Source organism: Sphingobacterium sp. 40-24 (assembly GCF_001899705.1).
Classification (GTDB): Bacteria; Bacteroidota; Bacteroidia; order Sphingobacteriales; family Sphingobacteriaceae; genus Sphingobacterium; species Sphingobacterium multivorum.
The window spans coordinates 57672-115342 of sequence record NZ_MKWH01000067.1 but is presented as its reverse complement, the minus strand read 5'-3'; the positions used below and the strand labels follow the sequence as shown (position 1 = coordinate 115342).

39 protein-coding genes (1 of these 39 only partly in view) are annotated in these 57671 nt (G+C 44.4%); 13 read left to right on the top strand and 26 right to left on the bottom strand.

Annotation, left to right across the window (positions count from 1 at the left end; translation table 11 throughout):
- Positions 1 to 280: the 5' end (the start) of a hypothetical protein gene (locus tag BGP15_RS25645; RefSeq protein ID WP_286771095.1), read on the bottom strand. It extends 644 nt beyond the left edge of the window; only the first 280 of its 924 coding nucleotides appear in the window; the start codon lies at positions 278 to 280; the stop codon falls past the left edge of the window.
- Positions 281 to 469: 189 nt separating this feature from the next.
- Here BGP15_RS25645 and BGP15_RS25640 point away from each other — a divergent pair, with 189 nt between their 5' ends.
- Entirely contained in the window at positions 470 to 949 is a 480-nt protein-coding gene (locus BGP15_RS25640; RefSeq protein ID WP_286771094.1) for a hypothetical protein, read from the top strand.
- Positions 950 to 982: 33 nt separating this feature from the next.
- Here the strand turns inward: BGP15_RS25640 and BGP15_RS25635 are convergent, their stop codons facing one another.
- A complete protein-coding gene (locus tag BGP15_RS25635; RefSeq protein WP_286771093.1) occupies positions 983 to 4384 on the bottom strand; it encodes a family 43 glycosylhydrolase in 3402 nt (1133 codons plus the stop codon).
- A gap of 273 nt (positions 4385 to 4657) precedes the next feature.
- Between BGP15_RS25635 and BGP15_RS25630 the strand changes: the two genes are divergently transcribed.
- Positions 4658 to 7387, top strand: a complete 2730-nt coding sequence (locus BGP15_RS25630; RefSeq protein ID WP_286771092.1) for a DUF5695 domain-containing protein — start codon at positions 4658 to 4660, stop codon at positions 7385 to 7387.
- Positions 7388 to 7582: 195 nt separating this feature from the next.
- On the opposite strand, the gene BGP15_RS25625 is transcribed toward BGP15_RS25630, so the two are convergent.
- From BGP15_RS25625 to BGP15_RS25605, 5 genes are all read right to left on the bottom strand, one after another.
- Complete coding sequence (locus BGP15_RS25625; RefSeq protein ID WP_286771091.1) at positions 7583 to 8239, bottom strand: response regulator transcription factor; 657 nt, start codon at positions 8237 to 8239, stop codon at positions 7583 to 7585.
- 83 nt (positions 8240 to 8322) lie between these two features.
- Entirely contained in the window at positions 8323 to 9150 is an 828-nt protein-coding gene (locus tag BGP15_RS25620) for a CheR family methyltransferase (protein WP_286771090.1), read from the bottom strand.
- Complete coding sequence (locus BGP15_RS25615) at positions 9147 to 9521, bottom strand: response regulator (RefSeq protein WP_286771089.1); 375 nt, start codon at positions 9519 to 9521, stop codon at positions 9147 to 9149. Before BGP15_RS25615 ends, BGP15_RS25620 begins: the two co-directional genes overlap by 4 nt.
- A 71-nt stretch (positions 9522 to 9592) precedes the next feature.
- Positions 9593 to 13207, bottom strand: coding sequence for a response regulator (locus BGP15_RS25610; protein WP_286771088.1), 3615 nt, complete (start codon positions 13205 to 13207; stop codon positions 9593 to 9595).
- Between the two features lie 138 nt (positions 13208 to 13345).
- Complete coding sequence (locus BGP15_RS25605; RefSeq protein ID WP_286771087.1) at positions 13346 to 15061, bottom strand: FAD/NAD(P)-binding protein; 1716 nt, start codon at positions 15059 to 15061, stop codon at positions 13346 to 13348.
- A 206-nt stretch (positions 15062 to 15267) separates the two neighbouring features.
- Between BGP15_RS25605 and BGP15_RS25600 the strand changes: the two genes are divergently transcribed.
- Positions 15268 to 15735, top strand: a complete 468-nt coding sequence (locus tag BGP15_RS25600; RefSeq protein WP_286771086.1) for a PA2169 family four-helix-bundle protein — start codon at positions 15268 to 15270, stop codon at positions 15733 to 15735.
- A gap of 68 nt (positions 15736 to 15803) precedes the next feature.
- Here the strand turns inward: BGP15_RS25600 and BGP15_RS25595 are convergent, their stop codons facing one another.
- Positions 15804 to 18248 carry a glycoside hydrolase family 95 protein gene (locus tag BGP15_RS25595; RefSeq protein ID WP_286771085.1) on the bottom strand — a complete coding sequence of 815 codons (2445 nt, stop codon included), beginning with the start codon at positions 18246 to 18248 and terminating at the stop codon, positions 15804 to 15806.
- A gap of 180 nt (positions 18249 to 18428) precedes the next feature.
- Positions 18429 to 19019, bottom strand: a complete 591-nt coding sequence (locus BGP15_RS25590; RefSeq protein ID WP_286771084.1) for a Crp/Fnr family transcriptional regulator — start codon at positions 19017 to 19019, stop codon at positions 18429 to 18431.
- A gap of 296 nt (positions 19020 to 19315) precedes the next feature.
- On the opposite strand from BGP15_RS25590, the gene BGP15_RS25585 reads away from it, so the two are divergent.
- A complete protein-coding gene (locus BGP15_RS25585) occupies positions 19316 to 20182 on the top strand; it encodes an AraC family transcriptional regulator (protein ID WP_286771083.1) in 867 nt (288 codons plus the stop codon).
- Positions 20183 to 20190: 8 nt separating this feature from the next.
- Here BGP15_RS25585 and BGP15_RS25580 read toward each other — a convergent pair whose 3' ends face one another.
- A complete protein-coding gene (locus BGP15_RS25580; RefSeq protein ID WP_286771082.1) occupies positions 20191 to 20373 on the bottom strand; it encodes a hypothetical protein in 183 nt (60 codons plus the stop codon).
- 328 nt (positions 20374 to 20701) lie between these two features.
- On the bottom strand, positions 20702 to 21343 hold the full coding sequence (locus BGP15_RS25575) for an alpha/beta hydrolase family protein (RefSeq protein ID WP_286771081.1): 642 nt from the start codon (positions 21341 to 21343) through the stop codon (positions 20702 to 20704).
- Positions 21344 to 21468: 125 nt separating this feature from the next.
- On the opposite strand from BGP15_RS25575, the gene BGP15_RS25570 reads away from it, so the two are divergent.
- Positions 21469 to 21819 carry a lipocalin-like domain-containing protein gene (locus tag BGP15_RS25570; RefSeq protein WP_286771080.1) on the top strand — a complete coding sequence of 117 codons (351 nt, stop codon included), beginning with the start codon at positions 21469 to 21471 and terminating at the stop codon, positions 21817 to 21819.
- 186 nt (positions 21820 to 22005) lie between these two features.
- Here BGP15_RS25570 and BGP15_RS25565 read toward each other — a convergent pair whose 3' ends face one another.
- On the bottom strand, positions 22006 to 24255 hold the full coding sequence (locus BGP15_RS25565) for an alpha-L-fucosidase (RefSeq protein WP_286771079.1): 2250 nt from the start codon (positions 24253 to 24255) through the stop codon (positions 22006 to 22008).
- Between the two features lie 459 nt (positions 24256 to 24714).
- Between BGP15_RS25565 and BGP15_RS25560 the strand changes: the two genes are divergently transcribed.
- The gene (locus BGP15_RS25560; protein ID WP_286771078.1) at positions 24715 to 25710 is read left to right on the top strand and encodes a metallophosphoesterase family protein; all 996 of its coding nucleotides are present in this window, start codon (positions 24715 to 24717) and stop codon (positions 25708 to 25710) included.
- An 18-nt stretch (positions 25711 to 25728) separates the two neighbouring features.
- On the opposite strand, the gene BGP15_RS25555 is transcribed toward BGP15_RS25560, so the two are convergent.
- The 6 genes from BGP15_RS25555 to BGP15_RS25530 all read right to left on the bottom strand — a co-directional run bounded on the left by BGP15_RS25555 (position 25729) and on the right by BGP15_RS25530 (position 34819).
- A complete protein-coding gene (locus tag BGP15_RS25555; protein ID WP_286771077.1) occupies positions 25729 to 25857 on the bottom strand; it encodes a hypothetical protein in 129 nt (42 codons plus the stop codon).
- Between the two features lie 138 nt (positions 25858 to 25995).
- Positions 25996 to 27810, bottom strand: a complete 1815-nt coding sequence (locus BGP15_RS25550; RefSeq protein WP_286771076.1) for a RagB/SusD family nutrient uptake outer membrane protein — start codon at positions 27808 to 27810, stop codon at positions 25996 to 25998.
- Between the two features lie 14 nt (positions 27811 to 27824).
- The gene (locus BGP15_RS25545) at positions 27825 to 31187 is read right to left on the bottom strand and encodes a SusC/RagA family TonB-linked outer membrane protein (RefSeq protein ID WP_286771075.1); all 3363 of its coding nucleotides are present in this window, start codon (positions 31185 to 31187) and stop codon (positions 27825 to 27827) included.
- Between the two features lie 251 nt (positions 31188 to 31438).
- Entirely contained in the window at positions 31439 to 32539 is a 1101-nt protein-coding gene (locus BGP15_RS25540) for a FecR family protein (protein WP_286771074.1), read from the bottom strand.
- A 51-nt stretch (positions 32540 to 32590) separates the two neighbouring features.
- On the bottom strand, positions 32591 to 33136 hold the full coding sequence (locus BGP15_RS25535) for an RNA polymerase sigma factor (RefSeq protein WP_286771073.1): 546 nt from the start codon (positions 33134 to 33136) through the stop codon (positions 32591 to 32593).
- A 201-nt stretch (positions 33137 to 33337) separates the two neighbouring features.
- Positions 33338 to 34819: a TlpA family protein disulfide reductase gene (locus BGP15_RS25530; protein WP_286771072.1), complete on the bottom strand. Its 1482-nt coding sequence runs from the start codon at positions 34817 to 34819 to the stop codon at positions 33338 to 33340.
- 483 nt (positions 34820 to 35302) lie between these two features.
- Here BGP15_RS25530 and BGP15_RS25525 point away from each other — a divergent pair, with 483 nt between their 5' ends.
- The 6 genes from BGP15_RS25525 (at position 35303) to BGP15_RS25500 (ending at position 44936) form a co-directional block, all read left to right on the top strand.
- The gene (locus BGP15_RS25525; RefSeq protein ID WP_286771071.1) at positions 35303 to 35593 is read left to right on the top strand and encodes a hypothetical protein; all 291 of its coding nucleotides are present in this window, start codon (positions 35303 to 35305) and stop codon (positions 35591 to 35593) included.
- Between the two features lie 44 nt (positions 35594 to 35637).
- Complete coding sequence (locus BGP15_RS25520; protein WP_286771070.1) at positions 35638 to 36366, top strand: PRC-barrel domain-containing protein; 729 nt, start codon at positions 35638 to 35640, stop codon at positions 36364 to 36366.
- Between the two features lie 302 nt (positions 36367 to 36668).
- Entirely contained in the window at positions 36669 to 36827 is a 159-nt protein-coding gene (locus BGP15_RS25515) for a hypothetical protein (RefSeq protein WP_156167705.1), read from the top strand.
- A 94-nt stretch (positions 36828 to 36921) separates the two neighbouring features.
- Positions 36922 to 42330, top strand: a complete 5409-nt coding sequence (locus BGP15_RS25510) for a translocation/assembly module TamB domain-containing protein (protein WP_286771069.1) — start codon at positions 36922 to 36924, stop codon at positions 42328 to 42330.
- Positions 42296 to 44626, top strand: a complete 2331-nt coding sequence (gene tamL / locus BGP15_RS25505) for a translocation and assembly module lipoprotein TamL (RefSeq protein WP_286771068.1) — start codon at positions 42296 to 42298, stop codon at positions 44624 to 44626. The genes BGP15_RS25510 and tamL overlap by 35 nt, the downstream gene beginning before the upstream one ends.
- A 46-nt stretch (positions 44627 to 44672) precedes the next feature.
- Positions 44673 to 44936 (top strand): SemiSWEET transporter, encoded by a 264-nt coding sequence (locus BGP15_RS25500; protein ID WP_286771067.1) that lies wholly within the window; start codon positions 44673 to 44675, stop codon positions 44934 to 44936.
- Positions 44937 to 44987: 51 nt separating this feature from the next.
- On the opposite strand, the gene BGP15_RS25495 is transcribed toward BGP15_RS25500, so the two are convergent.
- Positions 44988 to 45173 carry a CsbD family protein gene (locus tag BGP15_RS25495; protein ID WP_046675215.1) on the bottom strand — a complete coding sequence of 62 codons (186 nt, stop codon included), beginning with the start codon at positions 45171 to 45173 and terminating at the stop codon, positions 44988 to 44990.
- A gap of 96 nt (positions 45174 to 45269) precedes the next feature.
- Positions 45270 to 46253, bottom strand: coding sequence for a YihY/virulence factor BrkB family protein (locus tag BGP15_RS25490; protein ID WP_286771066.1), 984 nt, complete (start codon positions 46251 to 46253; stop codon positions 45270 to 45272).
- A 324-nt stretch (positions 46254 to 46577) separates the two neighbouring features.
- Between BGP15_RS25490 and BGP15_RS25485 the strand changes: the two genes are divergently transcribed.
- Positions 46578 to 47033, top strand: a complete 456-nt coding sequence (locus BGP15_RS25485; protein ID WP_286771065.1) for a PA2169 family four-helix-bundle protein — start codon at positions 46578 to 46580, stop codon at positions 47031 to 47033.
- A gap of 95 nt (positions 47034 to 47128) precedes the next feature.
- Here BGP15_RS25485 and BGP15_RS25480 read toward each other — a convergent pair whose 3' ends face one another.
- From BGP15_RS25480 to BGP15_RS25455, 6 genes are read right to left on the bottom strand one after another with little or no spacing between them, the layout of a single operon-like run.
- Positions 47129 to 48403, bottom strand: a complete 1275-nt coding sequence (locus BGP15_RS25480) for an aspartyl protease family protein (protein WP_286771064.1) — start codon at positions 48401 to 48403, stop codon at positions 47129 to 47131.
- A 1-nt stretch (position 48404) separates the two neighbouring features.
- Positions 48405 to 49481: an alpha/beta hydrolase family protein gene (locus BGP15_RS25475; RefSeq protein ID WP_286771063.1), complete on the bottom strand. Its 1077-nt coding sequence runs from the start codon at positions 49479 to 49481 to the stop codon at positions 48405 to 48407.
- Between the two features lie 4 nt (positions 49482 to 49485).
- A complete protein-coding gene (locus tag BGP15_RS25470) occupies positions 49486 to 51426 on the bottom strand; it encodes a peroxiredoxin family protein (protein ID WP_286771062.1) in 1941 nt (646 codons plus the stop codon).
- Between the two features lie 60 nt (positions 51427 to 51486).
- Positions 51487 to 52920, bottom strand: coding sequence for a RagB/SusD family nutrient uptake outer membrane protein (locus BGP15_RS25465; protein WP_286771061.1), 1434 nt, complete (start codon positions 52918 to 52920; stop codon positions 51487 to 51489).
- 11 nt (positions 52921 to 52931) lie between these two features.
- A complete protein-coding gene (locus BGP15_RS25460) occupies positions 52932 to 56552 on the bottom strand; it encodes a SusC/RagA family TonB-linked outer membrane protein (protein WP_286771060.1) in 3621 nt (1206 codons plus the stop codon).
- 47 nt (positions 56553 to 56599) lie between these two features.
- Positions 56600 to 57619 (bottom strand): FecR family protein, encoded by a 1020-nt coding sequence (locus tag BGP15_RS25455; protein ID WP_286771059.1) that lies wholly within the window; start codon positions 57617 to 57619, stop codon positions 56600 to 56602.
- Positions 57620 to 57671: the final 52 nt, after the last annotated feature.

Here is a 57671-nt window from a genome sequence, read left to right as displayed (position 1 = left end):
GCGTAGCATTATTCGCAGTCCCCAAATACTGGATGATAGGTTCTGCCAGATTGAGATATTTGATCAGCACAAAATCATGGTAAGAAAAGATTTTCCTTAACTGAATACTGTCCGAGGCAGTGATTTCCTGTATTGGAATTGATCTATAGGCCACATTTGGCGCGCAGTAATTTGTTGTCAACGTATGTACCTGAACATTGTTGATCAAGGTCGAACAGGCTGTCAACAGCAATACGGACAAAAAGAGAAAGGATCTAAGCGTTAGAATAATTATTTTCATTACCTGAGGTTATACCTTATTTTTTACAACAATAACCTTTTCATAATGTTTTTGATCGCCCTAATTTTACTTTAGAAGTGTATCACTCCATATTTTTTAATATATTTAAAATGAAAACAGGAAATCCATTGTAGACAGATACAATGAAGGTGCACAATATACGAGCCTAGTAACATCAAAAGACCACTTATGAAGAAGACCACTTTTCGGAATCTATTTGTCGTACTATCTTTTATTGCTATTCTATTGCCCATTTATCCTTCCATCCGGTCGTATTTCAGCAAAACCTGTATCACCGAAAAATATGGCGTTCATTACAATGAACAGCGTAAGAAACTGGGCCTATATCCCATTCCCGATAGCTGGGGCAGAAGAAATCTCGATTCTTCCATCATCTGGTATAATCCCATCGGCAATTTAGGACATCGTTGGAAAAATGTTTATTTTAAAGGCTGCAACATCAAGGAAGAACTGGATCTTTTCGCTTTCGGGTACGATGCCGAAAAGAGGCAATATACCAAGGTCCTGAAAGTGATGACTCGCTATAATATACAAGCGAAAGTGTTGGATATCCGCTATAAATTGCAGACCATATCATCCACCAGGCTTGTCGGAAAGGCGGAGGCTGACTCATTAATCAGCACTTTAACGCCAAATGACTCCAAGTGATCCTTCTTACCGTTTTTCATCTACTCACTGTTTTTACTTCCAGATACGAAGTCTTTCAAATTCGCCATAGCCCAACTGGTTGTTACCGGCAATCTGGTAAAGGCCGACGCGCAGTCTTTTGCCGTTCAGATCTGGACGTAGAAACGGTGTTCCAGGCAGATCTTTCCAATCCACACCATCTATCGAGCAACGCAAAAAGAAATAACTACCGACCTTTTGGACCTGAAGGTAAGGCGAAAAATTAAGGCCCGTTCCTGTATTCTCTTCCTGAAAAATCTGTGGACCGATGCTCCGCGAAAGGTTGCCCAGGTTCCATCCCGTCAAAATACAATTGCTGATGTAGGCATCCTTACGATCCATGCTTTGAATCATGACACCAGCTTCACTTGATGTACGTACTTTACGGCCCAGGCCTACCACATCACTTACCTTAACCTCTAGCGTGAAATCGCCCTCCAGCTCTTTAAAAACAAACGGGGCTAGAAGATCTGCATCGCCCCATTTGGTATTTTTGGACTGGATTTTCCAGGTTCCAGCCAGGTAGGAAAGCGCTATCTGTGTGCTATCGATTCTTTCACTGTATTGATAACCATCCCAGAAAGGAATTTTCTGATCCTTGGCTGAATAGCTTTCATCCTGTGCTGGCTGCACCAATTGCGGCTTTTGCGCCGAAATCGCTTCCACTACCGGCTCACTGACATGGCCAAAGGCATCCTTCGCAAGAACTTCGATAGATTTTCCGGGTCCGGATGATTTAAAAAGGTGGTAAGACTGCTGCTTCCAGCCTGAGCTCTCACCATCAGAACGGAATAAATACCACATTCCTGGCTTTTTCTCTACCTGTGCAAATACCTGATCGGCATTGATCAGGCGCGGCGGAGAAAGCACCTGCGGAACATACCTGTCCAGTCCCTTGGCTAGGCCCGCTTTCCACTGACTGAACTTTGCGTCTACTTCATCCGATGTTACGGTACCAGCATAGGCGCGAAAGAAATGAAATGGATAAGCCAGTTCGAGGGTATTCTTACTTACCTGCAGCAGTTTGTCAGAAAACACGCGCTTTTCAATCTTCCCATTGCGATAAAAGCTCTTCTTTCCTTTATCATTGACAAGCACAGCATGCTGCCAGATACCATCGTCATACCAATCAAAATAAAGCGTATACCGCTGCTGCTGAAGAATCTCCCTTAGCGCCGCACTTTCAAAAGCTTTACCTTTCAGTGCCAGTCTATTTCCCCTTACCATGACCATCGCATCGTCAACCGTCACTAAAGTATCCTTTGCTGTTCCATGGTTCCGCAAGGTACTGAGCTTTCCGGGCTTTAAATCGTCAGTTTGCAGCGCAAAGAAATTCGATTTAGGCACTTCATTGGCCAACCTAACCACTTCCTCCTCATCCAAGCTCGTATTATATACCTGCAAACTGGATAAATAGCCCGAAAAATGCTGGTCCAGTACATCCGAAGCTCCCAAGACAAAAACATCCCCGGGCTTGACAAACAGCATCCTATTTTCCCTGCGCTGCAGCTTTCCGTCCACATAAACAGACTCCTGATAGCCGTCAAAGGAAAATACAATATGATGCCACACATTTGAGTCCGGAACCGATGCATATCCCAAATCAGGCCAAGAGCCATGCGTGATGGCCCCACGTCCGGCATCAGTACCATAACCAAAAATCGCTTTACTGAGATCCTGCTGGCCCGACGACCAGGCAACCAGCTGTTCAAACCGCGCTATGTCCGGATTATTGACCCATAGTCCTATACTATAGGAGCCATTTGCAGCCAACGACTGCGGCACGGCGAATGTCGATCGCAGCGCAGTTCCACCATCAAAGAAGAATGCCTTTTTACCCTGATAATTTTTAACAGCCAGGGCCTGTTCCGTGCCGAATATGCCCCCGAGTAGCCCTTTATTCTGAATACCTTTTACGTATTGTCCTTCCTGGTAATTGGCCGCATCGATATGGATCAAATTACCCACTGCGACTTCCTGCACAGGCATCTTTTGTGCTGCAGACCATAGCGTCTGTTGTGGAAGCTTTTGTGCATACACCTTCATGTTCCAAACGCCACGAGGAAGTCCATTCAATTGGCTGTTCAATACATTTAGCCTAACATATCTCGTCCTAGCTTTGCCATGTTCTACAATAGGACTCGCCCAGCGGTCGTTATCCGAGCGATCCACAAAATTTTCCCAGACGATACCATCCATAGAGGTTTCGAGTCGGTATCGATAGGCATACGTCGGGTATTCAAACTGAATAGATATGGTCTGTATATCCATTGTTTTACCTAAGTCGATAGCTACCCAGGCGGGTCCCTGATTATTTTTGGCCCGCCATAGCGTTCCATTGTTGTTGTCTACTAAAAAAGAAGGCCTAAAGTCGGTATTGTACCAGGAAGAGGCCGTCACGGTTTTACCAAAAGCCAAATCGACTGGCTCTGCTAGTGCTGGAAACAAATCCGGTACACCAACATGTGTGGGCCGCACCGGCTCAATATCGCCGTCAGGCGTAAAGAATAGCTCGTCCATGGCAACCTGACGATGGAAGCCACCCCCAGCGTGTGGATTGTTGTGCCTGTGATAGACAATGAAATAACGATTATCCTGTTCAAGAATACTATGATGTCCTGGACCGTGTATACTGCCATCCTCGTTTGTAATCAATATTGGATTGGTCGATGGGTATTCAAAAGGCCCCATGGGACCGGTTTTACTTTTAACGTACTGAACACGATACGTACCATCTTCGCAATGCCCCGAGGAGTACATCAGGTAATAGATGCCCTTACGCTTAAACATATAAGGAGCCTCAAAAAAGTCCTTTGCCACCGTATTGGGTATCAATGCTGTCTTTTCGAACGTTTTCATATCCCTGTTGAGTATCCCCACCCCACATCCATGATCGGGGTAGATTCCCCAGGTTCCCCAAAATAGATAAATGCGGCCATCATCATCCCGAAAGGTTTGCCCGTCCAGAGTAATTACACCTGGAATCATATAATTAGGGATCATCGATTTGCCTTCGGCTACCAAAGGTTCCCAAGGTCCCGTTGGGCTGTCGGCCACTGCCCCAAAAATTTCTACAGGCTGACTATAATAGAGGTAATATCGTCCGTCGTATCCCTGCGTCATATCAGGCGCCCAGTACCAATGTGTATTGGGCCAGTTCATGGGTTGAATGGTCCAGTTCTTCAGATCCCTGGAACTCCACACCTGCGAAGGGCCTGCGCCCCAACCGTTCCCATCCGTAGTCGCATAGATATAATACGTATCGGCAATTTTCTTGATGCTCGGGTCCGCAAAATATCCGGGCAGCAGTGGATTCAATACATTGGGCTGTTGGTACGGTTTCAATGGCTGAGCCACCAGCCCTGTTAGCGACATAACCATTGCTGCCAAAATAGCGAAAGAAAAATGATGTTTCATGATAACACAAGGTTTACAAGTACATAAGAGTTTACAGGTACATAAGAAACGATATTGCCATTTAACAGATTTTACAACAAATAAAATCTACGATAAATGTCTATTTAACATTAAATTTATAACTTCAGTCATCACATTACAAATTTTGAGGGCTAACTGGTTAAAAATGGGCTATTGAAGGTTAAAATCTACCCATAAATACAGGGTACAATCCTTCATCTTTGTAAGAGCATTGACCTTAGCTGTCTTATAATGAGTATTAAAATATCTAAAATGAATCTTAAAAAATGCTATTGGATCCTATTTGCGCTCGTATGCACACAGTTGCCAAGCAGCGTATATAGCCAGCAGGACGAACACCCCGTATGGAAAGCAGTCAAAGCGCAGCAAGCCACCTTAGGCGTAGAAGAGGGCGCCAAAAGCTTTACCCTCAAAAACCTCAATGTAGCCATTCTCAATGCGTCGCAGACGCTATCTTCTTTTCGTCCCAACGGAAGCGAAAAAGACTTTGACTATACACCTGTTGAACTCCTGCGCAAAAGAGACCGTAATCAATTTTTTCATATCGGTGATATCACGATCAGTTTGCGTCGTCAGGGCGATAGCTCCTGGAGCGCCTTTTCATCGGCTACAGCGCGTAAGCACGTAAAGGCGCTAAGTCCTACAAAAAACAACCTGGCCAGCGCGGATATTAGTCCTACGCTCAACAACATCCCCTTAAAGGTCATCCGCAACTGGCAAGATGACCATGGTGACCTGATCCTTAGCTTTGAGATTTCAAATCCAACTGATTATACCATCGAAATTGGCGCGCTGGGCATCCCCCTTCCATTCAATAACAACATGGACTGGAAAAATCTCGATCAGGCGCATGCACAGAATGTGTTTTTCGATCCCTATATCGGCCAAGATGCGGGTTATCTACAGGTCAACCGTCTACATGGCAATGGACCGAGTCTATTGGTATTGCCCTATAAAAATGCAGGCTTTGAAGCCTACAATCCGCTCAATACCGACCCGACCCCCCGAAGTATTACCTTTGAGGGATTTCATGAATGGCTGATCCACAGTAAGGCCCATGCTGAGACTGACTGGAAAGGCGTAGAACAATGGAATACACCGACTTCTACCCTCTTGAAGCCACAGGAATCAAAGACCTTTGCCTTAAAATTCGTTCTCGCACCAAGTATCCGACAAATTGAATCGGAGTTACTGAAAAATAATAGGCCTGTTGCTGTTGGGCTTCCCGGATATGTTGTCCCCATGGACAATCCCGCCAAACTTTTTGTTAAGCATAGCAAAGCGGTCAAAAATGTCAGTGTCTATCCTGAAGGTGCTTTGACCCTGACAAAAAAAGGAAGTACAGCACAGCACTGGACCGAATACGAAGTGAAGGGCAATCGTTGGGGACGTGCGCGGCTTACCATCAACTACAGGGATGGCATTACACAGACGATACACTATAAAGTGATCAAATCTGAAAAAGAAGTCGTCCAAGATCTGGGCCATTTCCTCACTACCAAGCAGTGGTATGAAAATGATAAAGATCTTTTTGGCCGATCACCATCTGTTATATCCTACGACTATGAAGAACAGCAGCCCATCACCCAAAATAAGAGTGCCTGGTTTGCGGGTCTAAGCGATGAAGCCGGTGCCGCAAGCTGGCTTGCCGCCCTAATGAAACAGGTACTACAGCCCAATCAGCAGGAAATAGCCAAATTGAAACGTTTTGTCAATGAGACGCTATATGGCCATATCCAGCATAAAGAAGGCGACAAGAAATATGGCGTTGTCAAAAGCCTCTTTTATTATGAACCCGACTCGATGCCCGCAGGAACATACCGCTCGGACATCAACTGGAAGACCTGGGCTGCTTGGCCTAAAAAAGAAGCCGACGACATTGGGCGGTCCTACAATTACCCACACGTGGCGGCAGCACACTGGGTGATGTACAGGCTTGCTCGCAACTACAACAATCTGGTCAACGAGGAAACCTGGGACAAGTACCTCGAACGGGCGTACCAGACCAGTATCGCCATGGTCGAAAAAGCGCCTTATTACGCGCAGTTCGGTCAAATGGAAGGCAGTATTTTCCTTATCGTCCTCAATGACCTCCGAAAGGAAGGATTAACCACCATGGCCGATAAGCTTGAAGCTGCCATGCGCAAGCGAGCAGAGCATTGGAAAACCCTCAATTATCCATTCGGAAGCGAGATGCCCTGGGACTCTACCGGTCAGGAAGAGGTATACCTCTGGTCACGCTTTTTTGGTTTCGATGAAAAGGCTCAAGTCACCCTAAATGCCATCATCGCCTACATGCCAACCGTTCCGCACTGGGGTTACAATGGCAGTGCGCGCCGTTACTGGGATTTTGTCTATGGCGGCAAGCTCTCCCGTATCGAGCGGCAGCTGCATCATTATGGTTCGGCCCTCAATGCCATTCCCGTCCTGACTGCCTACCGCGACCATCCGGACGACTTCTACCTACTCCGTATCGGACATGCCGGCATGATGGGTGCATTGGCCAATGTCACCCAAGACGGCTTTGGCCCGGGAGCATTCCACTCTTACCCGTCCACACTGGCCAATGACGGTATCTCGGGCGATTATGGAACCGGTTTTTATGGCTACGCCGTCAATTCGGGAACCTATATTGTCGACCATCCCGAATTTGGCTGGCTGGCTTTCAGTGGTAATCTAAAAACCGAAAAACAGCTGGTCAAGGTTGCCCTGACTACAGCTTCCAAAGGGCGTGTCTTTCTGGCAAAAGAAAATCTTTGGCTGACCACCGATGCCGGAGAAATTGCCGAATTACAGTACGATCAAAAAGACCGAAGCGTCACCCTGATCTTCAATACGGAGGCAAACCAATATAGCACGAATATGCTGCTCAATGTAAATCCAGAAAGCCATTATGAAGTGGAAGGAATAAACAAAGATGCGATGAATCGCTATGTAATACCCCTATCAACAAAAACGGTAAAATTGAAAAAGCTGAAGTAGCAAAAAAATCCAGGCAACGGCCGACTCAAACATGGGCTATATCTACGCTAGCATTCACGCTAGAAACAAAAGCGATCGTAAGACGCCCAAAAAGCGGGCTTCCATTTAGATGGAAGCCCGATTCTTAATAACTCACTTTAGCAAAATATTTCCTGATACCTTTCCTAAGGTCTTCGCCATTCGAAAAATCCTGCGCTAACTCAAAAGCTTCTGCTGAAAAGCGAAACGGATCAAATCTGCCGTATTCTTACTTTTTGTCTTATCCATCAAGTTCTGGCGATGTCCCTCAACGGTTCGTTTGCTTAGAAAAATTTTATCCGCAATCTCTATTGCCGTGAAGCCCTGAGCAATCAGTTCCAGCACAGCAAACTCCCGATCGGAAATCTCATACTGTGCCAGGCGCGAACCTACATCGACCGTAGCACTGCTCTCAACGTTATAATCTTCCATAAAGCGCAAACCGAAATTGGTCATCAGATACTTGTGACCTTGCGCCAAGCGCAATAAGCCAAACAAGATCTCATCATAATCGCCACCCTTGGACAGATAGCCGTCCGCTCCGCTCCGAAAAGCTTCGGCTACCTGAGCGGGCTCTTCAATCATGGATAATATGGCAAACTTAACATCCGGATAGATTTTTTTGGCCATACGGATAAAACTTATGCCATCCATCCCCAGCATATTCACATCTGTTAAAACCAGATCCGGCAATGTATTTTGTTCGAGATAGATCAGTGCATCCTCCGCACTATCTACTTCAGCTACCACCGTAAGCTTGTCGTGGGTATCAATTATCAAGCGTATCCCATTGCGTACAAGCCGGTGGTCATCAACTAAAAGAATTTTAGTCATTTTTCCTCCAATCCTACTAAGATACTTATTTTTTTAAATAAGTTAATTTTTTAATACTATCCAGTTAAAAATAGTATTCGATTCTACTTGACCTTACGCCATATTTTTTCGTTTCCCACCTGTTCATAGTTGGGTGCCAGCGCAGAGAAGCGCAGCGTCTCTTGACTGCCTAAGGCAAGGTAACCAAATGTCTCGAGGCTTTCATCAAAAAGCGATAATACCCTGGCCTGCAACTCTGTGTCAAAATAGATCAGCACATTGCGACATAGAATCAGCTGAAAAGCATTAAAAGAAGCATCATTCACCAGATTGTGCGAAGCGAATACAATTCGTTCCCGCAATGCGGGATTGAGTTTCACCCAGTTATAATTCGCGGTATAGTACGATGAAAAATCAGCTTTACCACCTGAAAGCTGATAATTTTCAACATAGGATTTTAAATTTGCCATCGGGATAACAGCCTTCTTTGCCTGCTCGAGCACCGAGGGATTGATATCGGTGCCGTAGATCAGCGATTTGTGCAGCAGATTATGTTCCTGCAATAGAATGGCCAGTGAATACGCTTCTTCACCTGTTGCACAGCCAGCTATCCATATACGGATAAAGGCGTAGGTGCGCAATTTGGGTAGGATTTCCTGGCGAAGATGTGCAAAAAAGCTAGGGTCACGAAACATTTCGGTCACATTGACCGTCATCTTTTCGACAAATCGCTGCAGGTATTCCGGATCGTGGACAACACGGTAACGCAGTTCGGCAAAGCTCGCAAAATTATCCAGCAGGCAAAGTTGGTTGATTCGCCGCGATAAGGAGGCTTTCGTATAATGGGTAAAATCGTAACCATAAAGACGCTCCACATCCTCCATCAGCATCATCACCTGCTCTTGGCTGACAATTTTTTTTCCCGTAATCATCCTTTTATTTCCCCTATTAGCTGCACCAGAAGTTCAATGTCTATCGGTTTCGAAATGTAGCCATTTGCTCCTGCAGCCAGACATTTTTCACGGTCGCCGGTCATGGCTTGTGCCGTCACAGCGATGATAGGCAATTCACAGGCATTCTTTGTTTTCCGAATCAGCTGGGTGGCTTCATAACCGTCAATCTCGGGCATCATCATATCCATGAGGACAAGGCCTATGCTGGCATGATCCCGTAACTGAGCAAGTCCCTCTTCGGCAGACAGGCAGCCTATCGCTTGAAAACCTCTTGATTTCAGGGCCAATTTCAACGCAAATATATTGTTCGGATCATCGTCGATGATCAATATGGTTTTGTTCTTATCCATGCAGTTTTAGTATCCCCTTATTGTCTATATAACACCTTACTAATAATCAATCCATCATCCTTATATACCTATTATCCATACATCCACACACGAAGTAGGGACAAAAGCTGATCAATATCCACCGGTTTGGATATATAATCAGACGCTCCTGCGGCAATACATTTTTCCCTATCCCCCATCATTGATTTGGCTGTAACAGCAATAATGGGCATGTTTTCGTATCGCTGATCTTGTCGGATCGAAGCTATCGTTTCGTAACCATCCATTTCAGGCATCATCATATCCATCAGGATCACCGCTACATCCGGATTATCTTCCAGCTGTTTCAGCGCATCTTTTCCGTCCGTTGCCGGGACCACGGTCATCTGATATTTTTCGAGCGCCTTGGTGAGCGAGAAGATATTTCGGATATCGTCGTCCGCTACAAGCACCTTTTTACCCTGCAGAACATCCTGCAAAAAGCCAAGTCTACCCGGAGATTTGGTAGAAGGACCACTATTTTCCTCTACGAGATGTAGAAATAAACCCACTTCGTCCAAAATACGCTGATAGGAATTAGCCGTTTTTACAATAATAGAATCCGCATACCGTTTTAATTTCATTTCCTCTACCTGCGAAAGGTTCTTACCGGTAAAAACAATAATCGGCAGATTTTCAAGACCCGGATTTCGTTTTACAGCTTCCAATGTCTCGTAACCAACCCGGTCTGGAACCCCCATATCAAGTATCACACAGTCGGCAGTGTCTGAGCTCAGCGCCACAATGCTATCATCTACATTGCTCTTGATCTCCGAGGCAATGTCAAAACTTCCGAGGAAGAGCGACAGCGCTGCCGCATGTTTGGGATTTTCTTCAACAATAAGTACTTTTTTGGGATGCCGCGTGAGGGCATCTTCTATTTTACGGAACATATCACCCATCTGCTCCAATGCCATCGGTTTATTGATAAAGTCTATGGCGCCCTGCAGCAGACTTTCTCTCTTAACCTGTAAAGAAGACATAATATGCACCGGTATATGTCGAGTCTTGGGGTTTTCCTTGATTTCAGCCATTACCTGCCAGCCATCTTTGAGCGGAAGCTGAATATCCAGCAGAACGGCTAGCGGCATATAACGGGCCACCATCTCAGCCGCGATATCACCACGGACGACCACGATACCCTTGTAGTTTTGCTGGCGCGTATATTTCAGCAGAATCTTTGCGAATTCAATATCATCCTCAACAATCAAAATAAAGCGGTCGCCCGCGACGATACTATCGCGATCATCAGGAATATCGGCTGGGATAGGTATCTCCAGTGTCTTATCGGCAGGTAAGTTCACTGTTTGCGAAGTCTGCACTCCATCTGTAGATGCTTCTTCAGCGAAGTCTAGCTCTATCGGCAACAATTGCACCGTGCCGAAAGCAGCTGGCGTGGCATCCGAGGTCTTCGCTGGAAGGATCAGCCGGAATACACTGCCTTTGTTTTCTTCGCTATCTAGCAAGATTTCGCCGCCGAGCAGACGCGCCAGTTCCCGACTGATGGAGAGCCCCAGTCCAGTACCGCCAAATTTGCGGCGTGTAGAACCGTCTGCTTGTTGGAATGCTTCAAATATCAGATGCTGCTTGTCTTTCGGTATCCCGATTCCCGTATCGCGCACTGCAAATACGATACGGTTTGTCTGCGACTGTTCGCGGTCAATATGCAAGGTAACCTTACCCGAAGCTGTAAATTTGATGGCATTCGACAATAGATTACGTAAAATCTGATCCAGGCGCTGCTTGTCTGTTTCGAGCTGTAGCGGCATTCCTTCCGCAACGCTCATTTCTAATCCGAGTTGCTTGTCGGCGGCGATTGGTGCGAACATCGCCGTCAATCCATTCACTATATCGGCAAAAAATACAGGCTGTACATCCAGATCCATTTTTCCGGATTCTATTTTGGAAAGATCCAGAATCTCGTCTATCAAGGTCAGCAGGCTCTTTCCCGAACTCTGGATCACAGCTGCCGATTCCATCTGTTCTTCATTCAGGTTACCATCCGAATTTTCGGCCATCAAGCGTGAAAGTAACAGAATTGAATTGAGCGGTGTACGCAGTTCATGCGACATATTGGCCAAAAATTCAGACTTATAGCGTGTACTCTGTTCAAGCTCCGCCGCCTTTTTCTGTATTTCCTGATTGCGTTCGGCAATCTCCACATTTTTATCTTCCAGCAATTTTGAGCGCTCTTCCAATTCACGGTTAGACTGCACCAATTCTTCCTGCTGTACGCGGAGTTCCTCTTCCGAAGCCTGCAGCTTATGGGTATGCATCTCGAGGCTCGAATTAAGCGATTCAAGTTCGGTATGCTGTGCCTGCAATTCTTCGGTCTGTGCCTGCGTTTCTTCCAATAAATTCTGTACCACCAGCCTGGCTTGCGCCGCTGCAAGTGTCGTACCCACCTTTTGCACCGCATCCCTAAAAAACGCCAGCTGAATGCTCGAAAAAGGTTGTAGTGCGCCCAGCTCCATTACACCGATACAGTCGTTACCATCAAAAACAGGCAGTATAAAAAGGTTGTTCACCAGTACCTTCCCAGCAGCAAAGCTGATGACATAATGGGAATCTTCGAGGTTTTCGAATAACTTTTCTTTCTTGTCTTTAAAGACCTGGCCGACCATGCCCTCACCTGGGGCGAAGCGTTTACGTTCGGGATCTTCAAGTCCATAGGATCCCCTTAAGACAAGCTCATCTTGTTCCATCAGGTATATGGCGCCGTTTACACAGTTGCCATATTTTGTCAGATGGCCCAGCGTGACAGCCGTAAGCTCTTCCTGCTGTTTATTACCCATCAACAGGTTACCCAACTGGGTTAGTCCAGCTTGATGCCAGTTGTTATTATTGAGTTCTTCAAAAGATGTTTTGAGCGAACGCGCCATTTCATTGAGGGATCCCGTCAGGCTGCCCAGATCGTCCTGTTCGCCATCCTGAATCTGCATATCATAATGTCCGGCCGCTATCTCCCGTGCGATGCGCTGGGTAATGCTCAGCCGCCGCTGGATCTCTTCATCTTTACGTTTCAGGTCATTCTGCAGCTGCTCCCGTTGAAAGAAATCCGCTCGCAGGCGGAAGTAAAAGAAGAGGGTAATCAATAAGGATACAGCAGCGGCCAACAAAACAAAAATGGAGGTATAGCCCGAAGAGCGGCCGAGTTCTTCCGAACGCTTATTGAGCAAAAGTTCTTCACGATCGATAATTTTGCTGATCAGCAAACGGCAACTGTCCATATAGGTTTTCCCCTCCTCAAGCTGCGATACGGAGACCATTCCACCACGCTTTTTGATATTGACCAGGTTTTCAAGCTTTGCCAGTCGGGATTGCACGAGTGTGGATAGCGTATCGATTATCTGCTGTTGCTCGGGATTATCGGAAGTAAGGTCGTGCGCACGGCTCAGCGACTGGGGCAGCGACTGAAGGCCGGTTTTGTAAGGATCCAGAAACTTGTCCATACCTGTAAGCAGGAAGCCGCGCTGGCCCGTTTCGGCATTCTGCAGATCCTGCAGAATTTTGTTGACGCGGCTCATGACACGCCGGCTGTGGTCGACCATCGCACTATTATGGCTCTGCTTACGAATACTAATATAAGAAGCCGTTGAGCTCGCTAATAGGATTAACAAGGATATTCCGAAACCTATCTGCAGATTTCTTAAAATAGTTTTAGGCATGCTTTTTCATCAATTGAGTTAAGACTATGCCAACCGATGGTCTAGATGGCGGCCAAATATAGCAATAGGGCGTCTAAATTAAATCCTGCGCCGCCTGCCCTCAACCATCTTACCGTATTTTAACAAAAAGTTGCGTATTTATCCGCTCTCCGCAATCTTCCCAGCAATGATAGCCGATGTCGCAGCACAAAAATCAAGGCCTGAATAATCCGGATTGTACCCCCCCATATAAGGTACGGCCATCATAAAAAGACGTTGGCTAGCGATACCACTGTGATCCACCAAGCGGAAGCTGTCATCTATCTTTACACCGGGTACCTGCAAAAAAATAGCGCCATCCGGTGCCACAAACATGTGGTCGTTGCCTGCCAGCATTTGTTCCTTGGCCTGTTCCACCGAACGAAACCGTAAGTAGGCTGGGCTGACATGGCCATTGTCGACCAAACTCTTGAATGGAAATTCTTCAAAGTTCAACGGTCGCTGTCCCACACAATCCACAAATGTCTTATAATGCGATTTTATTTCGATTCCTGATTCATCGGTATAATAATAATTGGCGCCGCGATCGCTCGCTGGTTCAACACGGCTTTCGTTGCCTACATTGACCACTTCCAGGCGGCCGGCATCGTACAGCGCAAGCAACTCACGACTGGAACTCTGCGGCACAAAAGCGATGACAATAGAAATCAGCGGCATGAGTACTTTTTTTAAACGCAGCATATCTTCGGCAGACATGTACTTGGCGGGATAATTTAGGGTGAAACTCAAGGCAGAAAGGACTTCCTTCCAATAGATGGATTGGCGCCTTTTAATAGATTTCAGCGCTTGTTCGTGCTCCTGGCGAAATCCCTCGAAGGCATCTTTCTGTTCCCTTAAATGGAGTACTGCCTCTACAAAGTCTTCCAGGCTGAGCTTTTCCACGATCGCATAAAAGTCGGGATCTCTTTCCTTGAACTGCGCTTTAAAATTGCGCTCAAACAGAAAATCCAGCGAGACGAAACCCTCATTCTCTAGCCTGTTAAGCATCAGCTCCTCTTCGGAGATCACCAGGTTATTGGCCAGGAAAGGTTCTTCCTGATGGAAGCGGATCGCAGGAAGCAGCCCACTGCGGGTATGCATCAATATCTTAAAATTTTCGCTTCCCGGGTCGATCTCATACCTTAGCTCTCTTGTTTCCAAGGCTTCAAAAGAACCATTGTGGCGAGCCAGCGTACGGATAGCGTCGATTGCTGTGAGCGAAGCACCGCGTATCCCGACGGCGTGATTGGTTTTTAAGGCCAACTTGGACGGTGGATAGGGCGATTCGAAATAATGTTCGACATTGCCCTCATACTTGGTTGGCCACTTATGTCCGGTACAGATGACTACCTTGTCTACGATATAGGTATCGGTGCTGCCCACCGTGATTTTAACCTGCGCCTGGCCTTCGAGGTCAATAATATCCGTAACCTGGCTAGCGAGGTGAACCTGTGTTTCAATGCCCTGTTCATCCGCCATCCGCTTCAATAACATAAACTGCTCCGAAAGGTAGCGGCCGAGGAGCAGCCGTGGAACCACTTTGTAGCGATTAAAATCGTCCACATCGATTCCATAAGTACGGAGCGTGGCCTCCGATAGGGATTGAACATAATCCTCAATCGTCGTGACCAATGCGGGGATTTCATGATCCGATACATTCGTCAAGTGCTCCGGTGTGGCACCTTCGTAGCTGTAAGGCATTCCTGCCCCCAATTGTTTTCGGGATTCGAAAATAGATACCTTGAGACCGGCGATATTCCTTTCGATCAATCTTTTGTACATAAACAGGCCACTGGGTCCACCCCCGATAATGGCTACATGAATGTTTTGTTGCATAGTTTTCGTTGCCTGCCTAGTGGACAGTATTCGGTTTTAAGAACAAGGATAAATTGCAGAAAGTTTTAGACAGATTTATTCCCCTGCAATAAAAAATGGGATAAATACGGGCTACGATTTAAATACCTGAATCTCGAATTCTGCAAACGATCATTCACTGCGTGCTGTTTTTCGAATAAACAAAAATGATAACAAATAACAATATTATGGAAAACAACATTAACAATCCGGAGATCATCAACGACATTATCAAAATCAACAACGACCGCATCGAAGGTTATAAAAAGGCAATTGATCTAGCAACCAGCCACGGCTTGGATAGATTAGTTCCAACATTTCAAAAATTTGTCGGACAGTCGGAGGAATTTATTGCCGAGTTGACACCTTATGTTGAGCTTGAGGGCAAAGAACCGACAGACAGCACTATGCTGAGCGGTAAGCTTTTCCGCGCCTGGATGGGCATAAAAGTGAATATCACGGGAGATGACGAAAGAAGTCTGCTTGAAACCTGTGAGCAGGGCGAAGATGCATTCAAATCGACCTATCAAACCGCTTTGGCTGATGGATCGGAAGAGCTCTCGCAAAATGTGCATAGTTTGATCAACACGCAGCTCAGCAAGCAGCTTGAAGCGCACAATATCATTAAGATGCTGCGTGACAGCAAAACCATCTAACTTTAAATTGTAATTTTCTTTTTCACAAAAAATACCGAAGGATAAATCCCTTCGGTATTTTTTTGAAGTTATATTTTTAGATTGACTTTTTCACCCGCCGGTAGTTCATGCTCGAACAATTTCCCGGCATACTTCACCCGACATTTTTGTTTCTTTTTGGCTTTTGCTGCAGCGCTGACCAATTGACCATTTGTCCATTTCAGATCAATTTCGATCGCTCCCCTAGCTACCAGGCCCTTTATCTCGCCATCTTTCCAGCTGGCCGGAAGCGCCGGAAGCAGCTCAATAAAATCTTCATGGCTTTGCAGGAGCATTTCCGCCATCCCGGCAATCACGCCAAAGTTGCCATCGATCTGAAATGGGGGACAAGCATCAAACATATTGTAATAAGTCCCGCCCCCGCCGTCATATTTGGTATCCATATCCGATGTAGGGCGCAGTTGTTTATTGAGCAATTTCAATGCCCGATCGCCCTGCTGCAACCGTGCCCAAAGTGCAATCTTCCAGGCGTAAGTCCAGCCTACCCCATCATCGCCCCGTCTTTCCAACGACTGCTGCACAGCTTTTGCCAATGCGGGCGTACGATCCAACGTGATTTCATTACCCGGGTATAGCGCAAACAGATGGGACAGATGACGATGAGCAGGTTCTACCTCTTCAAACTCTTCGGCCCATTCCATCAGGCGCCCATCGCTACCAATTTTCGGACGGGCCAGCTTGTCTTTTGCGGCCTGCAAGCCCTTTAAGAAACCGTCTTCTTTTACGCCTAGTATTTCCGACGCAGCCAGGGTGTGCTCAAATAGATTGAAAATAACCTGCTGGTCATGCGATGCCCCCATACTGATCTGCGCAATAGAGCCATCGGGCGCTTTAAAGGAATTTTCCGGCGAAGGTGAAGGCCCCGAAACCAGCAGCCCTGTTTTAGGGTCCGTTGTCAGCCAATCCTGGTAAAAAATTGAAGCCTCTTTTAGAATCGGATAAGCTTTTCTTAAAAAGGATTTATCCTGTGTAAAGGCATAATGTTCCCAGATATGTTGGGCAATCCAGGCTCCGGCCCCAATATGCATCCCCCAGCTTGCACTTTCCCCCGGAGAAGTGTAGCCCCAAACATTCGTTATCGGATGCAACGCCCATCCGCGCATCCCATATTGTATCTGGGCTGTTTTGCTACCTGGTGCTACGAGCGATGCGATCAGATCCATTAGTGGACGATGTGATTCGGATAGATTGGCTACTTCCGCAGGCCAGTAATTCATCTGTACATTGATATCGGTATGGTAATCGCCATTCCATGGTGTTTGTATCTTATTGGCCCAGATTCCCTGCAGGTTGGCAGGAAGGCCGCCTGCTCTCGAGGAAGAAAGCAATAGGTATCTGCCGTACTGAAAATACAGGGGATATAAGGCCTGCTCATTTCCACTACGCAGATTATTGGCCATCAACACATTGGTAGGCATATTATTGGTACTATTTCCCAGCTGAAAACTCACCCGTCCCATAAACGAAGAAAAGTCTTTGATATGGCGATCCCGGAGCGTCTGGTACGATTTGCCCGTAGCTGCTTTACGTATTTCGAGATGTTCTTTTTGATAATTGGCATTAATATAGTCTGGATAATGCTGTTTATAATTTGTTTTTGCAGTTACGATAAGCGTCAACGCATTGGCACCTGTAACCTGAATACCGGTTTTGGTCTGGCTACTGATTTTCCCGCCCTCCAGGACCGGTGTCACCTCAGCTTCATACTGCATACCATTTCCACCCCGGCCATTATCGAGCACGCCAAACATACGCAGTCCGTGCTTTGCTGTAACTTCGGTCGAAAACCTTTCCGGCCGATCCAGACTGAAGAGCACATTGATCGCCCCGGCTTTGTCTGCAATGAGCCGGATAATGATCGCCTGGTCGGGATGACTAGCGAAAACCTCCCGTGTAAACTTGACGCCATTTTGGACAAAAGAACTGGAAGCAATCCCTTTCATCAGATCCAGTTCACGGCGATAATTCTGATAAGTGGCATCCGTACCAAAGTCAAGCCGTAAATCGCCCAAGGTCTGGAAGCAGCCAAAGGGAACATTGGCACCATTACCACTCCCCGATCCTTTTCCCTTTGTAATCTGCGTTTTATTGGTCAGTTCGGTTGCTTCCTTATAGTTGCCCTGAAACAGTAGTTCACGAATCTTCTGCAGGGACTGTGAAGCCGCAGGATTGTCGCCTGCGTCGAAGCTTCCACTCCATAGGGTCATTTCGTTCAGCTGAATCCGCTCGTGGTTGACATCGCCAAAAACCATAGCCCCAAGGTTTCCATTACCAATGGGTAGGGCTTTCAGCCACTCGGGGTCACTCTCCCAGCCGTTTTTGGAATCTAAGGCTAAGGCATTTGCAGGTTGTTCAAACCAGATACAGTTTTCTTTCTTGGCTCCAGTCTGCGCAAAAGTAATTTTCACCGACAGGAGAAAACAGAGCGCAAGACTAGTACATATACGGTTTAGCATTGATGTGTTCAATTTCATTGAGGTTTACGATTCGATTTAGGGATGCAATGCCAACTGTTCGCAATAGAAAAGCACTGAATCCTCGCCATATCATCAAAAATAAGGATAGCTATTGGCAAACACATACACTTTATTGCTCTTTTTAGATGCCCTATTAACCTGTTAGCAAAATTGCTGGGCTTTTTTCGGCGTCGGGCGTTACACTTTCGCCCTTATACGGCTCAATGTGGATCGGGTTATTCCCAGGTAAGAGGCGACGATGCCCAATGGTGTGCGTTTTAAAATTTCAGGATAACGTTCAACAAGATTTCTATACCGGTCCACCGCAGGCAACATCCGTAGCTCATTGGCTTTCTCTTCACTTTTGATATAATAACGTTCGGTCAATACCCTACCGATAAAATTAAATTCAGGAAATTGATGATATAATTCATTCAGTTTCTCGTAGCTCAGGACCAATAAGCTACAAGGCTCCAGTGTTTCGATGGCTTCGAAGCTCGGTTTTTGACTAAAAAAACTATAGACGGCAATCGCGAGCTCTCCTTCATACAGTAGCCAAGAGCTGATCTTATTACCGGCGGGATCAATATAATAAGAATGTACACCGCCCTGCAGGATAAAATAGATCTGCTTTTGCACCTGTCCGATATCAATCAGGCGAACCCCGGCTTTCACATCGATCACATAGCTATGCGTTTCGATCAGCTGTTTTAAATCGTCCGACAGCGGATGAATGCTTTCAAACAGCTTTACAATAAGATCTGTGGCCGATTGGCTATATTTTTGCATACAATGAATTTATCACAATAATGGCGCGCCAACAATAAATTATCCTAAATATACACGATAAGCATGCTATATTTTTTGCTTTTTGGCAAAAAATATGGGCAACGGGTTGCTAAACTTTGATTAAATATAGTTTGATTGCCGTCCGACGAACAGGAAAAAAGTAATATTTTACATGATTTTAAGCGTTTAATACATGCCTTTTAACCGTTAAAAACCGTTTTTTGAGTGATCACTTTCAATCGATTATGAAGATTGGTGTACGTTCCAATTTATTTCATTAAAAATGTTAAGAATCTATGCGGCCAATTTACGCGAAAGCACGTTCAAATTCGGGAAACAGGATTTTTGAAATCCGACATGAAAATTGCCCTAAACTTGTTTCCGAGTATCATTTTCATCGTGAATGCCAGCTTACATACATCATGAAGGGTAAAGGCCAACGCTGCATTGGCGATCAGCTGGAAGACTTTGAAAGCGATGAGCTGACTTTTATTGGTCCCGGTTTGCCGCACGTCTGGTACAACTCGCTTTCAGAAGCCGACCAGGAGCATAACATACAATTCATCACCTTATATTTCGATCCGGAAGCTCTGCTGTCTTTTTGCTCCTTATTATTTGAAACAAGCCAGCTAAAAGATTTTCTTGAGCGATCGCGACAGGGAATGCTGTTTTATGGAGAAACAAAAAATAAACTCAAAAAAATACTGTACAAGATGCTCGCTGTGCCTGAAATACAAAAAACAGCCTATCTCTTCGAGTCTTTAGGGATTCTGTTGCATACTCAGGAATACAGTAAGCTATCCAATAAGCCCTATATTGATGGCCTGGCGGGTAAGGATGGAGAAATTATCTTCAGTATTTACACGTATGTTTTTGAAAATTTCAGTGATAACATTTCCCTGGACAAGGCAGCCAAATTGGCCAACTTGACCAAGCCGTCTTTTTGTCGTTTTTTTAAAGCGCGTACACGGAAAACATTTTCAAAATTCGTCAATGAAGTCCGGATCAATGAAGCCTGCAGGCTTTTGGTTCAGGAAGAAAACCCAATAACCGATATCGCTTACGCCTGTGGTTTCAACTCTTTGCCCAACTTCAACAAGTTCTTTAAAGCTATTAAAGGAATTACACCTTCTGATTATAAGAGTAAGATAAACTCCGGATAAGCCATTTATTAGTTCTCAGGTTTCCAAGGTGCAGTAGGTGTTTTAGCCAGTTCACGCATCCAATTATTAAAGTCTGCATCCGAGGGGATGTCAAATTTCTTACGCAATCTATTTTTTCGTACCTGTACGGCCCGGATGGTGACGTAGGTATATTCCGCAATGTTTTTAGTTGAGAAATTGAGAAAGGCCATGGCACAAAATTCCAGTTCCGTACTCCTAAGATTGGGATCCTGTGTGTTCAGTGCCTGTATAAACTATGGGCAAAGCTCGGTAATAAGTTAGTTTATAATTCAGCATCGGCAAACGACGGCACCATGGATTCGCTTCGGTTTACAGCGCTATTATTAACCCAAATTATTACAGATTGAATGGAGAAACTAAAACTTGAAAATCAATTATTAAAACTATTTTACCCCATTTAAGACTCAGTTATCCAATAAAATACGAAATCAAAAAGCCACATCAACAGGATATTGATGTGGCTTTTTGATTAGCTAAAGACAGCGGCAACTCTCGTCCCTATTTGCTATTTGCTCTCAGTATAAAATCTATAATCGGGCTAGGGTCTACCAGACAATGCGGATGATGTCCGACCTCGGGTTTATGGATGATTTCGATATGACCACCTGCGCGACGAATCTCCTCCGCAAATGGCATGGTGTTTTCGGCGATAGGCACGACATCGTCCTTATCGCCGACAACATGGAGCAATGGTATTTTGAAACCGGCAATGACTTTTGCTTTATCAATAGGTGCCTCCGTAAATGCCCAAGCCTCCGTTTCGGTCAATCCGTAGTCTTTCTTAAAAGTCTCCCAATCCGGTTTGCTTCCTTTTCCAGTTGTTTTGCCACCGGGCCAACTTTTAAAATCCAGCACGGGAGCATCGGCATAGATGGCATTTACCCGATCTGGATAACGCAGGCACCAGTTGTAGATATAAACACCGCCCCTGCTCATTCCCTCCATAGCCGATTTCTTATTGAGTCCACCATCCTGTAACTTTCGGTAAAACCCATCCCAGATTTTTAGCGCTTCCTCATTGCCAAAAAGTTCGGCGACATCACAATATACCACATGGTAACCGTGCTCAAGTAGACCAATATCCACCTGCGGTTCATGTCCCCAAAAGCGGGCGCGCCATACAGGACCTTTGCTGTTCAAAAATCTGTGGAAATTTATGAACATCGATTTATCCCATATTTAATTTTAATGAGACAAATGTCGCTCTGAAATGCGCCAATATTTACTACATTTAAGGTATACTTTACACCGCAATCAAACACAACATGAAAACACTCGTAACACTTATTTTGGTCCTTTGTTCCTTTGCAGGATATAGCCAGACCGCCAAAGAACTTATTGGCAAATGGAAATTGGTCAAACAGACAAACGTCGATGGCGTTGTGTCTACACCGAAGGACACTTATCAGGTGTTTATGGAGGACGGAAAATTTCAGGGTATCCACAATGGTGATTCCCGTAATGGAAAATGGAAACTTTCCGAAGACAATAAAACACTTACCGTTAAAATAAGCATCATCTCCATCAAATTTAAGGTAGAATCGTTTGACGAGAAGAAACGTGTCATCAGCAGCGACAAAACTGGTACCCTTGAATATGAAAAAGTGCAGGAATAACAGCTTAAAATAATTCTTATCGGGAGCAATGCATTGAAAAGCCCGGCATGGATTTCCATGACCGGGCTTTTGTCTGTTTTATCCTGAGCCATCATCCATTCAGCTCCAGCGGTATAGGTATGATGGCTATTTTTTTGTACCCTAAATCAGAGCATCACCCTAGTTCCAAGGCAATTGATTCGAAAATTATGGTGTAAAAAAATCAAGCTCTGCTATGGCCAGTGATTGCGACTTCCCGGCAATGACTGTCGATTCCACCTTGACAAAACGTGCATTTTTTACATTTTTTAAGCGGTAGGTACGCGTGGAGGGATCATTGATTAAATTGCCAAATTCAAAGCTATCAGCATCTTCCCAATGCGTACCATCCAGACTTACAGAAAGCTTACCTGATTGCATCATGCCTTCCGCATTTTTACGCTGTGGGGTGTAGCTGAATGCAGCGATTGAATACGCCGTCCCCAGATCGATGACCAGCTCCTGCACTGGGCCAGTGGCTTTCGATTGCCAGTATGAATCAGCCCGCTCGTCAAAGGCTTCACGCCCATTTTTTCCATCGAGATTGCTGCTTGCAGCAACCAGATTCCAGCCTTGTTTAGGAATTCCCATTTCTTTCTGTGCTATGGCTCCTTTTGCGCCATCCTTGTCCATTGCGAGCGCTTTAATGAGTTTACCTTTACTTTCAAATGCACCGCTGTATTTCTGAGACGCAGCGGAAGGCATTGTACCATCTTCGGTGTAATAGATCTCAAAAGCGTTATTGAGATTTTTGAGAATATCCTCATGATGCGGTTTCCAGCCAAATTCGCTTTTTGCGGGATAAATGCTGACTTTACCCGCTGTATCCCGGGCGATATCCAATTGCGGCGGTCGTGTTGGTACATAGTAGGCACCGAGACTAGCCAGCACCGGTGTTGCCCGACTTGCCAATACGCGTAATCGAATGCGGTCTGTTTCTTGTGCCGGGAAGCGCAAAATGCGTTTGTACCCCACATTGGTCGCTGTTGCAACCTGATGCCATTTTCCGTCTTTCCAGATGTCAAGCGCATGCTGTTCAATACGTTCACCGCTGCTGTGCACTGCCTCCTGAATCACCAAGCGGTTCAATTTAACTGGATGTGGCAAAGAAACGATCAGCTCACCTGTCTCACCAGGAAACACTTTGGTCGTTTTATCATTATTGTCCAACAAAGATTTGTCCAGATTACTTCCGGTGAGCAGATTGTTTTTATAGCCCAATGTAATCCGTTCGCCTACAGCGTGTAGCACGTTTACATCTTCATCAGAGAAACGCCCCTCTCGATTGGGGGGAATATTTAAAAGGAATGTGGAATTACCGCCAACTGAACGTTCGTAAATATCGAATACATCGTCTGCCGATCGCACTTTTTGATACACATCATCGCGGTAAAACCAGCCCTCCCGTATCGATGTATTGGTTTCGGCCTGCTGGTAATGGAGAAATTTTGCGCTATATAACTTTTCCCTACTGCCCAGATCCTCATCCGTTAGATCACGAAAACCTTCCATCTGAAAAGGATCTGCATCAAATGGGATCACATTCCACTCGGTACTACGTGTATTACCAGACTCATTGCCACACCAGCGAATGTCCTCCTTACCAAATACGACCGCTTTCGGCGCCAAATTGGAAATTAAATCCCGCCAGGCCGCATAGTTATATTTCTGCCCACCTTTTGTTTTTGGATGCGCACCATCAAACCACACCTCATGGATCGGGCCATATTCAGTCAGTAACTCAAAAAGCTGATTCAGAAAATAGGCATTATAATCGTCTACTTTATAGCGGAAAGTACGCTTATCTTTAAAGGGCGTTCCCGACGCCTTTTCCGGTATTGTACGATCGGTATAAGCACTTTGATTCCCATAGAGTCCTTTCTCATTTTCAATCTGATAAAGATCTGCCGGAGAAAGATAAACCCCCAATTTGAGTCCATATTTTTTGCAAGATTGCGAAAGATCTCTTAAAATATCGCCCTGTCCCTGCTGAAATCCCGTCGACATAATACCATGTTTTGTGTAGCGACTTTGCCAAAGGACGAAGCCATCGTGATGTTTGGCCGTAAAGATCACCTTTTTCATCCCGGCAGCTTTCATCGCAGCGCACCACTGGTCGGTATCGAGATTCTTGAGATCAAATATTTTTGGATCTTCTGTTCCACTACCCCATTCCATTTTGGTAAACGTATTGGGACCGAAGTGTATAAATGCGATGAATTCATCCTTTAAGGCCTCATACTGCTTGTCAGCCGGTATAATATGGACTGCCTTGGCAATAATGTCTTTCTTACTATCGTGTGCGTCAATAGCGTAGGTATTCTTAAACACCAGTGCATCGGATTTCATTTGTTTCTGCGCATAGATGGGCGTAAAAAAACTACTCACACATAACGCAAACATCAATTTCCTTTTCATAATTCGTTATTTATTCAAAAAAATTTCCCTAAAAACCGGGCAATACCCTCCCGTAAACAATCTATCAAATAGCCTAATTTCGCGAAAAAGTGCCGCGTGTTTAATTTAAATAAACTTTTGTTTACATACATACAAATTGGTACAAAAATATAAGATCCTAAAAAATTAAAAAAGAAGATTATCGACCAATCATTGTACATTATCGACACCATCATTAATGGATCACAAGTTCCAGTGGTTCCTCCAAATCCCTTATCATTCTACTCTATTTCATCATTGGCGCTTCATGTTGAAATATAGTAAAAATAAACTTTGTTTAGTATTACAAAACTTATGTATATTTATAAAAATGAAAAACGTCATCTTTATCTGTCCATTTATTTCTTTAAAATTTATCACCTGGCTTATAGCAATACTTGACAGAGCGGAACAGTTATTTTTTAGCTTAATTATATAACCATGATAAATCGAAAAAAATTTCTAGAAATAAGCACCATGGGAATAACCGGTCTTTTCGTCAGTCCATCTTTGGCCGCCTCAAAACAAACAGATTCAGAAAAATTTGAAATCAAACAGCAACCAATAAAATTTGGTATTATCACAGATCTTCACTACGATCTGATGCATGACAGCGACAGACGCGCACAGCTCTTTATCGATGCAATGAATAAGGAGCAGCCAGACTTTATTATTTCTTTGGGAGATTTTTGTATGCCCAAACCAAGCAACAAAAATCTCATCGAAATTTGGAAGAAATTTAATGGGAAAAAACATTATCTACTGGGCAATCACGATACCGATGGCGGATTTACGAAAGAACAAGCTTTAGCCTTTTGGGGTGCCGAAAAGCCTTATTATTCTTTTGATGATCAAGGTTTTCATTTTGTCATACTTGACGGAAACGAAAAAGACCCGCAAAAGAAGTTATCCGGTTATCCCCGTACCATCGGAAAAGAGCAACTTAAATGGCTCAAAGAAGATCTTATCAACACAAAATTACGCACCATTATTTTTTGCCACCAAGGTCTTGAAAATACCATCAACGGCTTGGACAATGGCATGGAAGTACGTTATTTATTTGAACAGATCAACAAAGAAGCTGGATACAATAAAGTAATCCTTGTACTTACAGGACATCACCACCTCAACTATCACAATCAGATTAATGACATTCATTATGTTCAGATAAACAGTGCTTCCTATTATTGGGCGGGTGAAGATTTCGAAAGTAAAGCATTTGGCGAAGAATTTTACAAAAAACACTGCATTCTAAAACGGACACTCGTTTATAAAGATCCAATTTGGGCTATGGTATCGCTAGATAAAAAACATATCAAGATTGAAGGGACCGAAACAGTAATGGCCGGCATTTCACTTGAGCAATCGGGAATTAATGTCTATAAAGATGTATATCCAATCTCATCCAAAATTGATTCAAGGAAGTTAACTTATTAAACCGGAAGGACCCTCTAACTAACCGAGATCATCCATTCCCTTTTCATGAACATCCATCTTTTTGTTCGCATTGCCGTTCAAAAGGACATGGACCTGATATTGTGCATACAGCGCATTACTGCATACAGTTAAGACCGGAAGGATCATTTTCTATAGCGATTGTCTCATGTCCGTATATGATCTGTTCAAAATTGATCAACTATAAATAAGGAAAGATAGGATGCGTTCCAATCCATTGGAAGATCCTATCTTTGCCTCAGTTTTCTTAAAAAATAATACGTTAAACTACCAGAAGTTTGTCTGCACCAATTTGCTACCATCCAGCACCATTTGGCTATTGGCCACCGGATAATAGTAATATTTCGGTTTTTCAAACGTCTTTTTCTTATCCCGTGCTACCGTGAACATAATATGGCCGCTGTTGCCATTTTCAAGATAAATAGAGGTATTATTCCCATTGGCATCCTTCAAATAATAGAGGGAAATATTCTTCTTCTCTTCCTCTGTCAGATCTTTGATGGGCCCAGTATCTTTTGCAGATTCAAGTATCGCAATATCCACTTTACCGTCACCGGTAACATCCATAGCGCCCAATCCTTTTACGTACATTCCTTGTTGCTGATCAGCCAATCGTTCGCCCACTTCCCAACGAAATACATCTCTGTAGCGCTGGCCCTCACAAGCCAATTCGACACGTCTTTCTCTACGGATTTCCAGGATAAGTCCGACGTTGCCACCTTTTACATTTGCATAGTACGCTTGCAATACCGGATCCACATTGGCATTTGCTTCTCCAAGCTGCATTGCCGGCATACCCACACGGGCCCGCAAGAGGTTGATTGATCTGTCAAGATCAGCCTGACTTGTGAGTGTTCCCAGCTCGGCTTTGGCTTCGGCAAAGATCAATAGGACTTCGGCGTACCGGAATACAAAAGCATCTGTATAAGCGGCTTCCCAGCTAATCATATCCGCTATTTCGGGATAAAACTTGATCTGATTGTAACCACCCAAGGTTGGTTTAAGGCGCTGCGGCGTTGACGCATTGACAGCCTGAAAACCAGGTTTCATAAAGGTCTGTTCCATACGTGGATCGCGGTTCACAAAAACCTGATCAATATTCTTTGTTTTATAATCGGCCTGTTGTGTAAAACGCTTTCCATCTTTCATCAGATAACTTTCCATAAGCGTTTGGCTCAATGCCCATTCGTAATCCAATACGGTATGTGCATTACGTCTTCTTCCTAGATCCTTATCATAATCGATAAATAGGATAGTTTCAGGGTTAGCTTGCAGGTTGAGGCTGATAAATAGATCCCGATAGGCGCGGTTGACACCGCCGGCATTGCTGATCGAAAATTTGGATGATTTCATAATCTCTTCCGCTGCGGAAACAGCCCGCTGAAGAAAGGTATTGGCCGATCCACTCAGATTCAAATAGCTGTGATATTTGCGAAATGTACCTTCCTGTAAGGCGAACTGCGCCAATTGCGCCAAAGCACCCCACTTTGTGACCGTCGACTTATGACCGTCGGGTTTGATATTGGCAGCTGCAAATTCGAGATCCGCCATAATAGAATCCACCACAAGTGTTCGGCTGTCCTGCTTTTTGTTCAAAAGGTCAAGATCGGAGGTTCCCATCGTCTTTCCATACCAGGGCACATCGCTATACTGATTGACCTTATCGATATAGAAGCGTGCACGAAAGAACCTTGCAATACCAACATAATGGTTAACATCGGTAGCACTGGCTCCCTTTACACGACCGGCATTTTCAAGAAAAAAATTGATATTTCGTAAGGCAGACCAGCTCCATACCGCTGCATTCTGAGGTGTCACCCCGCCACGCATGATCTCATCAATGGTGCTACCGGAATTATGATGTGCCAGGTTATCTGTTCCAAGATCCGCTATCGGTGAACTCAAACTTCCATAAAAGCCATCCGAATATGTTTTTAGGTCGTTTACATTACTAAAAAACACCTCCGGTGTAACCGATGTAGTGGGATACCGATCCATGAAGTCATCGTTACAGCTCGTGATGAGGAACAAAGCCCCCAGCAGTGCTCCGATCTTGATTAGTTGTCTTTTTATATTTTGCATGATAGTAGTCAATTTTAGAAATTAAAGTTTAAGCCAAACGAGTAGGTCCTTTGGAAAGGATAAGCCGTACGGTCGCCAACAATTTCAGGATCGAGATAATCCATTAGTTTCGTAAACTCAAGGAGGTTTTCACCACTGACAAATAGACGTAATCGATCAATCCCCCATTTATCTGTGATCAGCTTAGGAAGTGTATAACCTAAGGTTACGTTTTTAACCCTTAAATAACCTGCGTTCTGCAAATATTTGGTTTGTGGGGCAGCAAGTTCTATACCGCTCTGCTCGGCCACATAGGATTTTGGTCTTGGCAGGTATGCATTTGGATTTTCCGGTGTCCAATGGTCCAGATTAAACTTGGTCAAACTCGCCCAAGGCTGCGCATAGATTCCCCAGAAGTAATGGTCACCACCGGGAGGATAATAATTCCGTTTTCCAACCCCCTGTAAGAAGACACGCAGGTCAATTCCATTCCAGCTTGAATTTAAGTCTATCCCGTAGCTGTAACGCTGTCTCGAATTACCGATGATCTTATAATCGCCGTGATTGTCTAAGGTCCAGTCCCCGCGGTTTATTTTACCATCGCCGTTTATATCTGCAAACTTGAGATCACCCGGTTCCAATCCCCGTGTACCAGGATAAGAAGTGACATCATTTTGATTGGCATGTGCCTTGATCTCTTCTTGCGACTGGAAGAATCCCAATGTAGTCAATCCCCACATTTGACCTAATTCCTGACCGACGTAATAATCGTTCAAGTTATTCTTCGGATTGCTGTATTTTGTTATATAGGCTCTACTATCGGCTAGATTGACTCTTGCGGAGAATGAAAATGGTTTGCTGGCCACCATAAATTCTTTATTATAGCCGAGTGTCAGCTCCCATCCATTCGTTTTAAGGTTGGCAGCATTTTCTAGTGGCACCCCAGTTCCAAGTACAATCGGCAAAGTACGGCCAGCGGTTAGCATATCTTTTGTATCGCGACGATAGATATCAAAAGAGCCAAAAAACTGATTCTTAAACAAGCCGATGTCCACCCCAAAATTGGACTGCGTAATGGTTTCCCAAGTTAGGGTCGACGACACTAAACCCGGACTGCCCACAATTGGCACGATCTTACCATCCAATATGGCACCGCTACCTTTGGACATATTGGCAATGTAAGGGTAATAGTTGTCCCTGAGATCCTGGTTTGCCAAAGAGCCGTACGATCCCCTTAGTTTAAAATTGGATACGGTTCCCTTAATCGGCTGAAAGAAATTTTCTTGCGAAACTACCCATGCAGCGGACACCGAGGGGTTGAATGCGAATCGATCTTTTTTAGGAAATCTTGAAGAACCATCGTAGCGTAAATTAGACTCGAGGATATACTTGTCTTTGTAGGTATAGTTCAATCTGGCAAAAGCCCCGCGTACTGACCAAGCATAATCTGATGCACCAACAGAAGGAGTTTGACCGGTCGCAAGTCCGATCGTCGGCAGCGAATTGGAAATCAGCTGATCCCGGGATGCCGAAAATGACTCATAAATCCGTTCCTCCTGATTGAAACCTAGCATCACTGAAAAATAGTGGTCTTGGAGTGTGCGTTGGTATTGCGAGTAAATGTTATAAACATTGTAACGCGTTTCAGAGCTTCCATTGGACGCATAACTGTTAAAGTTTTGCTTATTCATTACATTAGGCCCCGTACTGTAAGCCAGCGGCAACTGAAAGAAATGCGATTTTCCTGAAATCCGTCTAAAGGTTGCGTCCCCATTTAAGGTCCACACGTTTTTAATAAAGTCAATTTTTGCACCAAAGCTGGACTGAAAATCATTATTGCGGCTTATACTACGGCCCCCTTCGGCAACAGCGCCGATCATGTTTACACCAGCTTCGGTATAGGTACCATCCGGATTGTAAACGGTAATTAAGGAAGGCTGGCGATTGACATTATGCCAATACAGGTAGCCCTGGTCAATGGCCGAAGGCTGATCATATTTGTCGTTTGTGAAAGTAGTATTATTGGACAAGGTAAACCAATCCGTAATTTTATAATCGCCTTTTGCCCTGAAATTATAACGATCATACGTATCTGGGCTGATGCGCAGCATACCATTTTGCCTATAATATTCACCCGAAAGGTAAAAAGAAGAACGTTCATTCTTTTGTGCGATACTGATATTGTTGGTATATGAAGGCTGGATGTCTTTATACACTTCCTTAAACCAATCGGTAGATCCCAAATAGATATATGCATTTGGATTCTGCGGATCCACAATCACACGTGGTAGAGATGGATTTTCGCTTAGCTGTTTTCCATATTCGAGCATTTTCTCATCGTAAAGATTGTACCAGGGCGCAGACATAATATTTCTGTATTTCATGACCTGATAAGGATCGTCCTCTATTTCCACAGTACGTGTAATCGCCTTGGCACCAAAAATTGAGTTGGCCGTCACCTTAATATCTTTCGTTGTACCCGATTTGGTCGTGACCAATACTACACCAAAAGCCGCGCGGCTACCATAGATTGCTGCCGATGCAGCATCTTTCAGCACCGTTACACTGGCAATATCCATCGGGTTCATACGGTTGAGTTCATCGTTCGTCGCTGGCACACCATCAATCACAATCAGTGGTCCGCCACCCGAAAGCGATGTATAGCCACGCACATTGATGCCTGGCGAGCTGTTGGCTCGTCCCGAGGTCGGTGTAATGTTTAGGTTGGCCATCGCACCCTGAAGAGCGGTTCCCACATTTGTAATGGGTCTGCTTTCCAGAAACTTTTCGCCGATCTGATCCACGGCTCCCGAAAGATTGATCTTTTTCTGCGTACCGTAGCCGACCACAATAACCTCGTCGAGGTGAGATTCGGCGGTTTCCATCAATACGTCGACGTTCTTCTTATCGGTAGCATTCACTTCGGCATCCTTAAAGCCCATAAAGCGAAATAAAAGAATAGCCTTCTCCGGAACCCGTATGCTGTAACGGCCGTCCTTATCAGTCCGTGACGATAATCCGGGTACCCCCAATACAGTAACGTTTACGCCAGCCATTGGTCCGGAAGCATCCCTAACAACACCTGAAATCTCACGATCCGTCTGCTTTTTTTCTTTGATGACAATGGTACTACCCATAATATCAAAGATCAGATTACGTCCGCGCAGGGTTTTTGCCAAAGCAGCCCTCACATCAGATCCCGCAACGGAAATATCCACGCGCGAAGCATTTTCAAACAGTCGTTCGTCGTAAAAAAGACGCAGCCTAGTCTGCGTGGAGATCTCTTTCAGAACAGCTTCAATTGTAGCATTTTTCAAGGATAGATTTACTTCTTGCGCATATCCTGATGCTCTAGCACCAATCGTAAATGCCAGCAGCAGTACACAAATCAACTTCATAGTCAATATGACTTTAATGCTTAGGGTATAAGAATGACTTCTCCGGTCCCCCCATGCTATTAATGGAGAAAAAAATTTCATAACTTTGAATTGTTAAGGGTTTAATAATCTATAGAATTCGTACTTCAATAAATTTGGCTCTTTACAACAGGGGATGCGTCAACATCCCCTTTTTTATTGTATTGGACCATTTGGTTAATTCGTCTGGTTATATCATATGTTATAAATTTTAATTGTAAAAACTACATGTATTAACGAATGGATATGTGACGTCCGTCGATCTCAAACTTTCGATTTGTCGTGTAGGACAGAATTTTCAACACTTCTGAAAGCCTGGATTCCCGACTGAGTGTCCCACGGAAGCGATAGCTTGGCGTAATCTCTTCTGCATTCACAAAATCAACATTATACCAGCGGGAAATCTGACTGACAATCTCTTCGAAGCTACTGCCATCCAGCAGAAATTCACCTCGCTGCCAAGCGGTATTCTTTTGGATATCGGCAGGTTGCACACGTATTTTGTCGGCGCTGACGATCGCTTCATTGCCCGGAGTAAGATAAGCTTCATGCCCTTGGCTCATAATTTTGACTTTACCTTCCACCAACGACGTATTGATTTCTTTCTGGTAGGCATTTACGTTAAAACTGGTACCGAGCACTTCGATGACGGAATTTTCGACTTCAATGCGAAACGGTTTGCTGGCATCTTTAGCAACCTGAAAAAAGGCTTCACCGACCAATTTTACCTTTCGCTCATTGCCGGCAAATTGATCGGGGTATTCCAATTTGGAAGCCGCATTTAACCAGACCGTTGTTCCGTCGCTCAGTACAATACTATAGGTACCCGCTGCGGGTACTTCCAAGGTAAGATTTCCTTTAAATTCTGCCGCCGTACTATTATCGAGCTTATTTTCCTTTCTCAAAAGCTGGGTCGCTCCAGTTTCATTGGAAAGCTTGGCAAAACGCTCTCCCGGGAGAATATCATTTTTAAACATGCCCGAGGTATCCGCAGTGATAGCTGCGAGTTGGGGTAGCGTGCTTGCCGGTTTTTGTTTCAGCAGTATTACTGTTGTTGTTAATGCAAAGAGAATTGACGCCGCAATGGCTATCCGTTTCCAGGTATATAGCTTCCTAGCAGGTTCTATCGTATTTATTTCACCTTCAAATTTGTGCAGCAATGCCTTTTTGGAACGTCCCAATACAGCCTCTTTTTCTTCCATTGGCAGTATCGGTTCGTTATCAAATGAAAAGAACCAGTCGGTCACAAGCCGTTCTTCATCCGGATTGCACTCGCCCTTGAGATATTTCTTTAGCAGTTTTTGAGCCTGCTCCCTTTGATTATCTTCTGTCATATATTAATATAACCTTGGATAACCTGTAGAGGTACCGAAAAAAATTGATTTTTATTTTGCCTTAAGTTTCAAACGACTCAAAGCCAAGGAGATATTATTCTTTACCGTTTGCTCGGATATGGATAATCGAAAGGCAATTTCTTTGATACTAAGTCCTTCAACACGACTGAGGTTAAATGCAGACTGCATCGTTGTAGGCATTTTGGCTATTTCATTGTCGAACAAAAATGTCAGTTCTTTCACCATCAATTTCTCATCACTGTAACTTGTACCAACAGGTTCGTTTTCTAAAGGGAATATTAAGCGCTCGAAATGCGTGATACGCTTTTGGTCGCGTGTCATCCAGTCAATTACTTCATATTTGGCAGCTTTAAAGAGATAAGGATAGATCGAATCCACAACTTCAATTTTATCTCGTCGATTCCAAAAAGAAGCATACACATCCTGAAGGATATCTTCGGCATCCGTAATAGAACCCGTACGTTTTAAAATAAAGCTGAGTAAAGTATGAGCATAGCGATCAAACAACACCGAAAAAGCCTGTGTATTGCTTTCTTTCATAAGATCAAACAGTTCCTTATCAGACAGCTCTTTCATGACGCATGTATTATATTTACGCTATATGGGGTTTCTAGAAGATTTATACAAAGGTATAATTGTGATGTTAATATAACATTAAATTGAACATCGTGCAATATCTAGCGCAATTTTGACACATACGCGCTGCAATTGATGCGAGCAATCGTATCATGTGTAACAAACATTTGGGTAGCCTTAAATACAAAAATTGCGTCTTCCTTAGTTATTCAGGGCCTTTTCTATCCAGGATTTGGCGACCACAGCCTGATTCTCCGGAGCTGTGGCACGGTCGGATAAGTGACCTGTTTTATCGAAAACGAGGTAACTGGGGATAGCGTTATTAAACTGTTTGATGATTGTTGCAAATTGTTTTTTATAGAGGTAATAATGATCGCCTTTGAGAAGATCTGTAAATTCCTGAAATTTTTTGCGATCGGAGCTTTCATCCGTCACATATACAAATACGACATCATCCCGATTGCTATACTGATTCTTGACCTTTTCCATTTCTGAAAAAGATGCGATGCAGGGGCCACACCAAGTTGCCCAAAGATCGATCACAACTACTTTTCCCCGATAGGGCTTGATCAGTTCTTCAAGGACATCTTCCTTATCGGTGGCAAAAGGAAACATAACGACCTTTGCCGTGGACCTTTGTTTTCGGAGTGCATTTTGCTCATCCTGATAAAGAAGGTATTCGACCAGATCTTTTATGGTAAAACTATGTGTAATGTCGTACTTATTTTGCACGCTTAATTGATAGCCCTTATTCATTTTTTGGACAAAAGCATTGGCTGTGGCCATCTCATAAAACAGCTTTCCATCCTGTTTAAATATGGGGCCCAGGCGCTGTTGCAGCTGCTCTCTGAAAGCCATGGGGCCAACCTCGGTAATATCCGGAAGATGCAACAGAGAATCCTGCAGGATGGCCGCCTGAATGGCAGCATAAGCAGCAGAAAATAGACTCAGGGTATCCTGATATCTAGGGCTAGGGATTTCCTTGTAATACGAAATATCCCGCTTTGGCACCAATGGAAACTGCGTAGAATCCAATCCTGCCTTTTTGTTGTGCTCGTAAATATCCGCATAATTTAAAAGAAAACTTGGTATCCGAAAACCTTCGACAATTTTGGTATAGTATTCCCTCAGAAATCCTGAAGTTGAGTCTGGAATCAGCTTTTTAGTCATTTCTTCTACCTTACCCAACTGATATATTATAAAATCATTTGCCGATTTAAAGGGTATTTTTTCATTTTTTTTATCCGCAGGATAGCTAAACAGCCCCATCAGCAATTTTTCCTGCTTCGCCGAATTGTCGAAAACCTGCTTAAATGGTCCCTGATAATGCAAGCTGCTGTTTCCGTCATTCGACATCGCAACAGTTAATGTGCCCACTTGCTTTGGTACAAGCAAAAAAGCGAGGTATTGGCCATTTAGCCTTAAATAAACCGACGAAGGGCCAAAGGAATAGGCCGATGCCATCCATGTAGAATCATTTACTTGTGTAAATGGCAGTGGCTTATCCTGCTGGAAAGGATTACTCATAAAAGGAATGCTCAAGTCAAGTTCTTTTACATTCGTATTACCTTTTAGCTTAATAACCAAAGATACAAAGCCGCTTGATAGCGATTGTCCTTGTGCAAAAGTATAACTCAGCAATACAATGCACAGTACGATGACAAGATTAATTTTTTTGAGCATAAATCAGTATTTATAACGTACATTAGGTTATTTATCTTTAAAAATAAATAATTTTTATAAATTATCAAATAGGATTATTTTATACGGGGATATTCAGTCGACGGAAATCAGTGACCGTTGGAGGACCTAAAACCATCAGCTGATCGGAAATTTAAGCGAGACAGCTCTTGGATGATTAGACTATAGCGACAACAGAAAAAGGCTAGGTCAACCACGAACCTAGCCTTTACAAAAAACAATCCTTTAACCTCTGTTTATTTAACTAATTAATACATTTCCGACCAAAGAACAATGTCAGCGGAAAATCGTTTGAATTATTTTTCTTTTTTGATATAGTGCGACCAAAAGCTGCGAAAGGAGTCCGGCCATCCACCGCCCATTCATCCCGCATGAACGCTGCTCCTCTTGCTTCTTAGGCTCTACCGAAGCTCTCGTCGTGGCCATGGCCGTTTCCGCCCCTCACTATTCCATTGCACTGTTTGTATGCGATCCCCGAAAAAAGAACAACGAGAGCCACTGCGAGAAAAACGTCCGAAAAAAAATTTTTCAAACGAAGCCATTCAGGGGTTGTTCTTTTTGAAAAAAGAATTTATGGCACATTTAGAAGTAAAACCTAGGAACGGAGCGCCCAAGTGGCTGTGGATCCTGCTTTCATTGATTGCATTGGGATTGGTACTGTATTTTGTGAACCGCTACAACAGCGACGACAGACTACCTGAATCTACGCCCGACACAAGCATCAACAACACAGCGCCGCAACGGGATACCCTTTAAATCACTGTCACACATATGAATTGATAACCAAAAAAATTAAAGACATGGCATTAGAAGAAAACAACTATAATCATTTGATTGAACTCGGTGGAAGCGATTATGAAATTGTCGACGGCGAACCAGATATCCGAGGCTGGAAAGTGAAAAATGAGGCCGGTCAACTGATCGGCAAGGTTGATGATCTGCTCTTTGATCCTGAAAGTCAACAGGTCCGTTATCTGATTGTGGATCTCAATGATGCCGAATTTGTAATAGAAGACGAGAAGAAAGTATTGGTACCGATAGGCCTTGCGTCGCTTTACGACGGCACAAAGATTCAGGCGAGCAATGATGAAGCTTATCCGACTCCGTCAGTCGAACCCATCAATCATAGTGTGATCTTTACCGTGGATGAAATTCCAACAGAAGAGCCCGCTACAGATTATCTGTATAATCCTGCCGATGATGGCGAAGTGGTGGTCATCTCGATTAGCGAAGATCAGGCCATCCGACTGCCGGCTTATCAACCCGATCAGGTCGATCCGGAAACGGAATTAAGCGTCCGGCATGTGTTTGAAGGTACCGGCGATGTGGGCTTTATCGTGAGCGCCAACAACTACGATCCTACCGAATTTTACAAGCATTATCACTTTAGTGAAGATACATTCTACAGCCGGGGACAACAGACCGAAACTCTTCCTTCGGATCAAACGCAGCGTACACGAAGAGTAGCCGCGCGCTATGACCAAAACATGGGGCATGAACCCGGCACAATCGACAACAACGAACTGTAGACAACAGTCCTATAGACAAGAATATCGAAGATAACAATCATGCCTCATGAAGCAATCAGGCTTAGCTATTCAAGCTAAGCCTGATTATTGTCCGAAAAATGGCAAATTTCTTTCCGCAAACAGCAACCAGTAATCGACATGTATCTTTCCTGAACGTATTTGGTAAAGTATCGTGTTAGAAATACCCCTTTAGCCTGTATTTTATAACCAATAGTACCACATAAACTACCTAAATTCGCTTGCCTGCGCCTAAAACTGCATTAAAATTGCATGTTCTTCCATGACATCAATATAAATCGGTTATGAAAACAAGCTATAAAATCGTCATTGAAAAGAATAGACAGACCATCCGGAAGTATTATGAAAAATATAGCTGGTATAAGCTAGACCGCGAAGAGCTGACACAGGAACTGCTTATCCGGGGTGGCTTTCTCGCCATTCTGACCTGGCTGCTGTGGTAAGCTAATCCCATTCGAGCAGGGATTTTACTGCATATTATCCAAACTATTTGCTGTCGGGTGTTGTCCTCAATGGAAACTTAAATCGAAAAACACCTTGAACAGATTTACACGAATTGCTTTAAAAACAATACTGTGGATTATTGGCGGCATCATTGCGCTTTTTATGCTGATCCTTTTTCTATTGCGCCTGCCAAGTATACAGAATTATATCGCCGGAAAAGTAACGCACTATGTAGAAGGCAAGATCGGCACGCCCGTTAGCATTGGCTACATCAATATTGATTTCCCAAAAAAATTGGTCCTCGAAAACATCTACCTCGAAGACCAAAGTAAGGATACCCTGGTTGCGGGAAAAAGCATTGCCGTCGATATCAATATGCTCAAGCTATTGAAAAATACGGTAGAGATCCAAAGTCTGGAAGCCCATGGAATTACCGCCAAAATACGACGCACCCTTCCCGACAGCGCGTTCAACTTTGATTATATCATTAAGGCCTTTGCTTCTGAAAAAGAAAGTGAACCTACTGCCGACACAACTTCTGCCCTGCTGTTTAACCTCGATAAAATACAGTTTGAAAAAATACATGTGGTTTATGCCGATGCTGTTATCGGTACCAGTGCCGACGTCTATCTTGGTCGTTTAAATACGAACATAAAGAAATTTGACCTGACCAAAAACATGGCCTTTGAGCTACCTAAAATCAATATCGACGGACTAAATGCCACGGTCAAGCAGTGGAAGCCCGCCGTAGAAGGCGCAGGCCCATCGGTAGAAGATTTTGGTATCACTGATAAAACGGCACAGAAGACTTCGCTCCTTCCTGACGTAGTTATACAGGTGGCCGACCTCAATAATATTTTGGTCCGCTATGAGGACCAGTCCAGTGCACTGAAGTCGCAATTTGTTCTAAAAAAATTCCATGCCGATATCAATAAGATCGATCTGAACAAACAGGTTGTCGATATCCAAAAGCTCGATCTCGATGGCTCAGACAATAACGTCCTGCTGGGAAAAATTCAACAGGTTGCGGCCAATGTGACAAAAATCAACGCAACGACAGCGAACACAGCAGCAGTGGATGCGGCAACAACCAACGCAAAAAACAAGGAAGCAAAAACTGAGAAATCAAACACCCAGGGAGAAAAGAATGACACTGCAAAAACAGATACCAGTTCGGCCACAAAAATGAATTGGGTCGTCTCAGCCAAAGACATCATCATCAACAATACCAGTATCCGTTTTAAAGACGACAATCAGCCGCGCATCAAAGGCTTCGATTATTTTAATATCCACATGCCCGGTCTTAAAACCAGGTTAACCGATCTGTACTACAGCGCCGACTCCATGAGCGGATCCTTGAAAGAACTCGTGGCAGCCGACCACTCCGGCTTTGTCATCAAGCAATTAAAGGCCGATTTTAAGTATACCAATACCGGTGCCGAAATCAAAAATCTCTATGCGGAAACACCACGCACGCTGATTCGCGATTACGTTAAGCTAAGTTATCCTTCCCTGGATATCATCGCTAAAAGACCAGAACTGATCAGCGTCAATGCCAACATCACAAAAAGCCATATCGATATGCGCGATATCCGATTTCTAGCGCCCTTTCTGGACACCATGCAGGTGATGAAGCCCCTGCTCGACAAGAAATTTTATATCGACACCCGCGTGGCCGGCCGTGTCGATGATCTGCATATTCCGAATATCGATTTCAGGACACTTTCCAATACCCGATTGATTGCCAGCCTGCATCTGAAAGGACTACCCGATATGAATAAATTGTCGGTAGACCTCAACCTGAAAAAACTGACGACCGGCCGTTCGGATATCGAAAAACTGGTTTCCAAGTCGATGCTGCCCCAGGGCATCGAGCTACCCAATACCATCGGTCTGAGCGGAACTTTTAAAGGTGGAATGACTGCTTTCAAGACCAACCTCGCATTGGTGACCGAAAAAGGCACTGCCAAAGTCGATGGAACGGTCCAAATGACCAAGCGCGATACCCTATACGATGCGGCAGTCAACGTTCGTGACCTCAATATCGGTCAAATCATGAAAATGGACAGTACCCTGGGCATCCTTTCTTTCGAAGGAAAAATCAAAGGCAAGGGTACCGATCCTAAAAAACTGATGGCCAATTTTGACGGTAAAGTGAATCGACTGGATGCGATGGGCTACCGCTACCATGATATCGACATGGATATAACGGCCGATAAAGGTGCGATGAAAGCATCCATTCTGAGCCCCGATCCGAATATCAAACTTAAGCTGAATGCCAGCGCCAATATGAAATCCACTTATCCCAAGGTAGCATTCGAACTGCTGGTCGATAGCATCAACCTGCAAAAGTTACACCTGATGCAGGATGCGCTCAGCTACCGGGGTAAACTGAGCGGTAACTTCAGCACAGCAGATCCGAACTTTTTGAATGGTGAAGCGCATATTACTAATTCGTTGATCCAATATAACTCCGATCGTTACGCACTGGATACTGTCTCACTCTTGGCCAAGGCCGATACAAGCCGCAATCAGCTGGTGCTGCGTTCTGATTTTCTGAATGCCCACCTGGTCGGCAAATACAAAATTCTGGAGCTGCAAAGTGCCGTCCAAGATTTGCTTCAAGTTTATTACAAACCCGAAAAGCCGGTCAAGATTCCGGCCTACTCACCTCAGATCATCGAATTTTCGGCACAGCTGACCCGCAATAGACTGATTCAGGATTTTCTGCCACAGCTGACAGAAATGAAAGCCATTACCCTGGATGGTCTCTTCAATAGTACCTCCAAAAATCTCTCGGCCAAACTGGATGCTCCACGCATTGTGTATGCGGGTACAGCGATTGACAATGTGACCCTGGATATCAACAGTCTGGATAGTGCGCTCTATTATTCGGCCTTAATCAACAAAGTTAAAATGAACAACATTGAGCTGACCAATACGGTTTTCAGTGGTAAGGTTGCTCAGAACATCGTCAACATGGGGCTTTGGATCAAGGATAAACAGGACAAAGAACAATACCACCTGGGCGCCAACATGGAGGCCAAAAATGGCCTATTTGAATTCAGCCTCCTACAGGACGGCCTCATGCTCAACTACGATAAGTGGGAGGTAGCGTCCAACAACCGCTTAAAATTTGGCAGCTCAGGACTGCTGGCCAACAATTTTGTCCTGAGCAACAAGGGACAGGAACTGCGCATTGCGTCACAGGACAGCATCCTGAACTCACCAATTGATGTGGCGTTTAAAAATTTCCGCATCGAGACCCTGAGCAAGATGGTCATGAGTGACAGCCTGGATGTCGGCGGCGGCATCAACGGACAAACCACGCTCTCCCGCTTGGAAAGCAGTCCTGTTTTTGTTGCCGATCTTGTCGTCGACAAGTTTTACTTCGGAAAAGATACCGTGGGCAATGTCAATATCAAAGTCAATAATGAACGCGAAAACACCTACAATGCCAACGTAAGCATTACCGAAAACGGAAATAACCTCGTCCTGAGCGGTGATTTTATCAATCCTCCGCAAGGCGATGCAACACTAGACTTTACACTCGATATTGCACCACTGACGATGAAGACCGTACAGGCCTTCAGCATGGGCAACCTCAAAGACGCGAAGGGCAACCTCGAAGGTCAGCTAAAAATAAAGGGATCTCCCTCGAAACCACAGATCAGGGGCGACCTCAATTTCAGGGAAGCCGAATTTAATGTAGCCATGCTCAATGCCCTGTTCAAAGCAAAAGACGAACAGATCCGTTTTGACCAAAATGGTATTTCGTTTCCCAAATTTGAACTCGAAGACAGCAAAGGCAATTTTGCCCAGGTCAGCGGTTCTATCAAGACACAGACCTACACCGCCTTTGATTTTGACCTCGATATTGCGATGGACAATTTTGAAGTGCTCAATTCCACACAGGCCGATAACGACTTATTTTATGGAAAAATGTTTCTGGGTACCGATCTGCATGTAGGCGGTAATCTGGACAAGCCTGTTGTGGACGGTACCATCAAAGTACTCGACAGTACCGATTTTACAATGGTAATGCCCAACAATGATCCCGGTATGGCCGATCGGAAAGGTGTGGTCGAATTTGTGGACAAACGTGATACGGCCACCGCAAATGCCCTTGCCCGATTAGATTCCATGACCGTCACCAAACTGACGGGCATAGATGTCGACCTGAACCTGCAGACCGATAAGGATGCCAAGTTTAAGATTCTGCTTGATGCAGGCTCGCAGGATGCCCTAAACATTCAGGGCGAGGCCGAATTAAATGCCGGCGTAGATGCCAGCGGTAAAATAACCATGTCGGGCACTTTTACCGTGGAGCGGGGAAGTTATTCCTTCAGTTTTGGACCCGTCAGCAGAGACTTCAAATTTCAGAAAGGAAGTACAATTACCTGGAATGGCGATCCATTGGACGCGCAGTTAAATATTACGGCAGTATATACCTTAAAAGCCCCTACGCTAGAACTGGTAGCGCCACAGCTTGGAACACAGAACGCTAACCTATATAAGCAAAAGATACCTTTTGACGTGTTGCTGAAAATTTCAGACCAACTGTTTCAGCCACAGCTCAATTTTGATATCGACCTGAATGCCAACAATGCCATCGTATCGCAGGATGTGATCAGTAAGGTAGATAATGCCCTGACGACCTTACGCGATAATCCTTCCGACCTCAATAAACAGGTCTTTTCACTGATTGTGCTGGGGCGCTTTATGTCGGCCAATCCATTTGAAAGCCTTTCCGGTGGCGGTGGTACAGAAGCCCTGGTACGCAATAGTGTCAGTTCGTTTTTGAGTTCGCAGCTCAACCGCCTGGCCTCCGATTTAATTACGGGCGTTGAACTTGATTTCAACCTGACCTCAGCAGACGATTACAGCACCGGAACTGCCCAGACGCGTACCGACCTGAACATTGGGGTGTCCAAAATGCTGCTCAACGACCGACTGAAAGTCAATATTGGATCTAACTTTGAAGTAGAGGGAAATACACGTCCTGGTGAGGCGGCCAACAATATCGCCGGTGATATACAGCTGGATTATCAGCTTTCCCAAGATGGGCGCTACTTTGCGCGATTCTACCGCAAAAACCAATATCAGGTCACTTTGCAGGGGCAGTTTGTTGAAACGGGTATCGGTTTCATCATTACTATGGATTACAACCGATTTAAGGAGATCTTTATGCGCTCCAAAAAACTCAAGGAATATTACAATACAGGCAGCAAGAAGTTTAGGAAACGTTTTGATGTCGATCGTATGGAGCAGGATTCGGCTTATCGGGACAGCGTACGCACCGTCATCCGCGACAGCCTGATGCTCCATAGTCCCGAATACCGCAAACGCATGGAAGAACAGGAGCAAGAACAGCAGCGCCGCCAGCAAGTGGACAGCACAGCAAACAGTGCAGGGAAAAAGAGTACGCCGAAGCAGTTAGACACGATCAAAACCACAGCAATTAAAAATGAAGACGAGGAAAGGGCTTACCATGCAAATTAAACTACAGGGGCTGATTGGCCTATTTATAATAAGCGGCATCATTGCGGCCTGTTCGTCGACCAAAAACCTGCCCGAAGGCGAGAGCCTGTATGTGAAGGGGAATGTGAACATCGCATCCGATACCATTTCAAAGAAAAACAAAGAGAAGCTGGCGGCCTACCTGGCCGAATCGCTGCGGCCCAAACCCAATAAGCGGGTGCTGGGCATGCCCTACAAGCTATATTTTAACAATATGGCGGGCGATACCGCCAACAGCAACTTTATAAAACGTTTCCTCAAAAAAATTGGCGAGGAACCTGTACTACTGAGCGATGTAAACCGGGAGTACAATGAAAATCTGCTGCGCAACCGACTGGAGAATATCGGATTTTTCAATGCCGAAGTAACCTCCGATACCACCGTTGAAAATAAAAAAGCAACGGTAGACTATACGGCCAAGCCCAATCTGATCTACCGCATTAAATCGGTCACCTTTGATGTGGACAGCACGACCCAACTTGGCCGCGATATTCAGGGGACTTCCGGTGAGAGCTTGCTACGGCCAAACAACAACTACAGCTTGGATGTGGTACTCAACGAACGGGACCGAATAGACAATGTCCTTAAAAATAAGGGCTATTATTATTTTAGCCCAGACTATATCCTGGTGCAGGTCGATAGCACCATCGGCAACCATAAAGTCAATCTGTATGTCACAGTAAAAAAAGAAGCACCTGAGCAGGCCCGGGTACCGTCCAAAATCAACAAGATTTATATCTTCCCCAACTATACGGAGACCGGGGCAGGCTACCAGCGGTCGGCCCGGAATGCCGAGCCCTTTGATAGCAGTTATTATTTTATCGACCCAAAACACAGCTTTCGCAAACCTGTTATTGCCAATCACATCTTTTTCAAGCAGGGCGACCTCTACAACCGCGATGCCCACAACCGGACCATCAGCCATTTGGTGAACCTGAACAGCTGGAAATTCGTCAAAAATAACTTTGTGGACAGCAAGGAAGTGCCCAACGCACTGGATGTGTACTATTATCTTACGCCCCTGCCCAAGAAATCCATTCGTGTAGAGCTGCTGGGTAAGATGGCTTCCGTCTACAACGGTACGGAAGTGAATGTTAACTGGACCTTACGGAATGCTTTTAAAGGAGCCGAAAAGCTCAATATCAACGTTTTTGGCGGCTACGAACTGCAGACGGGTGGCAATGCCGACCTCAACTCCAGCTATTTCCGGTATGGTACTGAGGCCACCTTAACCTTTCCGAGGATATTGACGCCATTTGGTACCATCAATCCTTCGCGCCAATTTATTCCGAACACCTATATCAAGGCACGCTATGAATTTTTAAACCGGCGAAAAGCCTATACCCTCAATTCCATGGCGCTGAGCTATGGTTATACCTGGCAAGAGAACGAAGAGAAACAGCATGATCTGGCGTTGATGGAAATTACCTATGTACAGCCAAGAGGCATTTCGGAAAGCTACAAAATGCAGATGGATACCATTCCGGCGCTGCGGCATGTAATCGATCCCCAATTCACGATTGGGCCAAATTATAATTTCACCTTTCAGAATACCATGAAAAAGCACCTACAGAATACCTTTTATTTTAAGGGCAATCTGGACCTGTCGGGCAATATTCTGGGACTGATCAAAGGTGCAGATTTTAACAAGGGGAAAACGTTTAAACTCTTTGACGCCTACTTCTCGCAGTATATCAAAGCCAGTGTTGACGGCAGGCATTATTTCAAGCTCAGCGAAAATTCACAACTTGCTTCCCGGGTGAGCATCGGGATGAGCTACTCGTATGGCAATTCGCGTTCGCTCCCCTACCTGAAGCAATATTATGTGGGTGGACCGAACAGCATCCGTGCCTTTGGCGCACGTGCGATCGGACCAGGTACGGTGGCACCCGAGCGCCTCGGAAATGGACTTTTTTATGCCGATCAGACGGGCGACATCAAGCTGGAGCTGAATACCGAGTACCGAGCCAAAATAGCTGGTCCTGTTCATTGGGCTGCCTTTATTGATGCCGGAAATGTGTGGCTGCAACGTGAGGATGAGGATAAGCCCGGGGGCAAATTCAGCAAGGATTTCCTCAAGGAGCTTGCCGTGGGCGGTGGCCTGGGGCTACGCTTTGACTTTACCTTTCTGATCCTGCGTACCGACTTTTCCATCCCGTTCCGCATTCCTTATTTACCGGAAGGCGAGCGCTGGGTACTGAAAGATATCGACTTTGGAAGTTCAAGATGGCGGAAAGACAATCTGATGTTTAATCTCGCGATCGGTTATCCATTTTAGCCGATTTGAGCAAAATGCATGATACAATTAAACAGCTATTTCTCTTATGATCAACGAAAACTTATTGGGAATTATTGCGGGGATTCTGACCTCCATTTCGATGCTGCCGCAGCTGATCAAGGTATTGAAAGAAAAGAATGTGGATGACCTTTCTCCTGTTATGCTGTTAACCTTAATCATAGGACTTGCCCTATGGGTGTGGTACGGGGTAATGAAAAGCGAGGCGCCCATTATCTATTCAAACAGCTTTGCTGTTCTCGTAAACCTGTGTCTGTTAGGCAGCTATCTGATTTACAGAAAAAAGGCATAAAAAAAGGCGGATAACATTGCTGCTATCCGCCTTTAACCTGAAAACACTATTCTACAAACCGTTCAACCAGCTATTCACCTCATCTTGTGTTTTACCTGTTTTCTTTTGAAGTTTACCTACCAACTCATCTTCTTTGCCTTCTGCATATAGTAAATCATCATCTGTAAGGTCAGCGTATTGCTGTTTTACCTTACCTTTAATTTCGTTCCAACGACCTTTCCATGTTAATTCACTCATAATATTTTCCTTTCGTTTTTTATAGATAGAACAGCCAGCAGCTGGAATCGTTTAAAAAAAATTGTTATCAAATGTTAAAAAATGTTCACGGCAATTTTACTCAGTTGTATCAATGGTGGTTTCCTCGGGATCCAGTGGTGCCGGCGGTATTTCATCCACGTTCCGCTCGATTTCCTGTGTTTCCACATGGACTGCGAATTCAGAAGGTTCGATCGGTATGGCCATCTCTGTCGCGTATTCGCGGGTGAAAATCGCACCGAAATAGAGAATCGCTGCAGTATAATATACCCAAAGCAAAATAAGCACAAATGAGCCTGCCGCACCGTAGGTATCCTGCGTGGCCGAACGTTCTAAATAGATGCCGATCAGGTAACGACCGATAACAAATAATATAGCCGTAAATAGGGCCCCGGCACGAACGGTCTTCCATTGAATATTGACATCGGGCAAGGTTTTAAAGATTACGCTAAAAAGGATGACAATAACCACAAAGGAAATGACAAAATTAATGACGTTCATCAGCACGACTGTTATTTCTGGGAAATAGCGCTGCAGCTGCCCGGTTAGGGCCAGAATAATGCCGTTGACGATCAAGGTGACTACCAGCAGGAAGCCCAGGCCAATAACAAGCGATGACGATAGCAACCGGTCCTGAATTAGTTTTAACCAGCCCTTTTTTGGTTTTGGGCGTACATGCCATATTTTATTGATGGAGTTTTGCATATCGCCAAAAACCGTGGTTGCCCCGATAATCAGGGTCACTATACTGATCACCAGCGCCATATTGGATTTGCCCGACAGCTGAAGGTTCTGAATAACCTCTTCAATCTGTTTGGCGGCGCTATTGCCCACTAAACCGTTCAGTTCGGTAAAAACCTTTCCCTGAATGGCTTCGGCACCATAAAATATTCCGGCCAGTGCGATCATTAAAACCAATATGGGACCAATGGAAAAAACGGTATAATACGATAATGAAGCACTGTATTTCATGGAATCTTCATTCATAAATCCCGATACTGTATTTTTCAGTATGGTCCAGTAGGTCTGTAGCTTGCTTGTCTTTTCCTTTTTTACATCCATTGCTGTCGTGTTTTTAATCTTTATTGTTCAAATTCTGTCTTGTTTTCTAAGAAAGAAACTCTTAAATAGGCCAGAACGTTTGTTTTTTTAGGAAAATAAAGTCTACGTTATACGTTTTCCGTCTGGTCAGCAACATAGCCTATGCGAGGAAACACGAAATAAGTCCGCTCAAAATCAGGCAGTAAGCCGCCGCAAATTATCATAAAAGAAATAAAGACAAACTAATGATTAATCTTCCTTGTTCCTCTTAAAAACAGCATACAAGAATAAAACAGCATATAAGATTAAAACAGTATACAAGATTAAAAACAGTATAACGAAAAGATGAAAAGTAATCAGAACGACCCGAATATTTTAAATGACCTTATTAAAATCAACAACGACCGCATCGAAGGATATAAGCTGGCTGTTGATCTGGCCAACGAGCAGGGCGAAGGTGCCCGGGAGGCTGTTTTTAACCAGCTCGCTGCGCAGTCTGAAAAATTTATTGCTGAACTCAGTCCGCTGGTGGAACTTGCCGGTCAATACGCCACGGACAGGACAAAACTGAGTGGCGAACTATTCAGGTTGTGGATGGTGATCAAATCAAAACTATCGGGCGGTAAGATGCAGTCTTTGTTGGAGCAATGTGAGCGGGGTGAGGCGGCTTTTAGCGAGGTTTACGAGAAAGCACTTGCCGAGGAAAACAAGCTATCGATTGGGGCCAAAAACCTGATCCAAATTCAGCTGAGCCAGCAGCGCGAAGCGCATGAAAATATTAAAATCCTGTGTGGTATCTAAATGTATGTTACCTGCAATGAAAAAAAGGCGGCCGCTAAAATAGGCCACCTTTAGGATTAGAATTGAATAATAATTGTCTTTAAAATTCGATCATATCAATAAAAACTGATTGTATTCTTATGAAAGTTTACTGTCATTTTGTACTGATTTAAAAACGGAGTTCCCAATAAGCCTTCTATCGGTAAGGCATCGTGACCTGTTCCGCCACCGATAGCCTGATCTGTAATCACAGTATACATATCCTGCAGAGCCAGCTCACCTACTTTCGCATGCGTTAGAAACGCTATACGATTGCCTTGACTTGTTCCGTTCACCCCTTTGATATCCACCTCACCTTCCTCAAAATCAATATAAGGTTTTAGTTCAGTTTCCAATGTCTTTTTCAATACATTGGCATTAGCACCACAATCTATTCCCATCGGATACATCTTTCCGCCAATAGCAATATCCACAATCGGAATATGCCGTTTCAAACGTAAAGGATATTGCGCCAGTAGAGGCCCTTTCTCGATTGACTTCGCAAGTAGATCACCACGTTCGTCCAATTTTTCGAGCAATAACTCCTTCCGTCCATAATCTAATGTAAACTGGTAGTTTTTCAATACGCCGATGCCCAGCAAACCAAAGATAGGACTGCCATCTTCCAGCTGCATATCGTCCATTTCAGAAACTGGAGCCTCCAATCCATTGAGTACAATGCCTCCTATCTGAAGGCGATTGCCCGCTGACCAGACCACCTGTTGCATCTGCCCGCCAATCCCTGCGAAATCTACCGAGACATCAGCACGAATCTGTTCTGCGGGGACAAACTTTTTACGCAATATGACTACTGGAGCGCCACTATCGAATTGAAAATATCCTTTTGTGCCATTGAGCGTCGATTCAAGGTAGACCAAGCCATTCACTAATTTAAAAGGAACGACCATTGTCTGCGGTAGCTCTGCATTCCCAACCGCATCAGCCAATGCTTTTTCAGGATTACCTTTCATGCGACCTTTAATGATACCAAGATTTATAATCTTTCCGACACGATTAAACAGAAAACTTGGTTTACCAGGCTTTCCATCCTGATAAGTTACTTCAAGCTGGATCCGCTCATCGCCGTTGACAAGCTTATGCTGACCGACTATATGAAACGAACTTATGGATGAGAATTTAGCCAAAATATCTGGTACAGCAGCTTGATTATTCATTTTGGGCAGATTACCGATCGTTGCACTATCATCCATCATCGCCAGCAAAGCCGCTTCATCTTTTTTATTCATGGCAGCAATAATCCGTTCAATCGACTTGACATTATCAGCCTGCTGGGCGGCGGCTAGGTTTCCTATCATCGACAAAGCCAGCATTGTATACATGGTCTTTTTCATTTTACTTTACGGTTTTATTCAGCCATTTCGCAATTGATTCCAAGGTACTATCGGGTATTTCACCAAGTTTTGCGTACTCTGCAGGCAGGCAGGTTTGACAAGGTTGCAGTAAGTGGTTTACATTTGGCAGCAGGATTGTCGTTACTTTTCCCTGCTGGCCAGCACTGCTATACTGTTTCCAATAGTTTAAGTTGACCGGATCTACAAAAACATCCTTGCTTCCATTAATCGCCAAGATAGGTACGTCGACTTTACTTAAAAAGATCTGCGGATCGTAGTTGACAAAATAGCGGTACCAAGGTCCAATAGCCTGCTGCACATAAGACCAGATCGGAAAACGAAAATGATCATGTTCAATACCTAAAGATTTAAAATAGAGGTCATCCTTTTGCTTCCAATAATTGTAAACTGCATTGAGCTTACTCTCCATACTGTCCGACTTGGCATATTGAAAAGCTGTTGCAAACATCAGTCGATTGATTTCATTGGATCTCTTTTTGTCCACTGCGGTCATCGGCAAAGTATTGACCAAATTTTCGTTCTGGACAAAAAGTGATTCCAGACCGCTCGAAGCCAAACCCGATAAGCTGATCAAAAAAGCAACATCTTTGCTCTGTGATGCGGCTATCGAGATAACAGCTCCCCCTTCGCTATGCCCTAACAATCCGATATGCCTCAAATCAACATTCTTTTCTGTTTTCAAAAATTGCAGTGCGCCCAATACGTCAAGTGCAAAATCTGCGGTCGTCGCATAGCGGTATTCGCCCGTAGTTTTACCCACACCACGGTCATCCATGCGCAAGACCACATATCCCTTTGGAGTCAGGTAACTGGCAATACGTGCAAACATCTTTGTCCCAGCCATTGTGCCATCCCGATCCTGCGGTCCGGTGCCCGAAGCGATAATAATGGCCGGATATTTCCCCGCCTTGACAGGCGAGGAAATGGTGGCACCGATCGTGATACTATCTGCTTTTGATTTAAATACAACGTCTTTCTGTTGAATGGATTGTGCTGAAGTTTGGTCATAAAAAAGCAATGCAAGCGCAGCCAATACCAGTGATTTGATTGTTTTCATGCCCTTATTTTCCTGCTTTTAAAACGTTGACCATTTCAATAATTTCATCGGCAAGCTCTGAAGTGCTCCCCATATATCCAACCTCCGAAAAACGAAGTTTACCATTTGGACCAACCACCATCTTGTGCGGAATAGGACCTACCCCAGCTGCCTTCGAAGCCTTGCTATCCGCATCCAGCAATACCGTGAACGGATAACTATTTTCTTTCATATAGCTGGTCACATATTCTTTCATATCCGATTTACGTTCCTGTGTATTTATAAAATAAAAGACTACATTCGGATCATTTTTGAAATGATCAACCGCCAGCTTCATTCCCGGAAATGCACCTTTGCATGGTGCACACCACGATGCCCAGAAATCCAAAACAACAATTTTTCCTTTTTGGGCAGAAAGGCGTACTTTTTTTCCATTTTGATCCAATAGCTCAAAATCTGCAATACTCTTATTGATTAAAAGTTGCTGTACTTTTTCTTTCAGCTCTTTGCCTTTATCTGCATTTTTCAGACCAGCAAGATACTCTTCATAGCCCTTTTCTGATTTGTTTCTTGCGCTGTAGCTTTTTTTCATCAGCTCCAACATATACGTCGAACTCTGATTCATCGCATAGCTTTTCTCTAGCGCCATCTGTAATTCTTTTGCTTTCCCTTGTCCTTCAAGCACGCGTACATAGGTATCGTTCAGGTCTGCATTTTTATAGCTTGCCGCACTTTGAGCTGCCGAGGCATACACAAAGGCTTCATCGTAAAGCTTATTGTCCACTAATATCTTGGCAAATAATGGTGCATTGCCATAGTATAAAGTCGCGTATTTATCACCCTGAAAATTATCCTTGTAATAATTTAAACGCTCCATAATGACGCGTGCATAGGGCAATATTTCTGCTGGTCCCATACTTTTTTGTGCAATATAAGGAACGTACAACGAGCGATAGATCACATTTGAAAGTGCTTCGTATGGTGCTATTTTAGCCATATATTTGCTGTAATTCGGCAGATCTTTTTTCATGCTGGTATACACCGAAATGATCCAGTAAGCACTGATATAACTGATTCGGTTTGCCTCATTAAAAGAAACTTCAGCTTCCTGGTAAGGGTGTTTATCGATAAAATCCGTCGCCGCTTTTAAGCGTTCATCGTCTGTTTTGGCCTTCTGGATCAGATTAAAATCGGTCAGGCGACGCTGATCCTTTACATATTGACCATTTGGAAACTGCGCAACAAGCTTATGTTGGATTGCCTCCGTCTTTGGTCCATCTTTTAAAATATCCTTATAGACACGATAAATTTCAAGTAGATCCTCTTCTCTGATATCAGGAATCTGTTCCAGGGTGTTCAGCTCCTTATCGAGCTTAGCCAAGGACTCTGGCGTATTCATGTGTTTCAAAGCACTTGCAGCAGTATAAAGCACGCGAAAGCGGTTTTCCGGATGATACTGCAATTCATATTTCACCCACATCAGAAGTATCTCATCCGATTTGTAGGACGCTGTATCCACCACATTAGGTACACCTGCAACGATATGCGGTGTGCGCAACATGCCCCAACCCAGCATTCCTCCCGACATCTGTCGTTTATCGTTTGCAGAGAGGATATAAGAATAAGTTTGCTCCCCACCTTTATCTACCAAAGTATCCGATTTAAAAACAAGATTCATCAGCCCCAAATGTGCCGGCAGAATATATTTTGCAGTCCATACCGAATCATTTTTAGTAAACTTGAGGTCCGTCGTCGTCCATTTAAAATCGGTATAACCTGTTAACTGTGCCGAGATATCTTTGGCATCCTTCAGCACAGTATTCCGAGCATCATATACGAGCTGTACAGTATCCTGTTCCTTTGGAAATTCCGGTATCACCCTAAAAATCTGCGGCTGTTTCTGTTGTTGCGCTAAAGCAACCGAGCAACTCATCAGTGCCCAAGCCAATATAGATGTTGTTTTCATCACCCTATTTTTCATATTTCTTATTCTTCCTTTTTCAATAATGGATCTACTGACCCGGTTTTATGGATTTTGCGCTATTTCGGGACTTAAATTGATTTCGTATTGGGCGATCCGAAACACATAGCGGTTGCTATTTGGAGCCAATGTGAAGGTGCTTCCGCCGAATGTACGCGTGTAAGTTTTCTGGAAGCGTGTGTCGTCTTTCAGACGGCGCATATCCCACCAGCGCAGCATGCGAAACATAAACTCACGACGGCGTTCCTGCATCACTTTCACCAATGCATCTTCAGCATCCGTCGCGCTGAGATTGACAGTTGACCCCGGCAGAATTCTACTGGCGCGTAAACGATTGACCAATGTCATTGCAACGGCAGGCTGATTGTCTCGCGCAGCAGCCTCCGCCTTAATCAATAGCATTTCAGGAACTGACGGACCTACATTTCGGCCTTCATTCTTGATATAGTCCAGGTAAAAGTAGCGTCCATCATAAACCTCCCAATTTGATATCATTGAACCCGGCACCGTAAATAAATTATAACGCTGATCGGTGGCATCAAACAGGCCCAAAAGATCCTTACTCAAGCGTAACGCCGTGGTGGTGTAGGCCGTAATTCCATTAACGGGTATTTTAGACAGCAATATTTCCGGATTGGATACCCGCAATGGATAATTGACCATGGTCGTCGTTGTCAGCTTGGTCAAATCGTTCAGTTTATCATTAAGCGCAAGTGCCTGGTCGGCCGCTTTTGCTGCATCCGCATAACGATTCATATAAAGGTACGTGCGCGCCAATAAACCATAAGCCGAGGCTTTGGAAGGCAAGGTTGTAAACTGCTGTTGTGCCGGCAAGCCAGGCAGTGCTGTTTCAATATCCGTCAAAATAGCATCATATACCTGTTGCAGCGTACCTCTATCGAGCGACTTTTCTGTAGTTGGCTGCAAAACCAAGGGTACACCCAAATCCGTATTCGCACTTGCCTGCAGGTAAGGTTTAGCATACGTATTGGCCAACATCAAGTAAGCCGAAGCGCGATGAATCTTTGCCTCCGCAATCAGCTGGTTAATTTCAGCAGGAGTTCCATCTGAAACATTAGGTACCTCGCTGATAACAGTGTTAGCATATGCGATCGCATTATAAAGTGCCCCCCAATTGTCATCTTTGTGATATTGATTGTCAATTGGGTAAATATCATCTGCCCACTGATACGATCTGCGGTAATAACCATTAAAATCATTGTTCGCCAAGGAAAGTTGCTGCGGCGAACCATCGATGATTTCCAGGTCATCCGAAGCCATATCCGATACTGTCGGTGCAGCTTCCAAAGCGGTTGTATTATTTAATAGATAACGATAGTTTTCAATTGTCCCCGGTGTCAGTTGTCCCTGGGTTTTTATATCGACATATTTTTCACAACCTGTCATGGTAAAGCCGATGCTCAATGCGGCTACCGCTACTGCCCATTTACGGCTGCTGTGTTTTATAGCTATTTTCATGATTTTGGCGATTAGAAGTTAACATTGATTGAAAAGTTGTACGAAGGAACCGGACGCAGATTGGTCGTATTGCCTACATAATTGGCAAAATCCGGGTCAATCCCTTCCTTATTTGCTGTCCAGATCAATCCCAGATTACGTACGGAACCCGTCAGGCTCACCTGCTCGATTTTCATCCTTTTTAAGAAATCTTTAGGCAAAGCATAGCTTAGAGAAACTTCCCGTAGACGGATATAGTCACCTTTGAGTACATTGATATCCGAATAGGTGTAGCGGTACAAACTATACTGCCCATAAATATCGGCTGTTACTGCAGGTATATTCGTGGTAGCCTCATCCCCTGCTTGTCGCCAGCGATTGGCAATATCGGCACTTAAATCAAATTTAGGCAGGGTAAAACCACGACTCGGTGTCATGTACGACTCAATACTCGGTTTCATAAATACACTTCCAAACTGATAAGTCATCAAGGCATAGAACGACCATTGTTTATAACGCAGATTCGTTTTAAGACTTCCAAAATACGGTGCTACAGTACGGCCCATATATTTGAGATCATCCACACTTGTTAAGGTCTGCTTAACAGAAACGACTTCCCCCTCTTTATTGTAGATCTGTGTCAATCCGTTGGCATCCAGCCCAGCATGGCGAAATGCAAAGAGTTTATCGCTGGGGTATCCCTTCAGGTAACTAATCCCTATAGGTGTATACGAGTAGGTAAATGTTGAGATATCTGCCGGATCAAAACGGTTATCGGTTATTTTATTGGTATTGTAGGAGAAATTGGCTGTCATGTCCCATTGCCAGTCTGCACTACGTAACAAAACGCCATTCAACCCAAGGTCAATCCCACGTCCACTCATGGTTGCCGTATTCCGTTTGAGCGAGCCAGCGTTTATCGTACCTACATATGGTGCCGCGATCGGAAAACCATACAGTAGATCACGTCCTTTTTTCACATAATAATCCAATGTACCGTTTAAGCGATTGTCCAATAAACCAAAATCCAGTCCCAGATTGGTCACATAAGTTTTTTCCCAGCGCAACTGCGGATTGGCAATAGCGATGATGCTTGCCGCTGGCTGCGCTGTTGGGTTACGTGAAGCGTCATCAAGCGAGATGTAGGTAAAGGGACGCACATCTTGTGTGATGTTACCATTCACACCATAGGTTGCCCTAAAGCCCAATTGATTCAGCCAATGCAGGTTGTTCATAAAAGATTCTTTTCGCACATTCCATTTAAATCCGCTCGACCATAAAGGCGTTGCACGAAAGCTCCGGTCGAGACCAAAGTTGTTATAGTCATCGTAACGGACGCTACCGGAAAATGTAAAGCGACCATCATAGGTATAGGCAGCATTCGAAAAATAAGAAAGGAAACGACGCCTCCTATCCGCTTGCTGCGGTGCTCCGGAAAGGCTTTCATTGAATCCCTGTATACTTGGATAGGCATTAGGCAAATAGCTTACCGCGGTATTAAATCCCGTCTGCATATTATAGCCGTAATAGGTGATATTACCTTGCCCTGTTTCCGTCTGCCTGATCTCCGATCCTGCTATTGCTGAGATATCGTGTTTCCGTCCAATTAAAGCGTCGTAGCTCAACTGTCCCCTAACGGTATAATTGTTGACATCGGTATTGATGATATTATAGATACCGCCTTTGTTGATACCAATACTATTTGTCGACGCTCCGATGGGTGTAAAGCGATTCAACAGCGACCGGTTGGCGTAAGAATCCTCGCCATTGTAAATTCGGTTATTGCCGAAAGATCGCTCATTGGAATACATCACCGCTCCCTTCAGTCCTTTATAGATGGGTACAGCTAAGTTGATCACAGCCGAATAATTATTGTTTTTGAGCATGCGATCCATCTGCTCCAATTCCTGGAGATAATTGTACCGCCAGTCCTTATAGGCCGGCCCAAGGACATCGGTAAATCCCGGTGTCAGCCGATCGTAGGCAATGCCATTGCCGCTCTCGTCTGCCAGTAATTGATAAGGTAACAGTGTAGACCCGCCCGTATCGTAAATCTGAGAAAGACCGATTCCATTTTGTTTATTGCGGAAGAAAGTCTCCCGGATACTAGTTGACAGGGTCGCAATCTTAAATAACTTCCAATTGTTGTTTAGGCTTAAAGTCAACCTTTTCCCATTTTCTCCTTTGGTATACGGGTTTTCATTCGCATAAGATGCTGAATAAAAATAGTTGTTATTTTCTGTTCCGTTACTGATCGACAAATTGTATTGCTGACTGTTCATGGGGCGCAACAGATACTGTTGAATCTGCGACCGATTATCGATGGATTTTAGTGGATTCACCAGGGCATCATAAGCAGCCTGCGTCATCTGACCATTTTTCAATCGAATCGCCGCCGCCGCAACCTCGCCTGGATAATAGGTACTATAGCTGTACAGATTGGTTGCAATATTATTACCATTCAGAATATTCTTAGCCACCAGTTCCTCTTGATAATCGATCATCTGTGCGCTGTTCATCGTACGCAGATAACCTAAATCGGGTTTCCCCGAAAAAGTGGTATTCATGGAAAAGTTGATCCTTGGCACACCGGTGACTGACCCTTTTTTCGTTGTCACCACAATAACCCCATTGGCTGCACGAACGCCATAGATTGATGCTGCTGCAGCATCTTTCAAGACGGTTATATTGTCTACATCATTCGGATTGAGCATTGCCAAATCAATACTGGAAATAGCACCGTCGATAACGATCAAAGGTGATTTTTCAGTATCGCTATCAATTGAACCGACTCCGCGAACAGTCAGTCCATAATCATTCTGGCCTATTGTTCTTGTGCTTGAGTAAATACCCAACTGATTGTTATTATAGGTAAAGGTACGATCGCCTGTTCCAATTGAAACCTGTACACCGGGAACCTGACCTTCCAAGCGTTGAATCAGATTGGCAGAGGGAATTTTTTCCAATTCTTTGGCCGTGATCAGAGAAACCGAACCCGTAGCCCTTTCTTTTGAAATCTTTTGATAACCTGTAGAAATCACCGCCTCTTCCAACATGTGATTTTTTTCCTCCAGGGTACATGTAATCTGGTTACGATTTCCAGCTGTTAAGGCCGTACTTTCATAGCCAACAGCCGTGATCATAATAATATCCGTTGGTTTGATATCGTAAATCAGAAAGCGGCCATTTTCATCACTTTTTGCACCTTTACGCGTGTCTTTTACCCATACACTGGCTAAGGGTATAGGTTTACCTCCTGTGGAAAGTACGGTTCCAGCGACCCGGTCCATCAATTCATTATCGGCTCCATACTTTACAGGGCTGGCTTCGCGATCCTCCGTAGCGCGACGAACAATTGAATAAGACCTGTCATCTACATAAAGAAATACCAACTGGTTGGGGTAAAGTACTTTTTTAAGAACTTCTTCCAGACGATTTCCTTTCAGCATTTCTGGGTCTACAGTTTTTCCATTCAACAGGTTATGCTCGTAGCTCAAATTGGCATTAAAACGCTGTTCGATCTGTTTGATCGCTTGCGTGAGCGGCAGTTTCTGTTGGGCGATTGCCTGTTGACCAGCAGTAAATAGCAGCGAAGTGACAGGAACCATCAACAGGCACCGTATCGGTTGCCACCTGTTTTCTGTGATTTTCATTTTTTGTTAGGTTAGATGTTTGTTGTATTAGATTGATTGTGTTTTTCTTATTTTGGATCGAGGTAGATGGTATCTTTTTCCATCCGTATATTAGCTTGTAAGATATTTGCAATCGAATAGATAATACTTTCCTGCGAATTCAGGGATATACGACCGTCGATTTTTCGATTTAAAAGTGCAGGATCACTTATGATGATTTCTTTTCCATACATATAGCGAAACTCATTGGTTAGGTCGGCGACCGTTAAATTTTCGCCTGTCAATGTCTTCTGTGTCCACGAAACCGCCTGTTGGGCAGCCTTTTTGTCAACACCTACATAACGGAAGCCTTGGCCGCCGTCGACAACGACGTCACCTGGTACAAGGATTTTGGTTTCACCGGCATGTTTGAGGTTATGTAGTGCAATGCGCCCTTCTAGCAGCGATACGATGACTTTATGATCTCTATTTTTTAGATTAAACTTAGTTCCCAGCACCTCCACGGTGATGTCGCCGGTGTAGGCCATAAAGCGCTCCCCTGCCTGAATGTCTGTTGTATCTTTGTTGAGATGTTTAACCTCCAATAGAGCCTCGCCGGTTGTATATACTTCGCGTTTGGACAACCATTTCCAAGCACGACGATAAGCAACAGAAGAATTCGCATTTAAATGTACAGTACTGCTATCAGGCAATACCACTGTTTGTAAGACACCGCTTCCGGTCTGTATCACAATCATGGATTGGTAATACCAAGCTGCAGTTATAAAAAGCGCTACCGAAGCTGCAGCAACAGTTGCGGCCCACAAACGGATAATCTGATTTTTTCGTTTCTTTCTGTTTCCGGCTATGCCCCGTTCAATATCGCGAAACAGATTCTCCGCAAATAACTGGCTAGGTTTTATGCGCGAAATACCATACAAAGCACGAATATAAGCGAGCGCTTCATCATATGCAGCAGCATTTTCTGGATTTGTAGCACGCCATACTTTCCAATTCCCGAAATCATCCCGATCCGGATATTTGGCAAAGCGGACAAAATCCAGATCATCCAAAAAATCCTGCGTACTGTAATTCGTATATTTCTCCATTATTAAGCCTTTGTTAAATACAAGACAAACGGACATTAAATTTTATCCCATG

Bases quoted from the DNA above. Each gene is read 5' to 3' on its own strand.
- BGP15_RS25640 (WP_286771094.1), top strand. From the start codon at position 470: ATGAAGAAGACCACTTTTCGGAATCTATTTGTCGTACTATCTTTTATT.
- BGP15_RS25635 (WP_286771093.1), bottom strand. From the start codon at position 4,384: ATGAAACATCATTTTTCTTTCGCTATTTTGGCAGCAATGGTTATGTCG.
- BGP15_RS25630 (WP_286771092.1), top strand. From the start codon at position 4,658: ATGAATCTTAAAAAATGCTATTGGATCCTATTTGCGCTCGTATGCACA.
- BGP15_RS25625 (WP_286771091.1), bottom strand. From the start codon at position 8,239: ATGACTAAAATTCTTTTAGTTGATGACCACCGGCTTGTACGCAATGGG.
- BGP15_RS25620 (WP_286771090.1), bottom strand. From the start codon at position 9,150: ATGATTACGGGAAAAAAAATTGTCAGCCAAGAGCAGGTGATGATGCTG.
- BGP15_RS25615 (WP_286771089.1), bottom strand. From the start codon at position 9,521: ATGGATAAGAACAAAACCATATTGATCATCGACGATGATCCGAACAAT.
- BGP15_RS25610 (WP_286771088.1), bottom strand. From the start codon at position 13,207: ATGCCTAAAACTATTTTAAGAAATCTGCAGATAGGTTTCGGAATATCC.
- BGP15_RS25605 (WP_286771087.1), bottom strand. From the start codon at position 15,061: ATGCAACAAAACATTCATGTAGCCATTATCGGGGGTGGACCCAGTGGC.
- BGP15_RS25600 (WP_286771086.1), top strand. From the start codon at position 15,268: ATGGAAAACAACATTAACAATCCGGAGATCATCAACGACATTATCAAA.
- BGP15_RS25595 (WP_286771085.1), bottom strand. From the start codon at position 18,248: ATGAAATTGAACACATCAATGCTAAACCGTATATGTACTAGTCTTGCG.
- BGP15_RS25590 (WP_286771084.1), bottom strand. From the start codon at position 19,019: ATGCAAAAATATAGCCAATCGGCCACAGATCTTATTGTAAAGCTGTTT.
- BGP15_RS25585 (WP_286771083.1), top strand. From the start codon at position 19,316: ATGCGGCCAATTTACGCGAAAGCACGTTCAAATTCGGGAAACAGGATT.
- BGP15_RS25580 (WP_286771082.1), bottom strand. From the start codon at position 20,373: ATGGCCTTTCTCAATTTCTCAACTAAAAACATTGCGGAATATACCTAC.
- BGP15_RS25570 (WP_286771080.1), top strand. From the start codon at position 21,469: ATGAAAACACTCGTAACACTTATTTTGGTCCTTTGTTCCTTTGCAGGA.
- BGP15_RS25565 (WP_286771079.1), bottom strand. From the start codon at position 24,255: ATGAAAAGGAAATTGATGTTTGCGTTATGTGTGAGTAGTTTTTTTACG.
- BGP15_RS25560 (WP_286771078.1), top strand. From the start codon at position 24,715: ATGATAAATCGAAAAAAATTTCTAGAAATAAGCACCATGGGAATAACC.
- BGP15_RS25555 (WP_286771077.1), bottom strand. From the start codon at position 25,857: ATGATCCTTCCGGTCTTAACTGTATGCAGTAATGCGCTGTATGCACAA.
- BGP15_RS25550 (WP_286771076.1), bottom strand. From the start codon at position 27,810: ATGCAAAATATAAAAAGACAACTAATCAAGATCGGAGCACTGCTGGGG.
- BGP15_RS25545 (WP_286771075.1), bottom strand. From the start codon at position 31,187: ATGAAGTTGATTTGTGTACTGCTGCTGGCATTTACGATTGGTGCTAGA.
- BGP15_RS25540 (WP_286771074.1), bottom strand. From the start codon at position 32,539: ATGACAGAAGATAATCAAAGGGAGCAGGCTCAAAAACTGCTAAAGAAA.
- BGP15_RS25535 (WP_286771073.1), bottom strand. From the start codon at position 33,136: ATGAAAGAGCTGTCTGATAAGGAACTGTTTGATCTTATGAAAGAAAGC.
- BGP15_RS25530 (WP_286771072.1), bottom strand. From the start codon at position 34,819: ATGCTCAAAAAAATTAATCTTGTCATCGTACTGTGCATTGTATTGCTG.
- BGP15_RS25525 (WP_286771071.1), top strand. From the start codon at position 35,303: ATGCGATCCCCGAAAAAAGAACAACGAGAGCCACTGCGAGAAAAACGT.
- BGP15_RS25520 (WP_286771070.1), top strand. From the start codon at position 35,638: ATGGCATTAGAAGAAAACAACTATAATCATTTGATTGAACTCGGTGGA.
- BGP15_RS25515 (WP_156167705.1), top strand. From the start codon at position 36,669: ATGAAAACAAGCTATAAAATCGTCATTGAAAAGAATAGACAGACCATC.
- tamL (WP_286771068.1), top strand. From the start codon at position 42,296: ATGAAGACGAGGAAAGGGCTTACCATGCAAATTAAACTACAGGGGCTG.
- BGP15_RS25500 (WP_286771067.1), top strand. From the start codon at position 44,673: ATGATCAACGAAAACTTATTGGGAATTATTGCGGGGATTCTGACCTCC.
- BGP15_RS25495 (WP_046675215.1), bottom strand. From the start codon at position 45,173: ATGAGTGAATTAACATGGAAAGGTCGTTGGAACGAAATTAAAGGTAAG.
- BGP15_RS25490 (WP_286771066.1), bottom strand. From the start codon at position 46,253: ATGGATGTAAAAAAGGAAAAGACAAGCAAGCTACAGACCTACTGGACC.
- BGP15_RS25485 (WP_286771065.1), top strand. From the start codon at position 46,578: ATGAAAAGTAATCAGAACGACCCGAATATTTTAAATGACCTTATTAAA.
- BGP15_RS25480 (WP_286771064.1), bottom strand. From the start codon at position 48,403: ATGAAAAAGACCATGTATACAATGCTGGCTTTGTCGATGATAGGAAAC.
- BGP15_RS25475 (WP_286771063.1), bottom strand. From the start codon at position 49,481: ATGAAAACAATCAAATCACTGGTATTGGCTGCGCTTGCATTGCTTTTT.
- BGP15_RS25470 (WP_286771062.1), bottom strand. From the start codon at position 51,426: ATGAAAACAACATCTATATTGGCTTGGGCACTGATGAGTTGCTCGGTT.
- BGP15_RS25465 (WP_286771061.1), bottom strand. From the start codon at position 52,920: ATGAAAATAGCTATAAAACACAGCAGCCGTAAATGGGCAGTAGCGGTA.
- BGP15_RS25460 (WP_286771060.1), bottom strand. From the start codon at position 56,552: ATGAAAATCACAGAAAACAGGTGGCAACCGATACGGTGCCTGTTGATG.
- BGP15_RS25455 (WP_286771059.1), bottom strand. From the start codon at position 57,619: ATGGAGAAATATACGAATTACAGTACGCAGGATTTTTTGGATGATCTG.